Annotated in this window: 54 protein-coding genes, 1 tRNA gene and 1 pseudogene (1 of these 56 cut by a window edge); 34 read left to right on the top strand and 22 right to left on the bottom strand. The window is 69.6% G+C overall.

Features of this window, described 5'->3' with window-relative positions; all coding sequences use genetic code 11:
- The 11 genes in view from AB0H54_RS25180 to AB0H54_RS25130 are tightly spaced (at most 25 nt apart) and all read left to right on the top strand, a layout consistent with a single transcriptional unit that may run on beyond the window.
- On the top strand, positions 1–753 hold the 3' portion of the coding sequence (locus AB0H54_RS25180; RefSeq protein WP_357348493.1) for an ABC transporter permease. It extends 54 nt beyond the left edge of the window; only the last 753 of its 807 coding nucleotides appear in the window; its start codon lies beyond the left edge, outside the window; it ends in the stop codon at positions 751–753.
- Between the two features lies 1 nt (position 754).
- Complete coding sequence (locus tag AB0H54_RS25175; protein WP_355276741.1) at positions 755–1618, top strand: ABC transporter permease; 864 nt, start codon at positions 755–757, stop codon at positions 1616–1618.
- A 9-nt stretch (positions 1619–1627) separates the two neighbouring features.
- The gene (locus AB0H54_RS25170) at positions 1628–2992 is read left to right on the top strand and encodes an MCE family protein (protein WP_357348330.1); all 1365 of its coding nucleotides are present in this window, start codon (positions 1628–1630) and stop codon (positions 2990–2992) included.
- A 1-nt stretch (position 2993) separates the two neighbouring features.
- Positions 2994–4019: an MlaD family protein gene (locus tag AB0H54_RS25165; protein WP_357348328.1), complete on the top strand. Its 1026-nt coding sequence runs from the start codon at positions 2994–2996 to the stop codon at positions 4017–4019.
- Positions 4019–5083 carry an MCE family protein gene (locus AB0H54_RS25160; RefSeq protein ID WP_357348326.1) on the top strand — a complete coding sequence of 355 codons (1065 nt, stop codon included), beginning with the start codon at positions 4019–4021 and terminating at the stop codon, positions 5081–5083. The genes AB0H54_RS25165 and AB0H54_RS25160 overlap by 1 nt, the downstream gene beginning before the upstream one ends.
- Positions 5083–6177 carry an MCE family protein gene (locus tag AB0H54_RS25155; RefSeq protein ID WP_357348324.1) on the top strand — a complete coding sequence of 365 codons (1095 nt, stop codon included), beginning with the start codon at positions 5083–5085 and terminating at the stop codon, positions 6175–6177. Before AB0H54_RS25160 ends, AB0H54_RS25155 begins: the two co-directional genes overlap by 1 nt.
- Complete coding sequence (locus tag AB0H54_RS25150) at positions 6174–7256, top strand: MCE family protein (protein ID WP_357348322.1); 1083 nt, start codon at positions 6174–6176, stop codon at positions 7254–7256. The genes AB0H54_RS25155 and AB0H54_RS25150 overlap by 4 nt, the downstream gene beginning before the upstream one ends.
- Positions 7253–8527, top strand: coding sequence for an MCE family protein (locus AB0H54_RS25145; RefSeq protein ID WP_357348320.1), 1275 nt, complete (start codon positions 7253–7255; stop codon positions 8525–8527). The genes AB0H54_RS25150 and AB0H54_RS25145 overlap by 4 nt, the downstream gene beginning before the upstream one ends.
- Positions 8528–8552: 25 nt before the next feature.
- On the top strand, positions 8553–9110 hold the full coding sequence (locus AB0H54_RS25140; protein WP_357348318.1) for a hypothetical protein: 558 nt from the start codon (positions 8553–8555) through the stop codon (positions 9108–9110).
- A gap of 8 nt (positions 9111–9118) precedes the next feature.
- Positions 9119–9709, top strand: coding sequence for an SRPBCC family protein (locus AB0H54_RS25135; protein ID WP_357348316.1), 591 nt, complete (start codon positions 9119–9121; stop codon positions 9707–9709).
- Between the two features lie 4 nt (positions 9710–9713).
- On the top strand, positions 9714–9845 hold the full coding sequence (locus tag AB0H54_RS25130) for a hypothetical protein (protein ID WP_357348314.1): 132 nt from the start codon (positions 9714–9716) through the stop codon (positions 9843–9845).
- 2 nt (positions 9846–9847) lie between these two features.
- Here AB0H54_RS25130 and AB0H54_RS25125 read toward each other — a convergent pair whose 3' ends face one another.
- A complete protein-coding gene (locus tag AB0H54_RS25125) occupies positions 9848–11074 on the bottom strand; it encodes a lipase family protein (RefSeq protein ID WP_357348312.1) in 1227 nt (408 codons plus the stop codon).
- A 167-nt stretch (positions 11075–11241) separates the two neighbouring features.
- Between AB0H54_RS25125 and AB0H54_RS25120 the strand changes: the two genes are divergently transcribed.
- Positions 11242–11388: a hypothetical protein gene (locus AB0H54_RS25120; protein ID WP_357348310.1), complete on the top strand. Its 147-nt coding sequence runs from the start codon at positions 11242–11244 to the stop codon at positions 11386–11388.
- Between the two features lie 54 nt (positions 11389–11442).
- On the opposite strand, the gene AB0H54_RS25115 is transcribed toward AB0H54_RS25120, so the two are convergent.
- A complete protein-coding gene (locus tag AB0H54_RS25115) occupies positions 11443–12042 on the bottom strand; it encodes a PadR family transcriptional regulator (RefSeq protein ID WP_357348308.1) in 600 nt (199 codons plus the stop codon).
- A gap of 120 nt (positions 12043–12162) precedes the next feature.
- On the opposite strand from AB0H54_RS25115, the gene AB0H54_RS25110 reads away from it, so the two are divergent.
- Both AB0H54_RS25110 and AB0H54_RS25105 read left to right on the top strand, forming a co-directional pair.
- Positions 12163–12579, top strand: coding sequence for a nuclear transport factor 2 family protein (locus AB0H54_RS25110; protein ID WP_357348306.1), 417 nt, complete (start codon positions 12163–12165; stop codon positions 12577–12579).
- Positions 12576–13388, top strand: coding sequence for an SGNH/GDSL hydrolase family protein (locus AB0H54_RS25105; RefSeq protein ID WP_357348304.1), 813 nt, complete (start codon positions 12576–12578; stop codon positions 13386–13388). The genes AB0H54_RS25110 and AB0H54_RS25105 overlap by 4 nt, the downstream gene beginning before the upstream one ends.
- Before the next feature lie 93 nt (positions 13389–13481).
- Here AB0H54_RS25105 and AB0H54_RS25100 read toward each other — a convergent pair whose 3' ends face one another.
- Positions 13482–14000 carry an ArsI/CadI family heavy metal resistance metalloenzyme gene (locus AB0H54_RS25100; protein WP_357348302.1) on the bottom strand — a complete coding sequence of 173 codons (519 nt, stop codon included), beginning with the start codon at positions 13998–14000 and terminating at the stop codon, positions 13482–13484.
- Positions 14001–14099: 99 nt separating this feature from the next.
- On the opposite strand from AB0H54_RS25100, the gene AB0H54_RS25095 reads away from it, so the two are divergent.
- The gene (locus AB0H54_RS25095) at positions 14100–14459 is read left to right on the top strand and encodes an Rv2640c family ArsR-like transcriptional regulator (RefSeq protein ID WP_357348300.1); all 360 of its coding nucleotides are present in this window, start codon (positions 14100–14102) and stop codon (positions 14457–14459) included.
- 34 nt (positions 14460–14493) lie between these two features.
- Here the strand turns inward: AB0H54_RS25095 and AB0H54_RS25090 are convergent, their stop codons facing one another.
- Together AB0H54_RS25090 and aac(6') are read right to left on the bottom strand one after the other, a co-directional pair.
- The gene (locus AB0H54_RS25090; RefSeq protein WP_357348298.1) at positions 14494–14820 is read right to left on the bottom strand and encodes a hypothetical protein; all 327 of its coding nucleotides are present in this window, start codon (positions 14818–14820) and stop codon (positions 14494–14496) included.
- 84 nt (positions 14821–14904) lie between these two features.
- Positions 14905–15348, bottom strand: a complete 444-nt coding sequence (aac(6'), locus tag AB0H54_RS25085; protein WP_357348296.1) for an aminoglycoside 6'-N-acetyltransferase — start codon at positions 15346–15348, stop codon at positions 14905–14907.
- A gap of 76 nt (positions 15349–15424) precedes the next feature.
- Between aac(6') and AB0H54_RS25080 the strand changes: the two genes are divergently transcribed.
- Positions 15425–16099: a thioredoxin domain-containing protein gene (locus tag AB0H54_RS25080; protein ID WP_357348294.1), complete on the top strand. Its 675-nt coding sequence runs from the start codon at positions 15425–15427 to the stop codon at positions 16097–16099.
- Here the strand turns inward: AB0H54_RS25080 and AB0H54_RS25075 are convergent.
- Together AB0H54_RS25075 and AB0H54_RS25070 are read right to left on the bottom strand one after the other, a co-directional pair.
- Positions 16050–18335: a hypothetical protein gene (locus AB0H54_RS25075; RefSeq protein ID WP_357348491.1), complete on the bottom strand. Its 2286-nt coding sequence runs from the start codon at positions 18333–18335 to the stop codon at positions 16050–16052. The genes AB0H54_RS25080 and AB0H54_RS25075 overlap by 50 nt on opposite strands.
- A 159-nt stretch (positions 18336–18494) precedes the next feature.
- Positions 18495–19127, bottom strand: coding sequence for a methionine biosynthesis protein MetW (locus AB0H54_RS25070; protein ID WP_357348292.1), 633 nt, complete (start codon positions 19125–19127; stop codon positions 18495–18497).
- Positions 19128–19478: 351 nt separating this feature from the next.
- Between AB0H54_RS25070 and AB0H54_RS25065 the strand changes: the two genes are divergently transcribed.
- The 5 genes from AB0H54_RS25065 to AB0H54_RS25045 all read left to right on the top strand — a co-directional run bounded on the left by AB0H54_RS25065 (position 19479) and on the right by AB0H54_RS25045 (position 25110).
- Entirely contained in the window at positions 19479–19877 is a 399-nt protein-coding gene (locus tag AB0H54_RS25065; protein ID WP_357348290.1) for a TOBE domain-containing protein, read from the top strand.
- 25 nt (positions 19878–19902) lie between these two features.
- The gene (gene modB, locus AB0H54_RS25060) at positions 19903–20715 is read left to right on the top strand and encodes a molybdate ABC transporter permease subunit (protein WP_357348489.1); all 813 of its coding nucleotides are present in this window, start codon (positions 19903–19905) and stop codon (positions 20713–20715) included.
- Complete coding sequence (locus AB0H54_RS25055) at positions 20712–21761, top strand: ABC transporter ATP-binding protein (RefSeq protein WP_357348288.1); 1050 nt, start codon at positions 20712–20714, stop codon at positions 21759–21761. Before modB ends, AB0H54_RS25055 begins: the two co-directional genes overlap by 4 nt.
- 240 nt (positions 21762–22001) lie before the next feature.
- Positions 22002–22772 carry a molybdate ABC transporter substrate-binding protein gene (gene modA / locus AB0H54_RS25050; RefSeq protein ID WP_357348286.1) on the top strand — a complete coding sequence of 257 codons (771 nt, stop codon included), beginning with the start codon at positions 22002–22004 and terminating at the stop codon, positions 22770–22772.
- Between the two features lie 181 nt (positions 22773–22953).
- Complete coding sequence (locus AB0H54_RS25045) at positions 22954–25110, top strand: elongation factor G-like protein EF-G2 (RefSeq protein ID WP_357348284.1); 2157 nt, start codon at positions 22954–22956, stop codon at positions 25108–25110.
- 9 nt (positions 25111–25119) lie between these two features.
- On the opposite strand, the gene AB0H54_RS25040 is transcribed toward AB0H54_RS25045, so the two are convergent.
- From AB0H54_RS25040 to AB0H54_RS25025, 4 genes are read right to left on the bottom strand one after another with little or no spacing between them, the layout of a single operon-like run.
- Positions 25120–25524 carry an arsenate reductase ArsC gene (locus AB0H54_RS25040; RefSeq protein ID WP_357348282.1) on the bottom strand — a complete coding sequence of 135 codons (405 nt, stop codon included), beginning with the start codon at positions 25522–25524 and terminating at the stop codon, positions 25120–25122.
- A gap of 11 nt (positions 25525–25535) precedes the next feature.
- The gene (locus tag AB0H54_RS25035; RefSeq protein ID WP_357348280.1) at positions 25536–26201 is read right to left on the bottom strand and encodes an arsenate reductase ArsC; all 666 of its coding nucleotides are present in this window, start codon (positions 26199–26201) and stop codon (positions 25536–25538) included.
- 23 nt (positions 26202–26224) lie between these two features.
- Entirely contained in the window at positions 26225–26980 is a 756-nt protein-coding gene (locus AB0H54_RS25030; protein ID WP_357348278.1) for an MIP/aquaporin family protein, read from the bottom strand.
- Positions 26977–27354 (bottom strand): metalloregulator ArsR/SmtB family transcription factor, encoded by a 378-nt coding sequence (locus tag AB0H54_RS25025; RefSeq protein ID WP_357348277.1) that lies wholly within the window; start codon positions 27352–27354, stop codon positions 26977–26979. The genes AB0H54_RS25030 and AB0H54_RS25025 overlap by 4 nt, the downstream gene beginning before the upstream one ends.
- A gap of 151 nt (positions 27355–27505) precedes the next feature.
- Between AB0H54_RS25025 and AB0H54_RS25020 the strand changes: the two genes are divergently transcribed.
- From AB0H54_RS25020 to AB0H54_RS25000, 5 genes are all read left to right on the top strand, one after another.
- Positions 27506–27850 (top strand): hypothetical protein, encoded by a 345-nt coding sequence (locus AB0H54_RS25020; protein WP_357348275.1) that lies wholly within the window; start codon positions 27506–27508, stop codon positions 27848–27850.
- Positions 27847–28302, top strand: coding sequence for a MerR family transcriptional regulator (locus tag AB0H54_RS25015; protein ID WP_357348273.1), 456 nt, complete (start codon positions 27847–27849; stop codon positions 28300–28302). Before AB0H54_RS25020 ends, AB0H54_RS25015 begins: the two co-directional genes overlap by 4 nt.
- Before the next feature lie 22 nt (positions 28303–28324).
- On the top strand, positions 28325–28660 hold the full coding sequence (locus AB0H54_RS25010) for a YnfA family protein (protein ID WP_357348271.1): 336 nt from the start codon (positions 28325–28327) through the stop codon (positions 28658–28660).
- Between the two features lie 241 nt (positions 28661–28901).
- Positions 28902–29405: a hypothetical protein gene (locus AB0H54_RS25005; RefSeq protein WP_357348269.1), complete on the top strand. Its 504-nt coding sequence runs from the start codon at positions 28902–28904 to the stop codon at positions 29403–29405.
- Between the two features lie 310 nt (positions 29406–29715).
- The gene (locus AB0H54_RS25000) at positions 29716–29970 is read left to right on the top strand and encodes a hypothetical protein (RefSeq protein ID WP_355276810.1); all 255 of its coding nucleotides are present in this window, start codon (positions 29716–29718) and stop codon (positions 29968–29970) included.
- 532 nt (positions 29971–30502) lie between these two features.
- On the opposite strand, the gene AB0H54_RS24995 is transcribed toward AB0H54_RS25000, so the two are convergent.
- The 3 genes from AB0H54_RS24995 to AB0H54_RS24985 all read right to left on the bottom strand — a co-directional run bounded on the left by AB0H54_RS24995 (position 30503) and on the right by AB0H54_RS24985 (position 35048).
- On the bottom strand, positions 30503–33283 hold the full coding sequence (locus tag AB0H54_RS24995) for an AAA domain-containing protein (RefSeq protein WP_357348266.1): 2781 nt from the start codon (positions 33281–33283) through the stop codon (positions 30503–30505).
- A 213-nt stretch (positions 33284–33496) separates the two neighbouring features.
- Positions 33497–34699, bottom strand: coding sequence for a Fic/DOC family N-terminal domain-containing protein (locus AB0H54_RS24990; RefSeq protein WP_357348264.1), 1203 nt, complete (start codon positions 34697–34699; stop codon positions 33497–33499).
- 267 nt (positions 34700–34966) lie between these two features.
- Positions 34967–35048, bottom strand: a tRNA-Leu gene (locus tag AB0H54_RS24985).
- A 371-nt stretch (positions 35049–35419) separates the two neighbouring features.
- Here AB0H54_RS24985 and AB0H54_RS24980 point away from each other — a divergent pair.
- Both AB0H54_RS24980 and AB0H54_RS24975 read left to right on the top strand, forming a co-directional pair.
- Complete coding sequence (locus AB0H54_RS24980; RefSeq protein ID WP_357348263.1) at positions 35420–44758, top strand: fatty acid synthase subunit beta domain-containing protein; 9339 nt, start codon at positions 35420–35422, stop codon at positions 44756–44758.
- Between the two features lie 11 nt (positions 44759–44769).
- Positions 44770–45207 (top strand): holo-ACP synthase, encoded by a 438-nt coding sequence (locus AB0H54_RS24975; protein WP_189032848.1) that lies wholly within the window; start codon positions 44770–44772, stop codon positions 45205–45207.
- Between the two features lie 13 nt (positions 45208–45220).
- Here the strand turns inward: AB0H54_RS24975 and AB0H54_RS24970 are convergent, their stop codons facing one another.
- The gene (locus tag AB0H54_RS24970; RefSeq protein WP_355277186.1) at positions 45221–45838 is read right to left on the bottom strand and encodes a TetR/AcrR family transcriptional regulator; all 618 of its coding nucleotides are present in this window, start codon (positions 45836–45838) and stop codon (positions 45221–45223) included.
- A 313-nt stretch (positions 45839–46151) separates the two neighbouring features.
- Between AB0H54_RS24970 and AB0H54_RS24965 the strand changes: the two genes are divergently transcribed.
- A complete protein-coding gene (locus tag AB0H54_RS24965; protein ID WP_357348260.1) occupies positions 46152–47387 on the top strand; it encodes a hypothetical protein in 1236 nt (411 codons plus the stop codon).
- 58 nt (positions 47388–47445) lie between these two features.
- Here the strand turns inward: AB0H54_RS24965 and AB0H54_RS24960 are convergent, their stop codons facing one another.
- Positions 47446–48222 carry an ABC transporter permease gene (locus tag AB0H54_RS24960; protein ID WP_357348259.1) on the bottom strand — a complete coding sequence of 259 codons (777 nt, stop codon included), beginning with the start codon at positions 48220–48222 and terminating at the stop codon, positions 47446–47448.
- A 23-nt stretch (positions 48223–48245) separates the two neighbouring features.
- A complete protein-coding gene (locus AB0H54_RS24955) occupies positions 48246–49205 on the bottom strand; it encodes an ATP-binding cassette domain-containing protein (RefSeq protein ID WP_357348257.1) in 960 nt (319 codons plus the stop codon).
- A 112-nt stretch (positions 49206–49317) separates the two neighbouring features.
- Between AB0H54_RS24955 and AB0H54_RS24950 the strand changes: the two genes are divergently transcribed.
- On the top strand, positions 49318–50034 hold the full coding sequence (locus tag AB0H54_RS24950; RefSeq protein ID WP_357348255.1) for a TetR/AcrR family transcriptional regulator: 717 nt from the start codon (positions 49318–49320) through the stop codon (positions 50032–50034).
- Here AB0H54_RS24950 and bcp read toward each other — a convergent pair whose 3' ends face one another.
- Positions 50035–50508 (bottom strand): thioredoxin-dependent thiol peroxidase, encoded by a 474-nt coding sequence (gene bcp, locus AB0H54_RS24945; RefSeq protein ID WP_357348253.1) that lies wholly within the window; start codon positions 50506–50508, stop codon positions 50035–50037.
- 80 nt (positions 50509–50588) lie between these two features.
- On the opposite strand from bcp, the gene AB0H54_RS24940 reads away from it, so the two are divergent.
- Positions 50589–50816: a DUF3618 domain-containing protein gene (locus tag AB0H54_RS24940; protein ID WP_022567119.1), complete on the top strand. Its 228-nt coding sequence runs from the start codon at positions 50589–50591 to the stop codon at positions 50814–50816.
- 68 nt (positions 50817–50884) lie between these two features.
- Here AB0H54_RS24940 and AB0H54_RS24935 read toward each other — a convergent pair whose 3' ends face one another.
- Both AB0H54_RS24935 and AB0H54_RS24930 read right to left on the bottom strand, forming a co-directional pair.
- Positions 50885–51181 carry an excalibur calcium-binding domain-containing protein gene (locus AB0H54_RS24935; RefSeq protein WP_355276847.1) on the bottom strand — a complete coding sequence of 99 codons (297 nt, stop codon included), beginning with the start codon at positions 51179–51181 and terminating at the stop codon, positions 50885–50887.
- A gap of 136 nt (positions 51182–51317) precedes the next feature.
- A complete protein-coding gene (locus tag AB0H54_RS24930) occupies positions 51318–52295 on the bottom strand; it encodes a pirin family protein (protein ID WP_355276849.1) in 978 nt (325 codons plus the stop codon).
- A gap of 69 nt (positions 52296–52364) precedes the next feature.
- Here AB0H54_RS24930 and AB0H54_RS24925 point away from each other — a divergent pair, with 69 nt between their 5' ends.
- Both AB0H54_RS24925 and AB0H54_RS24920 read left to right on the top strand, forming a co-directional pair.
- The gene (locus AB0H54_RS24925) at positions 52365–52829 is read left to right on the top strand and encodes a MarR family transcriptional regulator (protein WP_357348250.1); all 465 of its coding nucleotides are present in this window, start codon (positions 52365–52367) and stop codon (positions 52827–52829) included.
- 63 nt (positions 52830–52892) lie between these two features.
- A complete protein-coding gene (locus AB0H54_RS24920; protein WP_357348248.1) occupies positions 52893–53762 on the top strand; it encodes a hypothetical protein in 870 nt (289 codons plus the stop codon).
- A gap of 512 nt (positions 53763–54274) precedes the next feature.
- Here the strand turns inward: AB0H54_RS24920 and AB0H54_RS24915 are convergent.
- Complete coding sequence (locus tag AB0H54_RS24915; protein ID WP_355276853.1) at positions 54275–54661, bottom strand: cupin domain-containing protein; 387 nt, start codon at positions 54659–54661, stop codon at positions 54275–54277.
- Positions 54662–54712: 51 nt separating this feature from the next.
- On the opposite strand from AB0H54_RS24915, the gene AB0H54_RS24910 reads away from it, so the two are divergent.
- Positions 54713–55693: a helix-turn-helix domain-containing protein gene (locus tag AB0H54_RS24910; RefSeq protein ID WP_357348246.1), complete on the top strand. Its 981-nt coding sequence runs from the start codon at positions 54713–54715 to the stop codon at positions 55691–55693.
- Between the two features lie 29 nt (positions 55694–55722).
- Here the strand turns inward: AB0H54_RS24910 and AB0H54_RS24905 are convergent.
- Positions 55723–56159, bottom strand: a pseudogene (locus AB0H54_RS24905) (hypothetical protein); the annotation flags it as partial.

The following is a 56159-nucleotide window of genomic DNA, read 5'->3' as shown; positions in this document are numbered from 1 at the left end:
GCCGGGCGCCAGGTCCTGATGACAGGGCGGGCGCTGGCCGAACTGATCCGCGCGCTGGTCACCCGGCGTTTTCCGGCCACGGAATTCGTCAAGCAGTGCGCGTTCATGGCCAGTGTGTCGGCGACGCCGACGCTGCTGGTCGCCGTTCCCATCGCCGTCGTGGTGTCGATCCAGGTCGGTTCGCTCGTCAGCCAGGTCGGGGCGACCACCTTCATCGGCGCGGTCAACGGGCTCGGCATCATCCGCCAGGGCGCCCCGCTGGTGACCTCGCTGATGATCGCCGGCGCGGTGGGGTCGGCGATCTGCGCGGATCTCGGTTCGCGCACCATCCGGGAGGAGATCGACGCCATGGTCGTGATGGGCGTCGATCCCGTCCGCCGCCTGGTCGCCCCGCGCCTGGCCGCGGCCGTCGTGATCAGCACCCTGCTGTGCGGGCTGGTCGTTTTCGTCGGTTTCGCGACCGGCTACGTGTTCAACGTCTACATCCAGGACGGGACACCGGGCTCCTATGTCGGCACCTTCGCCTCCTTCGCGGTGGCCGCCGATCTGGTCGTCGCGATGGTCAAGGCCGCGGTCTTCGGCGCGCTGGCGGCGATCATCGCCTGCGACACCGGGCTGCACACCCGGGGCGGACCGGCGGGCGTGGCCGACGCGGTGAACTCGGCGGTCGTCAACTCCGCGATCGTCCTGTTCGCGGCCAACATCATCCTCACCCAGCTCTACAACGCGGTGTTCCCGTCGAAGGTGCTCTGAGATGGCGTCCGGTTACGTTCCACCACTGTTGCGGCCGCTCTCCCGGCTGCGCGCCGCCGCCACCGCGCCGGCGACCGTGCCGGTGCGGCTCGGCCATCAGGGACTGGTGTTCCTGCAGGCGGTCGCGGCTGTTCCCTTCGTGCTCAAGCATTATCGGAAGGAGCTGCTGCGGCTGATCACCGACGTGAGCTTCGGCAACGGCTCGTTGATCGTCGGCGGCGGCGTGATCGGCGTCGTGGTGATCCTCTGCGGTTTCGGCGGGATCACCGTCGGCATGGAGTCGCACACCGCGCTGAATCTGCTCACCATGAGCCCGCTGACCGGCGCGATCTCCGGATTCGCCACCACGCGGGAACTGGCGCCGCTGCTGGCGACGCTCGCGTTCGGCGCCCAGGCCGGCTGCCGGTTCACCGCGCAGCTGGGCTCGATGCGCATCTCCGAGGAGATCGACGCCCTGGAGTCCATCGCCATCCGGCCGCTGCCCTACCTGATCACGACGCGGATGCTGGCGGCGGTCGTCGCCATCGTGCCGCTCTACACCGCGGGCCTGGCCGTCGCCTACCTCGCGACGCGATTCACCGTGGCCTTCCTCGGCGGGACGACGCTGGGCACCTATGACCACTACTTCCACCAGTTCCTCGACCCGGTGGACGTGGCCTATTCGATCCTCAAGATCATCGTCTTCGCCGCAGTGGCGACCTTCATCCAGTGCTACTACGGCTTCACCGCGGCGGGCGGACCCGAGGGTGTCGGCGTCGCCTCCGGCCGGGCGATCCGGATGACCATCGTCACCGTCGTGTTCGTCAATCTTCTGTTCTCCCTGTCGATCTGGGGGATCGACCCGGGCATCCGGATCACGGGATAGGCGGCGACCATGATTCTCGATCCCAGCGGCCGCGGCCCGAGTGCGTTGCGACTCGGCCTGTTCGGCGTGCTCATCGCGGTGCTCCTCGCCGCGGTCGTCTACCTGCTCGGACTGCGCTACAACGGCGCGTTCCTCGACACCGTCGAGGTGACCGCGCGGATGACCAGCACCGGCGACGGCGTCCCCCAGCGCGCCGACGTCACCTTCCGCGGGGTGCTGGTCGGCCAGGTCGCCGGCACCGACATCGCCGCGCGGGGCGAGCGTCAGGAGGTGCGGTTGCGCATCGAACCCGCACTGGCCCAGCGTATTCCCGCCACGGTCACCGTCAGGGTGGTGCCGAACAACATCTTCGGCGTCACGGCCGTCGAACTCGTCGACAACGGCCCCGCGCCGGACCCGCTGCGCGACGGCGCCACCGTCACCCAGGACACCAGCGAGGTCGGCGCCCAGTTGCAGACGACCCTGACCACCCTGCGGACCGTGCTCGACGCCATCGATCCGATCCGGCTGGCCACCGTCCTCGGCACGCTGGCCGACGCGCTCGACCCCAGCTACCGCATGCCCGGCTCCACCATCGAACGACTCGACACCTGGACCACCCAGGTCCGGGCGACACCGGGGATCGGTGACCTGCTCGGCGATCTCGGTGCCGCGGCGTCGGCCGTCAACGAGTCCGCGCCGCAGCTGGTCGACACCCTCGTCTCGTCGGTGACCGCGGCGCGCACCCTCACCGAGAAGCGCGCGAACCTGATCGCGCTGCTGACCGCCGCGCGCGGCGCGGTCGGCGTCACCAACACCCTCTTCGCGCGCAATCCGGACGCGGGCCCGGAACTGGTCGGCGGGCTGCACGAGACCTTCGGTGCGCTGGCCGCCGACTCCGGTGCTATCGGCACCGCGGTCGCCAATCTCGACATCGCGCTGAGCAAGCTGGCGACCGTCTTCAACTGGGGACCCGACCGGCAGATGCGCTGGGTCGTCGACGTCAGCTTCACCCCTTTCACTCAGTACACCGCCGCTGACTGCCCCCGATACGGCAGCCTGTCCGGGCCGCGCTGTGGCGGAGCGACGGTGCCGTATACCGCGCCGGAACAGCACATTCCGACCCAGCTGCTGCCGGGCAGGCTGGAAGCGGCGGGCCCGCCGCCCGCGGTCCCCGGCCTCCCGGCGATTCCCGGCCTGACACCGAGCGCGGTCGTCCCCGGCCCCGCCGCCCCGGCGTCGGCCACCGCACCGGCGTCGCTGCACGGCGTCGAAGCCATCGAGGCGCTTGTCGGGCGACCGCCGAACGCCGCGCAACTGGTGCTGCTCACGCCGGTCCTGGCCGACGGGGCAGTCCAGGTCACCTACGCCGACGCACCGCCGATGGGGAACTGACATGATGAAAACCCGCACCGCCCTGCTCATCTTGACGCTGTTCGTCGGGCTGGCCCTGGTGGCCAGTTACACGATCTTCTCGACCTTGCAGCGCGGAGTCAGCGGCGACACCGTCCGCTACACCGCGACGTTCGGCAATGTCCTCGGTCTGCGCGTGGGCGACGACGTCCGCATGGCCGGAATCCGCGTCGGCCGCGTGGATGCCATCGAACTCGACGCCGACCGCCGCGCGTCGGTGGTGCTGCGCGTGCAGTCACGCCATCAGCTCACCACCACGACCAAGGCGCTGATCCGCTACCAGAACCTGATCGGGCAGCGGTATGTCGCGCTGGCCGCCGGGGACCGGGGCGGGAACCGGCTGCCGCCGGAGGGGACCATTCCCTACGAGCGCACCGAATCGTCCTTCGACGTGTCCACGGTGCTGGCGGGCTTCGAACCATTGTTCGCGACCCTGGAGCCCGACGACATCAACTCGTTGTCGCACACCCTGATTCAAGCTCTCCAGGGTGACGGGGTATCGCTCAGCGCGCTGGTCACTCAGGCCGCGCAACTGGCGAGCACCTTCCGCGACCGGGACGAGATCCTCGGGCAGGTGATCACCAATCTCGGTGGGGTGGTGGAGGGTCTGGCCAACCGCAGCGGTGAGCTGGAGACACTGATCACCCAGTCCCGCACCCTCACCGTCGAGCTCTACGAGCAGGGCACGACCCTCGCGTCCGCGGTCGAGCAGGCCTCGGGGTCGACCCGGCAGCTCGCCGATCTCATCGCCCGGATCAGGCCCGGACTCGCGCAGGCGCAGCAGTCCGCGAACGAGGGTGTGCGCCTGCTGATCGCCAATGGCGCGCGGCTCGACATCACCGCCGCCGAACTGCCGTTCGTCCTGGCCGGCCTCGCCCGGATCAGCGGCAACGGCACCTACATCAACTCCTATGTCTGCAGTCTCGACGTCTCGCTGTGGGGTGTGGTGCTGCCGCCCGGGATGTTGACCCAGATCGGTGGCAATTCCCATTCGGAGGTATGCCGGTAATGACGTCCACCCGACCATCCGACCGTCTGCGCGCGCTGCTGCCCACGGCGCGGCGACTGTGGCAGGCGATACCGAGCTTCGCGGACAATCGGCACTGGTGGCTCGGCCTGGGCGCGGGCGCGGCGGTGCTGGTGCTGCTGTTCGGCTCGAGCGCGCTCACCCGATTCGACCTCGGCAACCGCACCGTGCACGCCGAATTCGCCCAGACCGCCGGGCTCCGCGCCGGCGACAGCGTCGATATCGCGGGCATCGAAGTCGGCACGGTGAAGTCGACGCGACTGGCCGGCGACCGGATCGAGGCCGCGCTCTCGATCGACAACGGCATCCGGGTCGGCGACGACGCCAGGGCCGCGATCAAGATGTCGACCATCCTCGGCCGGATGCACGTCGAGCTCGATCCGGGCGCGCCCTCGGCGCCGGAGAGCAGGCGAATTCCCCTGGACCGGACCGAAGTTCCCTACAACCTGGCCAAGGTCGTCAACGACGACAAGTACACCCACTCCTTCGAGCACCTCGAACGGGTGGACCCCGTGGCCCTGCGAGCATCGTTGGACGCCCTCGCCCGACAGATGGGGGACTCGCCGCAATTGACCGCAGCGGCACTGGACTCGGTGGGTTCGCTGGCCCAGGTGATCAGCGAGCGCCGGGACGAGGTCGAGCAGCTGCTGCGCAATATCGACAAGGTCTCCAGCGTGGTCTCCGACAACCAGAATGCCGTCCTCCTGCTGCTGACCCGCGGCCAGGCCATCGGCGACGCGGTCGCCCGGCGGCAGACCCTGGTCACCCAGCTGCTCGACAGTATCGCCGCGGTCTCGAAGGACCTGCAGGCGATGGGCATCGACAACGGGGGACAGCTCGCGCCGTTGATCGTCGATCTGAACACGATGTCGGCGGGCCTGCAGAACAACAAGGCCAACCTGGACAGCCTGTTCCAGATCATGCCGGTCACGCTCCGGCAGTTCAACAACTCCCTCGGCAACGGCCCGTACGGGGAGCTCTATCTGCCGTGGATGTTCCCCGACAACTGGCTGTGTGCCGTTCAGGCCGTAGAGGGGTGCCGCTGATGCGCACAGGATTCGTCCGGCTGGCCGTCGTGGCCGCCGTCGCCCTGTTGTTGTCGGGCTGCTCGGCGCTGCCGCAGACCCTGACCTCGCTGCCGGACCGGCTGCTCGGCCGCGAGAAGACCGTCACGGCGGACTTCGAGAATGTCGCGGGCCTGTACGTCGGCAACGAGGTCTCCGTCCTCGGCATGCCGGTGGGCCGGGTGACCGCGCTGGTCCCCAAGGGCGAGTACGTGCAGGTGCACATGGTCGTCGACCCCGAGGTCGACGTGCCCGCCGACGTGATCGCGGCACTGGTCTCCCCGCAGATGATCACCAACCGGCACATCGAACTCACCCCCGCCTACACCGGCGGCCCCACCCTGTCCGACGGCGCCCACATCCCGTTCGCCCGCACCAGGACACCGGTCGAGCTGGACCGCATCCTGCGCAACTTCGACGACATCGGAAAGGCACTGGCGGGCAACAACTCCGATGGTCCGATGGCGAGCCGCGTGCTGTTCCCCCTGCTCGACGGAAACGGTGACCGCATTCGCGAAACCCTGGACGCGCTCGCCGGCGCCTTCGACGTGACCCTGGCCAACAAGGACCAGATCGCCAACGCGATCGTCCGGCTCAACGACGTCACCCAGATCCTCGCCGACAACGACGCGACGGTCCGTGACTTCAGCGCCCGCCTCACCCAGCTGGTCACGCTGATGCGCGAGCAGTCCCCGGGACTACAGGCCGTGCTCACCCAGGTCAACGACTTCGTCGCCAACACCAGCGCCGTCGTCGGGGAGAACGAGCAACCGCTGACCGACGCGCTGCTGCGCCTGATCACGATCACCGCGCAGATGCGCGACCACGCCCGCGGACTCACCGAGATCGTCGACATCGCACCGCTGTTCCTCGACAACCTCGGCAACGCGGTCAGTCCCGAGGCCAAGGCGGTGCGCCTGCACCTGCTGACGGACAAGAGCCTGCTCGACAACGAGTTGCTGGCGCTGTTCTGCCAGCGGGTCGAGCTCAGGGCCGACGGCTGCCGGACCGGCAAGCTCCAGGACTTCGGGCCCGACTTCGGACTGTTCGCCGCACTGCTGGGACTGACCCGATGAGGCCCCGGCTCGCCCGCGCGGCGGTCCTGGCGCTGGCGGCCTGCTCGGTCGCGGGCTGCGCGGTGACCGTCGACTCCATGCCCCTGCCCAAGCCCGGCCTCGACGGCCCCACCTACACGGTGCGGGCGCTGTTCGACAACGCGCTGAACCTGCCCGATCGCGCGCACGTGAAGACCGGCGGGACCGACATCGGCGTCGTCACCGGCCTCGACACCACCGATTTCGTGGCCACCGTCGACCTGGAGATCCGCGCGGATGTCCGGCTGCCGCGCGGATCGCGGGCCGAACTGCGCCAGCCGACCCCGCTCGGTGACATCTACGTCGCGATCGTGCTGCCCGAACTCCGTTCCGGCACACCGATGCTCGTCGACGGTGACGTGATCGACCGGGACCACACCTCGGCGGGCGCCTCGGTCGAGGAACTGATGATGTCGCTGTCGATGCTGCTCAACGGCGGCGCGCTCAGCCAGGTGGCCCGGATCACCAGCGAGTCGAACTCGATGTTCGCGGGCCGCGGTCCCCAGCTCGCGCACCTGCTGACCGAGCTGACCGCCACGCTCACCGCGCTCAACGAACGAACCGGTCAGATCGACGCCGTCCTGCGCGGTCTCGACGCGCTCAGCGTCACCCTCAACCAGCGCAGAGCCGAGCTCGGCCAGGCCGCCGACACCTTCCCGCCGCTGATCTCGGTGCTCACCGAGAACAACCGTGCCATCACCGAGCTCACCGCCGATGTCTCGGTCACCCTCGGCGCGCTGGGTGAGTTCACGTCCACCAGCAGCGCGGATTTCGTCGGCCTCTTCGACAGCGTGCAGGCCTTGATGACCGGCTTCACCCAGATGGGCGACAACCTGGCCGGCGCGCTCGACCAGCTGCACGCGCTGCACCCGTCGCTGCTGGCGACCACCCAGGGCACCAGCCTCGCGGTCGCGGCGACGATTTCCTACCTCAGCGTCGGCGCCCTGACCGACCCGCAGGGCAGCAGGTTGCCCGACGGATCCGACCCCGGCGCCTTCGTCGGCAGCCTCGCCGAAGTCCTCGCCCGGGTGATCGGCCGATTGCAGGGCGGTGGGCGATGACCGAGTACCCCCGAGGCAGCGTCCGGTACACGCTGGCGCTCGTGTTCACCGCCGGAATCTGGTTCGCCGGTGTGGCACTCGAGGTCGCCGCGCAATACCTGCTCCGGGCCGCGGGCTGGGCGAAACACCATGTCAACGGCATCGCGGCGGTGGGGCTGGTGCTGACGCTGCTGGTGAGCGGCGGATATCTGCTCGTCGATGTCATCCGGGTCGACCCGCGGCGGGACAGCATCACCGTCCGGGTGGAACTGGCCGGCTCCGGTGGGCTGCTCGAGCATTCCGATGCCACCTTCCGTGGCGTGCGGGTCGGGACGGTGCGCTCGTTGGAGTTGTCCGAGACCGGCGTCACCGCCGTCGTCGACATCGATGCCGGATATCACGTGCCGGCGGGTGGCGCTGTCGTCGTCGCCCGATTGTCGGCCGCGGGGGAGCAGTACCTCGATTTCCGGCCCGATTCCAACGACGCCCCGTACCTGTCCGACGGCGCGGTCGTCGAACGGGACCGGACCGCGACACCGGTCACCATCGACGAGTTCCTCACCGACACGGCCGGTTTCATCGGCGGCCTGAATCCACAGCGGCTCGACGTCATCGTCGCCGAACTCGACAGGGCGCTGGCCGGTGGGCCGGACCAGTTGCGCACCGTGATCAGCGGGATCAGCCAGGCCATGGTGGGGATGACGGAACTGCTTCCGCAGACCCGCAACCTCGTCGAGAAGCTGTCGGTCATCGCGGAGACGACCTCGCATGCCCAGCCGGACCTGCGCACGCTCGTCGAAGGGTCGGGCGTGCTGTTCGGGCAGTTCGCCGCCGCCGACCAGGAATTGCGGCGCCTGCTCGACCTCGGCCCCGGACAGCTGGCGACGCTCGGCGGGGTGGTCGCCGAGACCACCGACCCGATCACGAACCTGGTGACCAACCTGCGGGCCATCACCCGCGCGGCCCGGCTGCGCACTCCGGCGCTGACGGCGCTGTTCCCGGCCTTGCGCACGGGCACGGCTCTGCTCGGAGTTCCCGCGCACGACAACGCCTTCCACACGATGGTGGACATCTGGCCGCGGCCGTTCTGCGAGTACGACACCATCCCGGTCTCGCCTGCCACCGTCTCCGACGGCACCGTCCGCCTCTACAACTACTGCGTCACCAGCGATCCCGCGCAGCAGGTCCGCGGGTCGGCGAACGCGCCACGGCCCGCGACGCCCGACAACACCGCCGGACCGCCGCCGGGCAGCACCGGCGACGAGCGGTCCGCGCCGCTGCCCGGCCGTTGATGCCCCCGCTACCGAAAGGAACCCCATGACCGACACCGACGAATCGACAACCCCCACCGCGGCAACACCATCGCGTAGCCGGAATCGCACCACCTCGATCGTGGTCGCCCTGGCCGTCGCCTTCGGCATCGGCGGAACAGCCGCCGGTGGGTACTTCGGCTGGCAGCACCACCGTGCCGGGGAACTCGACCGGGCGCGCACCGAGGCGCGGGCGGCGGCCTGCGCCTACGGCTCGGTGCTGTCGACCTACAACGCCACCGATCTCGATGCCTACTTCGCCGCCGTGCTCGACCGGGCCACCGGCGACTGGAAACAGGAATTCGAGTCCACCAGTGCCGATCTGCGCGAGGTGCTGATCCAGGGTCGGGTGCAGTCGACGGCGGGCACCGTCGACTGCGCGATCGCCACCAGTGACACCGACACCGCCGAGGCGATCGTCGTCGTCGACCAGTCCATCGCCAGTGTCGGGACGCAGCAGCAGCCCCGCCGCGGTCAGCTGTCGATCACCCTGTCGCTGACCAAGTCCGGCGACCGATGGCTGACCAGCAAAGTCTCCTCGCCCCTGCTGCGCCCTGCCCCGTGACACCCGTGATGTGGCTCGTTCTCCTCGGTTCCGCGCTCGGCGCGTTCCTCGTGGCCGCGGGTGGCGGACTTGTCGTCCTCCTCGTCCTGCAACGCCGCGCCGTCCGCCTGCGCGCCACCGAGATCGCGCCGGTCGACGACCCGACGATCCAGCTGCTCGAATCCCGGCGCCCGACCTTCCAGATGACGGTCGAGCAGCACTTCCCCGCCATGCCCTGGGAGGTGTGGTCCGCCCTCGAAGACGGGGCCTTCACCTGGATCCCGATGATCGACGGCGTCAGCTACCGCGACCAGGCGCGTGGTCCCGGCACCGTCCGCACCCTCGACGCCATCGTCTTCGCCGCCGCGGAACAGGTCACCCGCCGCGATCCGCACACCCGCCTGAGCGTGGCCGCCGTCAAGACCTCGATCCCGCTGCTCGTCGAGTCCTACACCATGGAGTTCCAGCTCACCGAAACACCGGACGGCGCAACGCTTCTCCGGTGGACGATCGCGGGCAGGCCCGCCGTCTTCGCCTTCGTCCCATTGAGCTGGACGGCGCCCTTCCTCCGTCCGTTCGTCCAGGTCGTCCTCGGGCGATGGGCGAACTACTACCGCTGAGAAGGTGACCGTGAATCCGGTGCCGAACTACGCCGCCGGGGCCTTCGTCGACGGCCGCATCGTGACCGAGATGGTCGCTACCTGTGGTCTGCCCTGTGGCTGGCGGGGAGTGTCCGACCGGACCACGATGACCTGAGCTCAGCAGGTGCTCGGCGCCGGTTTGTCGGCGAAACGGTCGGCCAGGTAGGTCAGGGCCGTGGGTAGTCCGACCATGGCTTCGGTGCCGTGCTCGCCGATCGGATGCTCGACGACTTCGACGGGAATGCCGGTGGCACAGTAGTTCCCGGCCAAGGCCCGGGCCGCCGCCACGGGAGCGAATTCGTCGGCGACGGCGTGGTAGATCAGAGTCGGCGCGGTGGGTGCGCCCGGGCGGTACCGGGGGCTGGCACGCCGCACCACCGCGTTCAATTCGGGGTTGTTCGTGATCGATCCGGGCCACGCCTCCAACGCGGCCGCGTCGAGAAAGGGATACCCGACGGCGGCGTCGGTCAGGCACTCCGCGTCGACGGCTGCCATCACGCCGCGGCCGTATTCGTTGAGGTACCGGGAGATATCGGCGTCCGGGTAGGACCGGTTCAACCCCGCCAGCCCGATCACGACGGCTCCGCCGAGGGCGCTACCGCTGAAGCCGGACAGGGTGGCCTCGAGATCCGCCACGGTCCCGCCCAGTGCCACCCCGGTCACCCGGAGCTCCGGGGCATAGGTGCGCTGCGCTTGCGCCGCGATGGCGCTGGCCTGCGCCCCGCCGGAGTATCCCCACAGGCCGATCGGCGCCGCGGGATCGATCCCCGCGGGCGTGAACGCCGTGGCGGCGCGGATGCCGTCCAGCACGCCGCGGGCGTACCCGTCGGCGCCGAACAGATCGGAGTCGGGCCCCTGGAAGTCCGGCACGACCACGGCCCACCCCTGTTCCAGCGCGAACCGGATCATGCCGGTCTCGGTGTACGCGTTGCTCGGAACGCGGTTCAGCCCGCCGCGCAGCGCGTACGAGGGAGTGCATTTCGCGCCGACACCGTCTTCGGCGACCTGGTACGACAGCAGCGGACGCGGACCACTTCCGGTCCATTCGCGCTGCGGCACAAGAACTGTCGCGATGTAGGCGCGAGGCGCCCCATGATTGTCGATCGTCTTGTACTGCACCTGCCACGCGCGCGCGGGCAGCGGCTGCCCGAACGACTCCGGTTCGATCACCCGGGACGCGAGCACCGCCCCGTCGGCCACCCCCGCGAGACCGCCGGGCTCGACGTAGAACGAATCCTGTTCCGGCGGCGGCACTGCCGCGGCCGCTCCCGCGCACGCGACCACCAGCGCGAACGCCACACCGGCGACCGCCGCCCGCATCGCCGCGATCTCCACTACCCGCATTGCCCGCTCCCACCCCTGGAACCTGTTCTAGTTCGAGCGAGCGTAGTGCATTCGACGGGCCACTGGACCGGGTAGCGGGAAGGCCCTCGCCGATGCCGGTTCGGTAACGCAACTGTTGGGCTGTCGCCCGCCCGCTGTGCGGTGTGGGCAGCGGGTATCCGAAGGGAATGGTCGATGCTGACCAGGAGAAGTTTCATGATTCGTGCGGCCGGGACCACGGCGGCGGCGGTGCGATGCCGGGGCTCTGCATCGCCGCACACCAGTGGCACCTGGCCTGCGAATTCGGCAACCGGATCGGCGCGTACCTGCGCTGATCGTCGCTCGACGGGCCCGTTCGCCGCCGGGAAACGCGGGCTCCGGTCGTGTGGTCACCGGCGGGTGGTCGAGTCCTCGCCGTCGGCCGGATCGGCCGCAGTCGCGTCGCGGCGTCGGATGGCGTCCAGACTGAACCGAGCCCAGCGGATGTTCTCCTGTTCGAAGGCGATGCCGCGCAACAGGGTCAGGTAGGGGCCGATGTGCGCGGATTCGCTGAGGTAGGCCTGCTCGCTGCGGCCTGCGAGCAGGCGGGTTCGCGACCGTTCGTAGCGGGCGAGCTTCGCCTCCGCCCAGCCGATGCGCTCGATCAGGACCGCGGCCACGGCGGGGGCGTCGCCGGAGTCCATGCCCTGCACCTTGACCAGCATCTCGTCGCGGATGACGGTGGGTTTGGTCGAGTCGGCGATGAAGGCGCGCAGGGCCTCCCGGCCGGATTCGGTGATCGAATGCAGCCGCTTGTTCGGGCGCTTCTCCTGCTCGACCACCCGCGCCTCGATGAGGCCGTCGGCCGTCATCCGCTCGAGCTCCTTGTACAGCTGCTGGGGGGTCGCCATCCAGTAGTTCGCGACCGCCGCGTCGAAGAGCTTGGCCAGGTCGTAGCCGGACGCCTCGCCTTCCATCAGCGTGGCCAGTACCGCATGTCGTAACGCCATCGGCCGATTCTACAGGATTGAACTATTCAATTCTGACACTGATAGCGCCACCCTGGACAGCGATGTCGACGCGGGATAGCCTCGATCAAATCTATTCAATTATTTGCTTAGGAGGAACGGATGCATCAACGATTTCGGGCCGCGGTCGAGGCGAGGAATCTCGACAACGTGGAAGAGTTGCTGGCCGACGATGTGGTGTTCACCAGCCCGGTGGCGTTCGCCCCGTACCCCGGCAAGGCGGTGACGGCGGCGATCCTGCGCGGGGTGCTGCGCGTGTTCGAGGACTTCCGCTACGTGCGCGAGATCGGCGACCCGGCGAGCCGTGACCACGCGCTGGTGTTCGAGGCCACCGTGAACGGCTTGCAGCTGACGGGCTGCGACTTCCTGCACTTCGACGCCGACGGCAGGATCGACGAGTTCACGGTGATGGTGCGACCGCTCTCGGCGGCCCAGGCGCTGGCCGCCCGGATGGCCGAGCAGTACCCGCGCATCCAGGAGGAAGCCCGCGCGGCGATCGAGAGTCAGGCTTCGGCGTGAGCGATCCGTCGTTCGCCCGCTACGTCGCGCTGGGGGACAGTCAGTCCGAAGGGGTCGGCGACGGCACCGACGACACCGGGCTGATCGGCCTCGCCGACCGGCTCGCGATCGCGATGGCGCGGTCGAATCCCGACGTGCGGTACGCGAATCTGGCAGTGCGCGGGAAGCTCGCGGGCCAGGTGCGCCACGAGCAGCTCGAGGCCGCGCTGGCGCTGCGCCCCGATGTCGCCACGGTGATCGCCGGCGTGAACGACCTGCTCCGCCCGGACTTCGACGCGAGCGCGGTGGGCCGCCACCTCGACGCGATGTTCGCGGCCCTGATCGCGCAGGGCGCGGTGGTGGCGACGGTGACCGTCCCCGACATCACCCGGATCAACCCCGTGACCAGGCCCCTCGGTGGCCGCGTCGTCGCGCTCAACGAGGAGATCCGCGCCGTGGCGCGACGACACGGCGTCCTCGTGGCGGAAACCGCCGCCCACCCGGTGTGCACCGATCCGCGCATGTGGTCGTGGGATCGCCTGCACGCCAGTGCGCTCGGGCACCAGCGCATCGCGGACGCGCTGGCCGAAGTGCTGGATCTGCCGGGATCCGGCAGTGGCTGGACCGAGCCGTTGCCGCCCGACCCGGCCCAGCGGGGTGTGGTGGCCGCCGTCGCCACCGAAATCCGCTGGGTGACAGGATTTCTCGCGCCGTGGGTGCTGCGGCGGCTCACCGGCAAGTCGTCCGGCGACGGCCGGGTGGCCAAGCGGCCGACCTTGACTCCGGTCGAGGCGCGGCCCGACGCGGTCACGCTGGATTCGCCCGCGTAGGTCGCGGCCTCCCCGCATCGGGGGCACGGGCGCGTCACCACCATCGGGGACGCGCCCGGCAAGGCGGGTTCGGACGGTCGCGAGGCGCTCCGATCAGCCGCAGCAGCCGGCGCCGGACGCCACGGCCTTCTCCTTGGCCTGGCTGCCGCAGCACGCGCCCTCGGCCTCGGCTTCGGCGGCGGTGCCGCAGCACACCTCGACCGCCTCGGCGTCGGCACGGCCGAGTTCGGGTGCGGTGCCGAAGGTTTCGCTGTCGGCCAGCACGGTGTAGACCTCCCATCGCTCGGTGCCCGGACCGGTCACCCACACCTTGTCCTGGGTGGCGAAGCAACACGTGGTCGCGATCTGCTCCTCGGTGAACAGTCCGGCGTCCGAGAGTCGGGCGATCTCGCCGTGCACCTGCTCGGAGGTTTCGACCTCGACGCCGAGGTGGTTGATGGACCCGCCCTGTCCGGCGTTCTCGATCAGGACGAGCTTGAGCGGGGGATCGGTGATGGCGAAGTTGGCGTAGCCGGGCTTGCGCTTGGCCGGTTCGGTGTCGAACAGGGTCGAGTAGAACCGCACGGCGGTGTCGAGGTCGTCGACATTGAGGGCGAGCTGGATGCGAGACATGATCGAACCTCCACTTGTGTGACATATATCGAAGAACTTCTGCTGCCGAGTCTGCTTACCTTTTCGACATATGTCAATACCGCGGGTAGTGTCGATGTCATGCCCAAGGCGCTACCCGTGATCGACATGTCCGCCCCGGTCTGCTGCGCCCCCGTCGCGGCGGGACCGGTCGACGACGCCGCCGCGCTCGAAGTGGCGTTGCGGCTCAAGGCGATCGCCGACCCGGTCCGGGTCCGGCTGCTGTCGCTGCTGCTCACCGCCCCGCAGGGGGAACGCAACGGCGGCGATCTGGCCGCCGAGGTCGGCCTGGGTGAGTCCACGGTCTCCCATCACCTCGGCCAGCTCCGCAAGGCGGGCCTGGTGGAATCCGAGCGGCGCGGAATGAACACCTTCCACCGCGCCCGCCGCGACGCCCTCTCCGCGCTCTGCGTGGTCCTCGATCCCAACTGCTGCACCTGATCGGGCGCCGCCCGAGTGCGGCTCGAGGTCGGGTTCAGGCGGTGAGCAGCGCTATCAGGGGAAGCGGCGTCAGGACCACGAGCAGGATCGTCACGGTCTTCGCCAAGCGTGTCCGGCCCGGGCCCGGCGCGACGACAAACGGCGCGGCTACCGCGACCACGGCGGCGGCGGGGAAGGCGAGCACGGTGCCGGCGATGAGTTCGTAGCCGTGGGGATCGGTCAGCGGATCGGTCGACAGCCGCGAGCGCAGTGCGATGTACACGCACCGCAGCAAGATCAGGCCCGCTACGGCGACGATGGCGCCGGCCGCGACCGCGATCGGCAGCCGCCATCGCGTGCTCGGTGCGCGTCTCGTTCCCATCGTTTCCTCCCCGCTTCGACGGGTGTGTTCGAACCCGCGCCCGTGTTGCTGCCGGTCCGGGGCACCCACACCGATAGTGCTCTGCTACAGCATCTTCCGGTAGTACACGACGCGTTCGCGTTCGGTGAAGCCGAGGGCGGCGTGCATCTGCTGCCCCGTGGCATTGCCCAGCAGGGCGTCGGAACCGAATTCGGAGCAGCCCTGGTCTCGGCCCCAGGTCTCCAGCGCTTCGCACAGAGCGCGCGCTACTCCGCCGCGCCGGTGCGCGGGAACGACGTAGAGCCCTTCGAGAAAGGCGACCGGTGAGGTCTCGCATCCGTTGACGTAGTCGTGGCGCAGGGTGACCTCGCCGAAGCCGACGGCCGTGCCGTGCTCGTCTCGGGCCAGAAACGCGGCGGCGGCGCGCGAGCCGTCGTAGTGCTCGCCGGCATCGGCGCGGTGCTCGTCGACGGAACTGTCGGGCCACAGGTCCGCGCGCAGGGCCGCCAGCTCGTCCAGATCGTCCGCCCCGCAGGGGTGTATCCGCATATCCGCACTGTATGGCTAGCATGGCGGCCATGATCGAATCTGCCCGATTTGTCTCTTTTGTCAGGAGTTGGCGTCGGTGAACACGCGCACGGTCTCCCGCCGCACCAGGATTCTGACCACGCTGGCCACGGTGCTCGTCATCGTGGTCGGCGCCGTGGTGCTGGCCGCGGCCCGCACTGACGACCGCGCTCCGGTGCCGGGAGCCGCCGCGACCGATCAACCCGCGATGGCGGTCCGGCCGGACAGTCATCGGCTGTCGGACCCCGCCGGGGCGCGGGTGACGCTGGTGGAGTTCCTGGACTTCGAGTGCGAGGCCTGCGGGGCCATGTATCCGGCCATGGAGCGACTACGCGCCGAGTACGGCGATCGCGTCAGCTTCGTTGTGCGCTATTTCCCCATTCCGGCGCACGTCAACTCGGGGCGCGCGGCTCGTGCCGCCGAGGCGGCGGCGCGGCAGGGCCGGTTCGAGCGGATGTATCAACGCCTGTTCGAAACGCAGGCCGACTGGGGCGAGAAGCGCGTGGCCCAGGACGCCGTGTTCCGGAACCTGGCCGCCGAAATCGGCTTGGACATGGCAGCTTTCGATTCCGCCTACGCCGACCCCGCGACGGCGGCGCGCGTGCAGGCGGACTTCGACGACGGGCTGACGCTGGGCGTGGCGGGCACCCCCAGCTTCTTCCTCAACGGCGAGAAGATCACGGTCAGCGGTTCACGCGACCTGGCCGCCGCTCTGGACGCGGCGCTGCGATGACGGTCGCCAAGTCGGTCTGATCGGGCGGCGACCCGGCTGAATCCGCGTGCGCATCGGCCGGTGCGGCGACCAGATCGTCGTGGTCGGGAGGTGACGCGACAGCGGCGCGGCGGCGGGTGCGGAGGTAGAGCCAGTGCAGCACCGCCAGGCCCACCAGGCCGGCGGCAGCCGTCGCGGCGCCGATCTTCCAGCCCGGTGGGCGCCACGTCAGTTCGAGAACCGCGTTGTCGGTGCCCGCGGGAATGTCGACCGCGGTGATCGATTTCGCGACGGTCGTGATCGGGACGGGCTTTCCGTCGAGCGTGGCCCGGTAGCCGGGCCAGGCCAGGCGGGCGAACACGATCCGGCCGCCGTTGGTGGAACTGACCCGCAGCGTGCTCGACATATCGGCTTCGGAGAGCGAGGTCGCCGACACTCCGCGCAGGGCGGAGACCCGGCCGTTGGCCGTCGACACCGCGCCGCCATCGCGTTCCAGCACCCAGATGTAGCGCTCGTGATCCGGGTAGCGGACGAAATGCCATCCGGTGGGCGCGGATTGGTTGCCCGCTTCGGGGAACAGTGCCTTCTGCAGCACCACCCGATCCAGCAGCATCAGATCGACCAGGGGCCGCCCGGTCGTCGACTCGGGGGCGAACATGCGGCGATAGGCATCGGGGCACACGCTCGAATCCCAGCGCATGCACAGCAGTTCACCGAAATAGAAATGGCCGGTCGGGGTGTAGCCGTTTACGTAGTCGAGCTCGAGTGATTTGGCGTAGTTGCCGAATACCAGGGACCCGTACGCGCCGTCGAGGCTCTTGTCACCGGGCTGCAGCAGCGCGCGGTCGGCGAGCTGGATCGTGGTCCCGGGCAGGTCGGGGAACACCGCCTTGGCCTCGGCACGGCTGGTCGGCAGGTTGTAGGACATGATGTTGGGCAGGGCGTGACCCACCTGATAGAAGGCGATCGGGAACATCACCGCGATGGTCGCCGCGCACGCGGCCGCGGTGTTGCGATGCCGCGCGAGCCAGTAGACGCCCGCGCCCGCCGCGGCGACGAACCCCGCGGCCACACCGTGGCTGATCCAGTCGGCGGGATCCGCGGAGGCGGTGCGAATCCACAGCAAGCCGATCAGCACGCCGGCGGCGATGCCGCGCGCCCGCGCGTTGGCGGTGGTGCCGAAGCGTCCGACCAGCACACAGACCAGGACGAGCAGACCGATCGCGAGCATCGGCAGCACCCGCGCGGGCCACCGGAGCGGGCCGATGGTGCCGGGGCCCGCCGTCCACATCAGCATCATGATCGTGAACAGGGCCACGGTGGTGAGTTCGCGCCAGTGGCGGCGGGCGCGGTCCCAGTCGACGAACGCCAGGATCGGGATGAGGAACCACGCGACATAGGTGACCGGGAACGGCTGGATATAGCCCCACCAGGTGGTGAACGCCGGTGACACCGTCGGCAGGCTCGCGTTGAGGGATTCCGACCACGGCACCGCGAGGAAATTGTCGTTGTTGATCTGCGCTGTACCGCGCCAGGTGACTTTCGCCGAGAGCATCGAGGGGAGGAAGGTGAGCAGCCCGGCCAGGCCAGCGCACGCCGACACGGCCGTCAGCCGCAGGACCGATCGCCAGTCGCCCCGGGAGACCAATTCGCCGACGGCGATGGCGAACAACATCAGCACGGCCTCGACGGCGGGGAAGATGTATTGCGTCGAGATCGTCAGGTACAGGAAGACGAAGACGGGGATCGGTCCGCCGTCACCGCGGGTGTAGCGCACGGCCGAGGCCCAGGCCAGCAGCATCCAGGCGGTTCCGGTCAGCGCCGTCATCCAGCTGGCCTGGTCGAAGAAGAGGAAGAACCCGGACAGCGGGAACGCGACACCGGCGACGGCGCTCCACGCGGGAGCCGCTCGATAGACCAGGCAGATCCGGTAGACGCCGAGCGCGCACAGAATCGAGAACACCAGCTTGACGACCGTGGCGTAGACGGCCATGTTGTCCACCGACGGCGCGATGACGTCGATCAGCAGCTGCACGGGGTTGAACAGGCCCGCGTCGTCCATGGTGTTGTTGCCCGACATCCACTGGTTGGGCCACAGCGCGGGGAAATCGCCCGCGCGCAGCGAGCGCCCGAGCCCGACCCACAAGCCGGTGTACTGGGATTCGGTGTCGTCGAGGTAGTAGTGGCGCGGGTCGGCCAGCAGCACCGCCAGGTAGCCGACGATCGTGCCGACGACGGTGACGATGCCCCAGCGAATCCTCCCGGATCGGGAGAACGGTTCTCCGGCTTCGCGTTCGCGGGATTCGGAGCCAGTGGGGTCAGCCGCCGTGATCGGTACAGCTCTGTCGGTCACGCAGCAGACCCTACAGCGATGGGCGGCACTCGGCAGGGGACGCGATGGCGGTGCCCGCGGTGGTCAGGACGCCGAGGTGACATGGGCCCGCGGGTGCGGTGTGAGCACATACAGCTGCTCGCGGCCGCCGGCGATGAGGCTGGTCGACGCGATGCGGTCGGCATAGCGCGCGAGTGCCCGGTCGAGGGTGTCGCGGGTGAATCGGTGCGCCTGAGCGCCCTCGCCCGCGTCGGTGAACCGGCCCGACAATCGCGCGAGAGTCCGGTTGGAACTGGTGGTGAGATTGCGGATCGGTTCGGCGATGATCACCTGCTCGCGGGCGGCCTCGAGCATGCGCCGGACGACCGGGTCGGGGTCGGGCAGGAAGTGGTAGAGGCTGGCCTGCATGACGACGTAGTCGGCGCGAGGCAGCGCGGTGTCTTCCCTGAGGTTCCAGACGAGGCCGTCTCCGCCCGCGGCGACCACCCGGTCGACGAAGCGTTCGTTGATGTCGAAACCCTTGTAGCGGACCGACTTTCCGCGCAGGTAGCGGGTGTAGAGGGTGGCCGGGCCGCAGCACAGGTCGAGGACCTCGGCTCCGTCGGGGATCAACGCGGCGATCGCTTCGAATCGGGCTCCGTAGTGGCGGCCGTAGAGCCCGCGCATGAGGAGGTTGTAGACAGACGTGTGCCGATAGATGACGCTGGTGGTGCTCACAGATTTTCCTGCTCGGGGTGACTGCGTGAATGCGCTGCCGACGGCGGGCGCGAACGGTGTCTGGTCGTGGCGTCGACCCGACGGTGTGCGGCTACGGGTGGTCCGTCGAGTGGACGGTGACGTGGTGGAAACGGTCGGCCGGGGCGTGAGTCTCATCGGTGCGAGCGCTTCATCGCGCCGCAGCCGGATCGGTTGCGCACCACGATATTGCGAGCCTGGGGCGGCGGCAACGCGAAAGCGTGATTGTCCTCGGCTCGTCGACTCCGGTTCATCCAGTGCCCGTCGCGTCGGACCGAATACGAGGGACCGGGGTGCGAGCGTTCCGCAAGTGCTCCGAATATGCTGCCTATCGTGTCGAATCTGCGGATCAGTGAAGTTGCGGCCTTGATGGGTGTCAGTGACGACACCGTGCGCCGGTATATCGACCAGGGGCGGCTCACCGCGATCCAGCTCGACAGCGGGCGCAAGGGTGTCGAGGGTCGTGTGCTGGCGGAATTCCTGCGACACAATGCGGAGGCGCCGGAGCCGGGGATCACGGTCGCGTCCTCGGCGCGCAATCGCCTGCGCGGGATCGTCACGCGGATCGTGAAGGACACCGTGATGGCGCAGGTCGAGATGCAGGCCGGGCCGTTTCAGCTGGTGTCGCTGATGAGCCGCGATTCGGTCGACGAGCTCGGGCTCGAGGTCGGCAGTATCGCGGTGGCCTCGGTCAAGTCGACGCATGTCGTCGTCGAAGTTCCGGAAAGCTGACGAGGTCGATCGTGCGGGCCGGATCATGACCCGGGTCGCCCGGCGGCGGGCCGTGCGCGGCAGACGGCCGCTGATCCTGCTGGTGCCCGCCGTGTGCGGGCTGGTCTTTCTGACCCTGCCGCTGCTCGGCCTGCTGCTGCGGACGCCGTGGCGGACCCTGCCGGAGCGGTTGAGCAGTCCCGAGGTCTGGCAGGCGCTGCGGCTCTCGCTGATCTGCGCCAGCTCGGCGACCCTGGTGTGCCTGGTGCTCGGCATCCCGCTGGCGTGGTTGCTCGCGCGCGGCGAGGTGCGCGGTCAGCGGTTCGTCCGTGCGCTGGTCACGGTGCCGCTCGTGCTGCCGCCGGTCGTCGGCGGTGTGGCGCTGCTGCTGGTGCTGGGGCGACGCGGTCTGGTCGGCCGATACCTCTACGAATGGTTCGGTTTCTCGCTGCCGTTCACCACCGCCGGCGTGATCGTGGCCGAGGCGTTCGTCGCGATGCCGTTCCTGGTGATCTCGGTGGAGGGTGCGCTGCGCGGCGCCGATCCACGCTACGAGGAGGCCGCCGCCACCCTCGGCGCGTCGCGGTGGCTGACCTTCCGCCGGGTCACGCTGCCCTCGGTGCTGCCCGGCGTCGTCGCGGGCGCGGTGCTGTGCTGGGCGCGGGCGCTCGGCGAGTTCGGCGCGACCATCACCTTCGCGGGCAGCTATCCCGGGACGACCACGACCATGCCGCTGGCCGTCTACCTCGCCTTGGAAACCGATCCCGAGGACGCGATCGTGCTCAGTGTCGTGCTGCTCGCGGTGTCGGTGGCGGTGCTGGTCGCCCTGCGGGACCGGTGGACGCGGGGTGCCCTTTGACCCTCACCGCCGACATCCGCGTCACCCGCGCGTCGTTCGAACTCGACATCGCCATCGAGGTCGCCCCGGGCGAGGTCGTCGCCCTGCTGGGACCCAACGGCGCGGGCAAGACCACCGCCCTGCGGGCGCTGGCCGGGCTCACCCCGCTCACCGGCGGGCGGATCGTCCTCGACGACCACGTCTGGGACGCGCCGCCGGACCGGTTCGTCCCGGCGGAACGACGCGAGGTCGGCGTCGTGTTCCAGGACTATCTGCTGTTCGCGCACATGAGCGCCCAGGACAACGTCGCCTTCGGCCCGCGCGCTCGCGGACAGCACCGCACCACCGCCCGGGCCGCGGCGGGCGCCTGGCTCGAACGCGTCGGCCTAGGCGACCACCTGCACGCGAAACCCCGGGCGCTGTCGGGCGGTCAGGCCCAGCGCGTCGCGCTCGCGCGGGCCCTGGTGACCGACCCGGCCCTGCTGCTGCTCGACGAACCGCTGGCCGCGCTCGATGCGGGCACCCGGCTGCAGGTTCGCTCCGAACTGGCCCATCACCTCGGCGACTACCCCGGCCACACCGTGCTGGTCACCCACGACCCCTTCGACGCGATGGTCCTGGCCGACCGGCTGATCATCATCGAGAACGGTGCCGTCGTCCAGCAGGGTGCGCCGAGCGAGGTCGCCCGCCGCCCCCGCACCGACTACGTCGCCGACCTGGTCGGCCTCAACCTCTATCGGGGCACGGCCGCGGGCACCACGGTCGACCTCGGCGGCGGCGCGGCCTTCACCATCGCTGAACCCGCGCACGGCCCGGTCCACGTGTCGTTCGCCCCCACCGCGGTCAGCCTGTATCCCGAACGCCCCAGCGGCAGCCCGCGCAACACCTGGCAGGTCACCGTCACCGGCCTCGAACAGCACGCGCACACCACCCGCGTCCGGCTCGACGGCGCCCCGCCGGTCCTGGCCGAGATCACTCCGGCGACCGTCGCCGACCTGCGCCTGCACAGCGGAGCGCGGCTGTGGGCCTCGGTGAAAGCGACCGAGATCCACACCTATCCCGCGTGATCGACACCGTCCGGAGTCGCGGCCGCCGCCACGTCCACACGCCTTCGACCCTGCGCGCAGCCGTAGCGGAACCCAGTTCGGGCGCCGGTCGGATCCGAGATGCCGATATTCGCAGTTGAAGTACGATCAGCACTGCTACTCCGTGTTTCGGGATCTGAATGCCCGAGAGTATCCGCATTTGCGGAGGAAAAGCCGCTGAACCGGAACCGCTGAAAGTTGATGAAGTTGAAGATGACTCGCATGGTCTGTGGCGTTGCGATGGCCGGCGCCCTGGCGCTGGCCACGGTCGGCTGCGGAAGCGACACCGCGACCGAACCCGCCTCGGCCGACAAGGTCACCGGCACCGTGACCGTATTCGCCGCCGCCTCGCTGACCGAGACCTTCACCGAACTGGGCAAGCAGTTCGAGGCCGCGCATCCCGGGGTGAAGGTGGTCTACAACTTCGGCGCCAGCTCCGCGCTGGCCGAGCAGATCAAGCAGGGCGCACCCGCGGACGTGTTCGCCTCGGCCGCGCCCAAGAACATGCAGCAGGTCGTCGACGCGGGGGAGATCACCGCGAAACCGGTCACGTTCGTGCGCAACCGCCTCGAGATCGCGGTGCCCGCCGGGAACCCCGGCCGCATCACCGGACTGGCCGACTTCGGCAAGACCGAACCGAAGATCGCCCTGTGCGCCGAGCAGGTTCCCTGCGGTGCCGCGGCGAAGACGGTGTTCGAGACCGCCGGAATCGCCCCGCAGCCCGACACCCGCGAAGCCGATGTGAAGGCGGTGCTCACGAAGGTGACTCTCGGCGAGGTCGACGCCGCCCTGGTCTACCGCACCGACGTGCACGCCGCCGGTACCAAGGTCGAAGGCATCGACTTCCCCGAATCGAGCAAGGCGATCAACGACTACCCGGTCGCGCCGCTGGCCAAGGCGCCCAACGCCACGGCCGCCGCGGCGTTCGTCGAGTTCATCGGCTCGGACTCCGCGCGCGCGGTCTTCACCGAGGCCGGATTCGACAACCCGTAACCGCACAGCCTGCCGCTCGGTCGCCTCGGAGCATGCGGCCGGGCCCGCCGCCCGGATCTCGGCGAAGGCCTCGGGCTCCCCGTGCGGTGGCCGACAACGATCGGCAAGAAACCGTGGACGTGCCCCTACCTGCGGTGGGAAGCTCGAAGGGGCCGGGTCCCAACCCGAGGGAGCGTGCGACATGGCGGATCGGACGAACGGTGCGTGGCGACCGGAGAGCATCCGGAACGTCGCGTTGGTCGGCAGCAGTGGTGCGGGGAAGACGACGCTGGTCGAGGCGTTGGCGTTGGCGACCGGGACGGTGAACCGGGCAGGCCGCGTGGAGGACGGGACATCGCTGTCGGACTACGACGAGGTCGAACGGCGACAGCACAGGTCTGTGCAGGTCTCGGTGGTCCCGGTGCAGTGGGGCGAGGTGAAGATCAATCTGATCGATACGCCGGGGTGCCCGGATTTCGTCGGCGAACTGCGGGCCGGGTTGCGGGCGGCGGACGCGGCGCTGTTCCTGGTGTCGGCGGCCGACGGCGTGGAGGGCGTGGCGGGGGCGACGCGCGACCTGTGGGCCGAATGCGCGCGGGTGGGGATGCCGCGCGCGATCGTGATGACCCATCTGGACACCGCGCGGGCGGAGTACGCGGACCTGGTGCAGACCTGTCAGGCGCTGCTGACCGACGGCGCGAGCGATACCGTGCTGCCCCTGCACCTGCCGGTCTACGGGCCGAAGAGTCCCGACGGGCACCGGCCCGCGACCGGACTGCTGGAACTGCTCGAGCGACGGGTCGCCGACTATCGCAGCGGAAAACGGGTGCGCACCGAACCCGCGGCGGACCAGCTCGCGGTGATCGACCCGGCCCGCGATCGGCTGATCGAGGCGATCATCGCCGAGAGCGAAGACGAAACGCTGATGGACCGGTACCTCGACGGCGAACCCGTCGAACTCGACACGCTGGTCGACGACCTGGAACGAGCCGTCGCCCGCGGAAGTTTCCATCCGGTGCTGTTCGCCGCCCCGGCGGCCGAGGACGCCGAACAGGGCCTCGGCACGCTCGAACTGCTGGAACTGATGACGGCCGGATTCCCGACACCGATCGAACACCCGCTGTCGGCCGTGCCGCGCGGTGACGGCGCCGCGCCCACCGCGCTGCGCTGCGATCCGGCGGGCGAGCTCGCCGCGGAGGTCATCCGGACCTCGTCCGACCCGTATGTGGGGCGGGTATCGCTGGTGCGGGTGTTCTCCGGCACGCTGCACAGCGAGGACACCGTCCACGTGTGCGGGCCCGAGCACGATGCCGACGACCGGGTCGGCGGGGTCACCGCGCCGTTGGGGAAACAACAGCGGACCCTGTTCGAGGCCGTCGCGGGCGATATCGCGTTCGTGAGCAAACTCGGCCACGCCGAAACCGGCGACACCCTGTCCGGCACCGGGAAACCCCTGCTGATCGAGCCGTGGCCGCTGCCGGAACCCCTGCTGCCCGTGGCTATCCGGGCGCAGGGCAAGGCCGATGAGGACAAGCTCTCGCAGAGCCTGACCCGGCTCGTCGCCGAGGATCCGACCCTGCGGCTGGAACACAACGAACACACCCACCAGCTGGTGCTGTGGTGCCTGGGCGAAGCCCACCGGGATGTCGCGCTGGAACGGTTGCGCGGGCGGTTCGGGGTGCGGGTGGACGTGGAACCGTATCGGGTGGCGCTGCGGGAGACGCTCGCCGCGGCGGCCGAGGGGCGCGGCAGGCTGGTGAAGCAGTCCGGCGGGCACGGGCAATACGCGGTGTGCCAGGTCCAGGTGGAACCGCTGCCCGCGGGAACGGGGTTCGAGTTCGTCGACCGGGTGGTCGGCGGGGTGGTGCCGCGGCAGTTCATCGGGTCGGTGGAGAAAGGGGCACGGGCGCAGGCCGCGCGCGGGGTCACTCCCGGATATCCGCTGGTGGATGTGCGGGTGACCCTGGTGGACGGGAAAGCGCACTCGGTGGATTCCTCCGACGCCGCCTTCCAGACCGCGGGTGCCCTCGCCCTGCGCGACGCGGCGGACGCGTCCGGAACCCTGCTGCTCGAACCGGTCGCCGCCGTGCGGGTCACGGTCCCCGACGACCAGCTGGGCGCCGTCCTCGGTGACCTGTCCACCCGGCGCGGCCGCATTCTCGGCACCGAACCGGCCGAGACCGGCCGCACCCATATCCGGGCCGAGGTACCCGAACTCGAACTGAGCAGGTACATCATCGACCTGCGATCACTCACCCACGGTGCGGGCTCGTTCGCCCGCGGCTATCTCCGGCACGAGCCGATGCCCGCCGCCGTCGCCGAACGCGCCCGCAAGCAGATCGCCGAGGTGTCGGCCTAGGCGGCGGTGCTACGCCGGGATCAGTTCCGCGATGAGCTTCTCGATACGCGTACGGATTTCGTCGCGGATCGGGCGGACGGCCTCGACACCCTTGCCCGCCGGATCCTCCAGCTGCCAGTCGCGATAGTCGACGCCGGGGAAGTACGGGCACGCGTCACCGCACCCCATGGTGATCACGACCGTGGAGGTTTCGACCGCGTCCGGGGTGAGGATCTTGGGTGCCTGGCTGGTGATGTCGATGCCGACTTCGGCCATCGCCTCGACCGCGGCGGGGTTGAGGGCGGCGCCGGGAGCGCTGCCCGCCGACCGCACTTCGATGGCGTCACCGGCGAGGTGGGTCAGGAAGCCTTGTGCCATCTGCGATCGTCCGGCGTTGTGGACGCAGACGAACAGCACGCTGGGCTTGGTCGACACGGGGTGTCCTTTCAGTGGATGGTGATGTCGAGGGAGGCGAGCATCTCGCGGACGCGGTTGCCGATCTCGTCGCGGATACCCCGGACGACCTCGAGGGGCTGGTGGTCGGGGTCGGTCAGTTCCCAGTTCTCGTAGCGGCGGCCGGGGTAGATGGGGCAGGCGTCGCCGCAGCCCATCGTGACGATGACGTCGGCGGCGCGCAGGATCTCCTCGGTCCAGGGCTTGGGGAACTCCCCGGTGATGTCGATGCCGATCTCGTTCATCGCCTCGACCGCGACCGCGTTGATGTGGGTCCCCGGCTCCGATCCGCCCGACCAGGCGATCGCCCGGTCGCCGGCGAGGTGGGTGAACCAGCCCAGCGCCATCTGGGAGCGCCCGGCGTTGTGGGTACACAGGAACAGCACGACCGGCTTGTCGGTGCCGAGCTTTCCCTCGACCTTGGCCAGGGCGAGCAGACGCTGGCGGGCGAAGCGTTCGGCCAGCAGCGGCAGGTAGTTGACGACGGTGGCGCGGGCGGCGAACTCGTCGTAGCTGGTGGTGAGGAAGTGTTCGATGGTCTCGCGTCCGTAGGTGTCGGCGAAGGCCTCGTGTAGCCGGGTCGCGGCGGTGGTGAGCGCGTGGCGCTGGTCGATCGTCAATGTCGCACGATCAGCGTGGGTGGCGGGGCTGTCGGACATGCGTGCTCCCGGAGAGGGCTCGGTCAGTGAGTTGTCGGGTCGGGGGGATTGGAGACGGGACGATCCGCGGCATGCGGAATCACCGCGTTGTCGGCCGCCGCGCTCGCCGAGCGGGGATACAGCACCACGATCAACGCCAGTCCCAGTGCCGCGCCGACGAATTGGGCGACGATGAATCCGGGGGCGGACGTGGGGGCGATGCCGGCGAACGTGTCGGAGAAGACGCGGCCGATGGTGACCGCGGGATTGGCGAAACTGGTGGAACTGGTGAACCAGTACGCCGCACCGATGTACGCCGCCACCGCCGACGCGGACAGCGCCGCCCGGCCGCTGCGGGCCAGCGCGAAGATCACCGCGATCAGTCCGGCGGTGGCGACGACCTCGCCGACCAGGTGGCCGGTGGTGATCCGGTCGTGGGTGGAGATCTGCCAGGCGCCCAGGTCGAACATGATGTTGGCCAGCACGGCGCCGCAGACCGCGCCGCCGATCTGCGCGATCGCGTAGGCCAGGGCGTCGATGAAGCCCAGGCCGGTGCCGTGCCGACGTCCGAGCAGCCAATCCGCCAGGGACACCACGGGATTGAAGTGCGCTCCGGACACCGGCCCGAAGACCAGGATCAGCACGCCGAGGCCGAAGACGGTCGCGGTGGAGTTGGCCAGCAACTGCACGGCGACATCGTCGGTGAGCTGCTGAGCGGCGATACCCGAGCCGACCACGACCGCGACCAGTGCCGCCGTGCCCACGAACTCGGCCAGGAGCCGACGTCGAATGTCGGTCACCGCGCGTCCGCCGGGACGGTCGTGACATCGAGCACCTGCGCCAGGGGAGCCAGTGCGCGCGGTTCGATCCGGTAGTAGACCCACGACCCACGCCGTTCACTCGACAGCAGCCCCGCCTCGCGCAGCACCTTGAGGTGGTGGGAGATGGTGGGCTGGCTCACCTCGAACCCGGCGGACAGATCACACACGCAGGCTTCGCCGCCGCCGCGGCTGGCGACCAGTCTGAACAGTCGCAACCGCACCGGATCCGCCAGCGCCTTGAACGTTGCCGCCAGTTCGGCGGCGGATTCGGCGGTCAGCGGTTCCCGGGTCAGCGGGGTGACCTCGCACGGGGAAGCGTCCTGTGGCTGACAGGACGAGGGCGGTTTCGACACGCATCGATATTGACGGTTGTCGAATCAGTCGGCAAGCAAACAGTGGGTGAACGCACCCAGGGGCTATCAGGGGGCCGAAGGCTCGCATACGACGGAAGAATCGGAATCAGCACTTGCATCCTGTACCCGGGTACAGGCTTACCGTGGATTCATGACGATCTCACCAGGTCAGGGGCACTGGGTGCCGACCGCGTGCACCCTGCCCACCGCCGAGCAACCGATCCGGGTGGCCGAGTTCGACCGGTTCTTCGCCGAGTCGGTGCACAGCTCGAACCGGACCGACCCGACGCGGCTCGAGCTGGTCCTGGACGTCGGCGCCGAAGCCGTCGCCCGGGATCTCGCCGCCCGGGAGTCGAGTTGCTGCTCGTTCTTCACCTTCGACTTCGACGCCACCGACACCGGCTTGGTGCTGCGGGTTGGCGTCCCGGCAGCCTACGTCGAGGTGCTCGACGCGTTCGCCGCCCGCGTCGCCGCCGCGACCGAGGCCCGGCGATGACACCCGGCCTGCGCACCGGCGAGCTCGCCGCGGCCGCCGGTGTGAACGCGCAGACCCTGCGCTACTACGAACGCCGCGGATTGCTGGCCGAACCGGACCGCTCCCTGGGCGGGCACCGCCTGTACCCGGAGCAGGCCGTCACCGTGTTGCGGGTCATCAAGGCCGCCCAACGCCTCGGGTTCACCCTCGACGAGGTCGCCGAGCTACTGGCCGCCACCCAACTCGGCACCCGGCGCCGCCGCGCTGATACCGGGCTCCAGGCCCGCGCGGCACAGAAACTGGCCGAGGTCGACGCGAAACTCGCCGAACTGACCGCGGTCCGCGACACCCTGCGCGCAGCGCTCGCGGCGGGCTGCGACGACCTGGTCGCATGTAGCGAAATCCCCACGTGCCCGGTCCCGTTCGACGACGGCATGGACCACCGCGGCATCGACGGTGCGGTCGCGCTGTGAACCAGGCATCTAGGCTCGGCCGATGACCGTGGTGCGCTCGATCCTGCTGTTCGTCCTGGCCGCGCTCGCCGAGATCGGCGGCGCCTGGCTGGTCTGGCAGGGAGTTCGCGAACACCGCGGCTGGGCCTGGATCGGTGCCGGTGTGGTCGCCCTCGGCATCTATGGATTCGTCGCCACACTGCAGCCCGACGCCAATTTCGGCCGCATCCTCGCCGCCTACGGTGGAGTTTTCGTGGCCGGATCACTGTTGTGGGGGATGGCGCTCGACGGATTCCGCCCCGACCGATGGGACGTCATCGGCGCGATGATCTGCCTGATCGGCGTCGCGGTCATCATGTATGCCCCACGCCCCGCTTGAATATTCAATGACTTGATCCGCAGTCGGAACCGGCATAGCGCGACACCGAGACACAGGCGCTTGCGGATTGGTATCCCGCTGTCAATGTGAAATAGATCATAAAAGTTGCCATTAAGACGGTAGGGCTATTACTAATAGCTCGGTCGACATTCGATTGGTCCGGGTTGGGGGGCACAACGTCGAGAGGGATTACTCAATGTTCATGCGCTCAACTCGCCTCTTTCTTCTCGGTGCACTGCCGGTGGTTGTGGCGGTCACCTTCGCCGGTAACGGTGTCGCGTCGGCGGATGCCTTCGCCGATCAGCAGGCTCAGCCTGCCGTCGCGACGGTCATCCCGGGTGGCGGCGTCGAGACCGCCATCGCCGAGTTCACGTTCGGTTCCGCGACCCCGGTGAGTGCGGAGATTTCGCAGGACACCGAGCTTTCCGGCGACAGCGCTGTCTCGGAGGCGATCGATCCCGAGGTCGCTCCCGTCGTCTCGGACGTGATCGAGACCCAGCTGCACGAGGTGGCGACCAATCCCACCGCCGAGAACTCCGACCCGGTGGTCAACGGCGCTCTCGCCGGCGCCGGTATCGGTGCGCTCGCCACCCTGGTCAACTGCCTCCCGTCCGTGGTCCTGCTCGGCGTCGGCTACCCGATCTGCCTCATCCTCGGCACGATCCCCCATGCGATCGTCGGTGCGATCATCGGCGGCGTCGTCGGCCACGTGAACCCCGAGGCCGTTCCCCAGGTCCTGCCCTGAGCGATCGGGCAGGCAGATAACTGCCCCCCGGCTCGCGGACTCCCGGTGCTGCTGCGGTGAAAACCGCAGTCTCGCCGGGAGTCTCGCTGTTTTCGGGGTCGAGCGCGTCCGACGTCATCGTGCGCGGCTTCGTCGGCAGGGGCCGTGGACTGGTTCCTGGAGGGCGACGCGATGGAACTCCGAATGTGGCAGGCGGACTCGCGGAGCCTTGTCGAGAGTTGTTGCCTCACAGTGCCTGATTGTTGATCGTGTGAGTACGAAACGGTCGAAGTCTCCAGGCGGGAGCCCCAGGCGGACTAGCGTCGCGCTGGTGGCAGAACAAGATCGAGCTCAGGTGGTTCGGGTTGTCCGCGCGGTTCAGCGGATGAACCTGACGATCGACAACCGGTTCGCTCTCATCGAGCCGGATCCGGCCGGGGTCGAGCTGGCGACAGTGGATGAGGATGAGGGGCCTGTCGAGTTCGATCTGTTCGCCGTGAAGCTGTCCAGCGGTGAGATTCACCGCGACCTCACGGACTTGGAAGCGCTCGACCTCGCGAGATGGTGGTGTTCGCTGCACAGCTGATTGTCGGGCGTTCGACAGGAATCTTCGGCCTGTGCACTTCTCTGCCATCGAATTCGTCGGACCTCCGCCCGATCGAGGTTGGCCAGGCGGTGGCCTTCGACGTAATTCGGCGGCCGCAAGGTCCGACCTGCTCGGCGAAGGCGCCCAAGGGGATGCACCCGGAAGAACCCGGCACGTGTCACCGGGACGGATCCGTCGGTCGTGGCGCGCACGGATCAAGCAATTCTCCGGGCATGACACCGTCAGCCGGGTGCCGGGTGGCCGAAAGTGGCACATATGCCACCGATCTGTGCGCGAGAGGGGACTCGCATACAGATTGCGGATCAAAGCTTCGGAAATGTGTGATCGAGTGCGATCGAATACATATCGCGAAGCTGGTGCCAGCAGAGGATATACGAACTGCCCTACGAGCCGAGCTAGGCAATGTCGCAGAGGTGTTGATCCGCCATGTCGACACTGCTAGTCGCGCTTCCTGCGCGCCACGCCCTTCTCGGCTGTGGCGGCCCCGAACCGCCCCGCTGCACAGGCATGGTCAAGGCAGCAGGTCGAGGAACCGGCGGACCTCCGCGCGCTCCTGGCTTCCGGTAGTCGGCAGGCGCAGCAGTGGGAAGTTGTAGCGGCGGCAGATCTCGTCCTTCAACACGTCACGGGCCAGCTGGACCGGGTTCGCTTCATGAGTGCTGAAGCCGTCCACTTCGATGGCGCCGACGTTCTGGTTGGTGATTCGGTTATAGAGGACGAAGTCGAACGACGCTCGGCGCCGGAGGAACTCGCGGTGCTCGTCGTCCAGGCCATCCAGACTGCGCGGAAAAACATTCTGCAGATAGACCTGTGCGTGGATTGCGAGATGGCCGTGTCCGGATTCGGCGAGCGCCCCTTCGAGCATCGTGAGGGCGATGTCCTCGGAATCCCACTTGGTCCGCCCCCATCCGATAGACGGATGCGTGCGCCGTCGCGCGTTGTATTCGGTGTAGAGCAGGTCGAAGATCGACATCACGTCACTGTCGATGACCGCGTTGTGGGGGTCCCGGTACCGGATGTATCCGATCAGGTCGCGCAGGTGTCTGCTCGCGGGTAGCTCGGAAGGGTGGGTGACCAGGACGAACAAGCGCATTGCCCGGGATACGGCCACGTTGATCAGTTTCGGGTCGTCGGCGAACTTCAGTGCCGCCACGCCGCTGGGGGTGTCGTCGAGGACCGTTGTCATGACAATCGCGTCCTTCTCCCGCCCCTGGAACTTGTGCACGGTGTCGGATTCGATGGACTCGATCAGGGCGTCGGCCACTTTGTTGGCCTGGCGGCGATAGGGCGTGGTGACTCCGACCTCGTGTGGCGGGATATCGGCGGACACCCAGGACATGACGTCGCGTCGGATCACGTCGATCTCGCGCTGGTTGCTGCGGCCCGGCGACATCGGGTCGTCGTCGCCGTAGGTCCGGCGCATGTGGTTGCCCGGAACGGTCCGCACCACACGCATCGAGGCCAGCCCCGGTGTGCTGTGGGTGTACGGGATCAGTTTGTTGTAGTAGAACTTCCGGTTGCAGAACTCGATGATGTCCGGATCGCATCGGTAGTGTTCCCGCAGCAGCTGGCGCGGCAACCCCTCGGGGAAGAGCTCGAGGATCGAGGACAGAACGCTGCGCCGGTAGTCGAAGACGGGGTCGGGCGCGGGGAGCACGTTGTTGAGCTTTTTCGTGACCGGTGGTAGCTGTTCCAGATCACCGACCACGATGACATTGCGCGCGCAGGCCAGGGCCGGGCCCACCGTCACCAGATCCACCTGTGATGCTTCGTCGATGATCAGGTAGTCCAGCAGGGTCGCACGCCCGATGCTGTTCTGCAGCGAATGGCAGGTGCTCAGGATCAGGGGGTAGTCCTGCGCGAACCGACTGAACTGCTGTCGATATCGGGAGGTGTAGACGGTCCGGGACAGCGCACCGTAGCGGGTGCGCAGCGCATCCTCGAGCAGCTGCCGGGACAACCGCTTCTGGTCGGCCTGCATCGTGTCGAAGTTCTTGCCCTCCAGCATCTCGGCCAGTTGCTCAGTCTGTCGCTGGAGTTCGGCAATCTTCTTCTCGTAATACAGTCGCTGGATGCGCAGCACTACCTCGGTATCGCCGGCATCGACCTTGCGCAGCGCCCGGTATTTGAAGTACCGGTTCATTGTCTCGACCATTCGGCCCCAACCGCTGTCGCGGATCCAGCGAGGATCGGTGTCGGCGATGAAATCGAGCAGTTTGGCCGCGCTGTAGCGACGCAGCAGCGGTAGATCCTCCGCGTCCGGAACCTCGTGCCGGTCGAAGAACGACTGGAAGTGCTGTTGTTCGAGCTGGTATGCGTGCAGTTGTTGACGTAGCAGGGCGCGCTGACGGTCCTGTTCCTGGAGTGCAACCAGGCGCCGGTTCACCTTGCCGAGTTCCTCGGCAGCATCGGGGGCTGTGGGAGTGGGGTTGCGCAGAAGCGCATCGACGTCCGCGTTGCGTGGCGCCTGCCTGTCGAAGAACTCCTGCCGCTTCTCGGCTCGTCCCAGGTTGGCCGCGACCATCGCGAAGCCCTCCTCGGTCAGTTTCTCGAAGACATTGTCGACGGCGGAGTTGCTGAAGGACACCACGCCCACTGTTGTGCCGGGCTGGCAGATCAGTGAAGCGATGATGTTGAGGATGGTTTGTGTCTTACCGGTACCGGGTGGCCCGTCGATCACCGAGGTCGGCGAGCGCAACGCGTTACGAACCGCCTCGCTCTGACTGATGTTGGTACGGAACGGATACACCGGCATCGGCACTTGGTCGTCAGGCCGCTGCTCGATCGGCGTCTGAGCGAGAATCCGGGCCAACGCACTGTCGGGGTGAACGAAGTCCAGGTTCTGATGGTTTCGGAGCAGGACACCGGAGTCGCCGTCCAGCTTCTCGGCTACTGTGCGCCAGTAGGCCAGCACATCGCGGGAACGGGGTAGGTCGGCGGCATTCGGCAGCACTCGTACTCGATTCGCGCTGTAGGTGTTCCATCCGCCCCTGGTTGTCGTCACGTGCCACCACGATCCGAATTCCGGCGGGCCGGTGAACAGGTATGCCGCGGTCGCTTCCTGCAGGTACCCGTCGACGAGCAACCGTGCGTGAGGCCCGAGTGATACCAGCGTGGGTTGTCCGAGAATCGCTACTCGCTCCCATCCGAACAGATATTTCTTCGGCGTACTGAAGCGCACTCGGACCCGGTGCGGCTCCGGTTCGTATGCCGTGATCTCCAGGGTCTTGTCCTCGGGGACCCAGTCCTGCTTCCGTCGGATGACAACCGCGACAACCCCTGGATCGACCACCGAACCCCCTTGTCCCAGCTCCCCAGCGGACAGCGCCTGATTTTCGCACCCGCAGCCTTGTGATCGGCTCGATACGCACGCAGCACAAAGGCTACCGTGCACTGCCGAAAGTGTCTGCCTAGCAGTGGACTTCGCCGATCCAGCGTGGATCAGCTGGAAGGCGGTTCGCTTCCATCCGCCGATCGCCACGCCGACGCGATCGTCGGTTTGGCCTCAGGTGGTCGCTTGCGTAAGTACCCGGAGGACGCGCGGTGCATAGATGCGGCGTTTGTACGCGTTCGGGTTCGCGACCCGGAGTATCCCCAGATCGATGAGCTGACCGACGAGCTTGTTCGCTCGGCCGTACGAGATTCCGAGCTCGGCCTCGACTTGGCGCACGGTGAATGATGGGTTCGCGATAGCGAGATCGATCAATGTGTGCGCGCTGTCAGCTCGCAATGTCGAGCTTCGTACGACGTCCTTCAACTCGCTCTGGACTCTGACGAGTGCGATCATCTGGCGCCGAGTCGATTCCGCTGCCTCTCGCAGACCTTGCGCGAAAAACCGAATGTAGCTGTCCCAGTCGCCTCGGGTACTGACCGCGAGGAGCCGGTTGTAGTAATCGTCGCGCCTGGCCTCGAACCATGGTGAGACAGTGAGCGTAGGCTCGGTCAGCACCTGGGTGAGCTGGAGGTGCATGACGATCAGCAGGCGACCGAGTCGGCCGTTTCCGTCGCGAAAGGGATGGAGTGACTCGAACTGGTAGTGCGACATCGCTGCTGCGACGACTGGATCGATCATGGCGGAGTGGTCTTCGCGAATCCAGTCGACTAGGTCCTGGACACCGATGCTCAAACTATCATCGGGCGGTGGTGGGATGAACCGTGCTGCGTGCACTGGCGCCATCCCCGGGGTTGCGTCCGCTCTGCGACCGATCACGACCTGTCGGTCGCGGATCCGGCCGGACTCCGACTCCAGCGCAGTCTGTTGCATCAGAATGCCTTGGAGGCTGCTGAGCAGGGACGTGGTTACTGGTCGGTCATCGGAGATCCAGGAGAACGCGTAGTTGGCCATACGTACGTAGTTGAGGATCTCCGTGAGTTCGGCACTTGCCGGGGCCTCTTCGTCGGCGGTCAGCACCTCGGCGAGCGGCGCGTAGGTTCCCTCCAGTGCGGATGTGCTCTGCGCTTCGCGACGCAGCGTCGGTAGCCGGAGAAGTTGCGGGTTCGGTAGCTGGGCGGCTGTGCTGTCGAGCGCAGCCAGAGCGGCCCGCGCTGCGGTCGTTGCGAGAATGGTGGGAACGCTCAGCTCCGGCATGACAGTGGGAAGCGGCGCCGCGACGAACGCTTTGTGCTTCCAGTCACCGAAGACCGGATCTGTGCCCCAGATGTCGACGAGAGATCCGGTTTCGCTGCTGAGGAACATGCTGAGGTCCACAATGTCACTCTATAGGCACTTCAGTGACATGGTCGGGCCTGTCATGTCACTTTGAGGCAAGTGATTCAGTGGACCTCGATGCTGGTCCCCGCCGGTGCCGGACATCGGCGCCAACCAACGATATCCCGCAGGAATCGAGTAGTCCGTTGCCGCTCGTCGGCAGATTCGGCGTGTCTGTGCCGTCGTTGCCGGTCGTCCTGTCCACTCCGTGTGCGGGTGCACTCGAACACGCCGGAGCCCTGATCCGGCTCGAAAGCCAGGAATCTGTGCGCGAGAGGGGACTTGAACCCCTACGTCCGTGGACACCAGAACCTAAATCTGGCGCGTCTGCCAATTTCGCCACTCGCGCTGGATGTGTACGACCGTCCAAACTCTACCGGGCAAATCCGGCTTCGCGAAGCGTTCGGGCGGCGTGGCGTACTCGTCGGTAACACGACCTGGGGTTATAACGATTTGATAAACCTCAACATGAGGGCCACTCATGTTTGCGAAGCGAAGTAACAGGCTGGACCTGCGGTTTGAACATGAGGCGGGGTCATGTTTCAGAAAAAACTGGTACTGGCGTACAAAAATACTCGGCGGTAGCTGCCGTCGGGGCGGGAAACGTGAGGCTTTCCTCATGATTTTGTGCGATCGTGGCTGCCAACAGGCCCGAGGGGCTGCCGGATACGTGTGCGTGCCGTCGGTGGGCGGAGCGCCAGGAGAAGGAAGTCGAGCGTCTTGACGATCAACGAGAGCACCGAGATGGGCACGGGGTCGACCGCGAAAGCTGGTGGTCGTGGCCAGGCATCGGGTGTCCGCGCAGCGCTGCTGGAGCAGCTGCGCAACGGGGCCGGGTACGCGTTGGCGTTCGGTGGGCAGGGTGCGCAGTGGCTGCGCGAGCTCGAGGAGATCGGCCGCGACAGCGCGCTCGAGTCCGAGCTGACCGCGCTGGTGCACGCCGCCGAGGCGCTGGTCGAGCCGGTTGCGGCGCAGTTGCTGGTGGTCCGCCCCGGTGGCTTCGACCCGATGGGCTGGATGCTGGAGAGCGAGCTGGACGAGCCGGACGAGCCGTCCTCGGCACCCGCCGACGCGGTGCTGCGCTCGGCCGCGGTCTCGATGCCGGGCGTGCTGCTGGCCCAGCTCGCGGCCATCAAGGCGCTGCGGTTGCAGGGCCTGGACACGACCGAGCACGCGCCGGTCGCGATCGTCGGGCACTCGCAGGGTCTGCTGGCCGCCGCCGCGGTCGAGGCCCGTGGTGAGCGCGACGCCGAGCTGCTGGCCATCGCCCAGTTCATCGGTGCCGCGGCCGGGCTGGTCGCGCGCAGGCGTGGGCTGATGCCGATCGGCGAGCGTTCGCCGATGGTCGCGGTGTCCAACGTCGATCCGGAGCAGTTGCAGGCGATCGTCGCCGAGGTCGCCGAGGGTGTCGACCCCGCGAGCGCCGCGGTGGTGTCGATCCGCAACGGCCGCAGGCGCGTCGTGCTGTCGGGCACCCCGGCCCAGATCGATCGCGTGCGGGTGCGCTGCGCGCAGCTGCACGACGAGCAGACCCGCGAGCGGGAGAGCAAGGCGCGCGGTGGCGCGGTCTTCGCGCCCGTGTTCGAGGACATCTCCGTCGACGTCGCCTTCCACCACCCGGCGCTGGCCGAGACCGTCGACCTGGTCACCGGCTGGGCCCGCCAGTGCGAGCTCGACGCCGACCTCGCCGCGACCCTGGCCCAGCAGGTGCTGGTCGACCCGATCGACTGGGTCGCCACCGTCGACGGCGTCGTCGCGGCGGGCGCGGAGTGGATTCTCGACCTCGGCCCCGGTGACCTGCTCTCCCGGATCACCGGCGGTTCGCTCAAGGGCACCGGCGTCGGCGTGATCGCCGCCGCCACCCGTCCGGGCCAGCGCAGCCTGCTCACCCCGGGCGCCGCGCCCGAGCCCGCCACCCCGTGGTCGGCCTTCGCGCCGAAGCCGGTGCGGCTGCCCAACGGCCGCATCGTCGTCGAGACCGCGTTCACCAAGCTCACCGGCCGTTCGCCGATCCTGCTGGCGGGCATGACCCCGACCACCGTCGACGCCAAGATCGTCGCCGCCGCGGCCAACGCGGGGCACTGGGCCGAGCTGGCCGGTGGCGGTCAGGTCACCGAGCAGATCTTCGGCGACCGGATGACCGAGCTGCGTCAGCTGCTGCAGCCGGGTCGCGCGGTGCAGTTCAACTCGCTGTTCCTCGACCCGTACCTGTGGAAGCTGCAGCTGGGCGGCAAGCGCCTGGTGCAGAAGGCACGCGCGGCGGGTGCGCCGCTGGACGGCGTGATCGTCACCGCGGGCATCCCCGAGCTGGAGGAAGCCGTCGCGCTGATCGAGGAGCTGACCGAGGCGGGCATCAGCCACGTCGCGTTCAAGCCGGGCACCGTCGCCCAGATCCGCGCCGTGCTGCGGATCGCCGACGCCGTGCCGGACTACCCGGTGATCATGCACATCGAGGGCGGCAAGGCCGGCGGGCACCACTCCTGGGAAGACCTCGACGACCTGCTGCTCGCCACCTACGCCGAGCTGCGCAACCGGGCCAATGTGGTGGTCTGCGTCGGCGGCGGCATCGGCACGCCCGAGCGCGCCACCGACTACCTGACCGGCACCTGGGCCACCGCCCACGGCTACCCGGTGATGCCGCTGGACGGAGTCCTGGTCGGCACCGCGGCCATGGCCACCCTGGAGGCGACCACCGCCCCCGAGGTGAAGCAGCTGCTCGTCGACACCCCCGGCACCCCCGACTGGGTCGGCGCGGGCACCGCCACCGGCGGCATGGCCTCGGGCCGCAGCCAGCTCGGCGCCGACATCCACGAGATCGACAACGCCGCCTCGCGCACCGGCCGCCTGCTCGACGAGGTCGCCGGTGACGCCGAGGCCGTCGCCGCCCGCCGCGCCGAGATCATCGCGGCGCTCGACGCCACCGCCAAGCCCTACTTCGGCGATGTCGCCACCATGACCTACCAGCAGTGGCTGGAACGCTATGTCTCGCTGGCGGTCTCGAGCGAGGTCCCGATCTCGTTCGACTGCGGCAGCGACATCGGTGACGCGATCATCGACGCCACCCGCTCGGACTGGCTCGACATCAGCTGGCGCGACCGGTTCGCGGAGATGATGCGGCGCACCGAAGCCCGGCTGCACCCCGCCGACAGCGGCGAGATCGAGACCCTGTTCGCCGACGACGAGGCCTTCGAGCACCCGGTGCAGGCGCTGTGCGCGCTCAAGAAGCAGTACCCCTCGGTCGCCGAGACCGTGCTGCACCCGGCCGACGTGCCGTTCTTCGTCGCGCTGTGCAAGACCCCGGGCAAGCCGGTGAACTTCGTGCCCGTCGTCGACGGCGACGTGCGGCGCTGGTGGCGCTCGGATTCGCTGTGGCAGGCCCATGACCCGCGCTACTCGGCCGACCAGGTGTGCATCATCCCCGGCACCGTCGCCGTCGCCGGGATCACCCGCGTCGACGAGCCGGTCGGCGAGCTGCTCGACCGCTTCGAGCAGGACACCGCCTACAGCCTGGTCCGCGCCGGCGTCGTGCCCGCGCCGGTCGACGCGCGACGCGTCGCCGGTGTGGTGGCGGGCCCGCTCGACACCGTGCTCGCGGCGCCCGACGTGCAGTGGGCCGGGCGCACCACCGTGAACCCGGTGCACCGGCTCGGCGCGCAGGCCGAGTGGATCGTCGAGCAGGGGAGCGCGGTGCATCAGGGCACCGGCGCGACGCTGACCGAGATCTCCGGTCCCGAAGCCGAATTCAGCTACGTCGAACTGGCCGTGCCGCTGCTCGGCCGCGACGCCGTGAAGATCCGCATCACCGTGCCGGTGAGCGTCTACTCCGGTGGCGCACCGGTGATCACCGAGGCCGACGCCGAGACCGCCATGTCGGCGCTGCTCGGCGTGGCCGCCGGCCAGTCGCTGCCCGAGGTGAAATCCGGGGTGGCGCACCTGAACCTGGCCTGGATGCCGGACCTGGTCGCCGATCACGCCGGTGTCACCGGTTCCGGTCTGCCCGCCACCCTGAGCACCCTCGGCCGCACCGCGCCCGACGTGCTGGTCGGTGCCTGCTGGCCCGCGGTCTTCGCGGTGCTCGGCGCGGCCCGCACCGGCAACGGCGGTTCGGTGATCGAGGGCATGCTGGACCTGGTCCACCTCGACCACCAGATCGAGCTGCTGACCGAACTGCCCTCGGAGACCGGCATTCTCGTCGTGCGCGCCGAGAGCGGCGCGGTGGTCGACACCGACATGGGCCGGGTCGTCGAGGTGGCCGTGAACGTCGGCCTGATCCTCGATCAGGGCCTCGAGCCGACCCCGCTGGCCCGGCTGGTCGAGCGGTTCGCCATCCGTGGCCGCAACGGCGCGGGCGAGCTCACCGATCCGCCGCGCGCGGCGGGCGCGGTCTCCGCCGAGGCCACCGACACCCCGCGTCGCCGGCGCCGGGACGTCTCGATGACCGCGCCACGCGCCATGCACGCGTTCGCCACGGTCTCCGGTGACCACAACCCGATCCACACCTCCGACGCCGCGGCCAAGCTGGCCGGGTTGGGCAGCCCGATCGTGCACGGCATGTGGCTCTCGGCCGCCGCCCAGCACGCGGTCGTCGCTGTGGATCCCGAAAGCTCCCTTCCCGCACGCACTCTCACGGCCTGGACCACCCGGTTCCTCGGCATGGTCCGCCCCGGCGCGACCGTGGACGTGCGGGTGGAGCGGATCGCGGTGGACGCGGGCAGCGAGATCATCGAGGTCTCCTGCCGCGTCGACGGTGACCTGGTCATGACCGCGACCGGGCGCACCGCCGCCCCGAAGACCGTCTACGCCTTCCCGGGCCAGGGCATCCAGCGCAAGGGGATGGGTCTGGACGCGCTGACCCGCTCGAAGGCGGCCAAGCAGGTGTGGGAGCGTGCCGACGCGCACACCCGCGAAGCCCTCGGTTTCTCGATCCTGGCGGTGGTGCGCGACAACCCGACCTACCTCAAGGCGCGCGGTGTCGAGCACCGGCACCCGGACGGCGTGCTGCACCTGACCCAGTTCACCCAGGTCGCCATGGCGACCCTCGGCGTCGCCCAGGTCGCCGAGCTGCGCGAGGCCGGTGCCTTCGTCGAGGGCGCGATGCTCGCCGGTCACTCGGTCGGTGAGTACAACGCGCTCGCCGCCGTCGCCGGTGTGCTGCCGCTGGAGGCCGTGCTCGAGGTGGTGTTCCAGCGCGGCTCGGCCATGCACGAGCTGGTCCCGCGTGACGCCAAGGGCCGCAGCGACTACCGGATGGCCGCCATCCGCCCGTCGCAGATCGGGCTGCCCGACGCCGAGGTCATCGACTTCGTCAACGGCATCGGTGAGGCGACCGGTGAGTTCCTCGAGGTCGTCAACCTGAACCTGCGCGGCTCGCAGTACGCCATCGCGGGCACGGTCGCCGGGCTCGAGGCGCTGGAGACCGAGATCGACCGCCGCCGCGAGGAATTCGGTGGCAAGCGGGCGTTCATCCTGGTGCCCGGCATCGACGTGCCGTTCCACTCCTCGGTGCTGCGCGACGGCGTCCCGGAGTTCCGGCACAAGCTCGAGCAGCTGCTGCCCGCCGAGGTGCACCCGGAGGTGCTCGTCGGCCGCTACATCCCGAACCTGGTGCCGCGCCCGTTCTCGCTGCGGCGTGAGTTCCTCACCGAGATCGCCGAACTCGTGCCGTCGGAGCCGCTCGCCGCGGTACTGGCCGACTTCGACAGCTGGGCCGACCGCGAGGCCGAGCTGTGCCGCGTGGTGCTGATCGAGCTGCTGGCCTGGCAGTTCGCCAGCCCGGTGCGCTGGATCGAGACCCAGGACCTGCTGTTCACCGATGCCGCGCACGGCGGCCTCGGCGTGGAGCGGTTCGTCGAGATCGGCCTCGGCGCCACCCCGACGGTGGCCAACCTGGCCTCGCAGACGCTGAAGCTGCCCGCGTTCGGCGGGGCGACGGTCGAGGTGGTCAACGTCGAGCGCGACGCCGCGGTCGTCTACGCCACCGACACCGATCCCGCGCCGGTCGACGACATCGAGGAGACCCCGGCCGAGGCGCCCGCGGCCGCTCCCGCCGCCGCGGCCGCACCGGTCGCCGCGGCGCCGGTCGCCACCGGTGGCCCGCGCCCCGACGACATCTCCTTCACCGCCGCCGACGCCACCCGCGTGCTCATCGCGCTGTGGACCAAGCTGCGGCTGGACCAGATCGGCCCGGTCGACACCATCGAGGGCCTCTGCGACGGCGTGTCCTCGCGTCGCAACCAGCTGCTGGTCGACCTCGGTTCCGAGCTCTCGCTCGGCGCCATCGACGGCGCGGCCGACGCCGACATGGGCGCCCTGGCGGGCACCGTCGAGCGCCTGGCCCGCACCTACAAGCCGTTCGGCACGGTGCTCACCGACGCCATCGGCGACCACCTGCGCAAGGTCTTCGGTCCCTCCGGCAAGCGGCCCGCCGCCATCGCCGACCGGGTCAAGAAGACCTGGGAACTCGGCGACGGCTGGGCCAGCCACGTCACCGCCGAGGTCTCCCTCGGCACCCGCGAAGGCGCCAGCGTGCGCGGCGGCGACCTCGGCGGGCTCGCCGGCGGCGCGCTGTCCGACGCCGCCTCGGTCGACGCGGCCATCGACGCCGCCGTGCAGGCGGTGGCGGCGCGCCGCGGTGTCGCCGTGTCGCTGCCCTCGGCGGGCGGCGCGTCCGGCGGCACCGTCGACGCGGCGGCACTGGGCGAGTTCACCGAGCAGATCACCGGCCGGGACGGCGTGCTCGCCACCGCGGCCCGGGTCGTGCTCGAGCAGCTGGGGCTGAGCGAGCAGGTCAGCGCGCCCGAGGCCACCGAGGACACCCTCGTCGACCTCGTCTCGGCCGAACTCGGCACCGACTGGCCGCGCCTGGTCGCCCCGGCGTTCGACGCCCGCAAGGCCGTCCTGATCGACGACCGCTGGGCCACCGCCCGCGAGGACCTCGCGACCATGTGGCTCGGCGACGACGCCGCCACCGCGGAACTGTCGATCGGCGGCTACGTCGGGGCCGGTGCGGCCGTTGCCGCGCAGGCGAACTGGTGGCGTCAGCGGGCCATGCACGAGGCCCGCTCGGTGCTGGCCGGGGTGTACGCGCAGATCGCCGACGCCGCCCTCGACACCACCGACCCCGGTCTGTGGTCCGACGACGTCGCCGTGATCACCGGCGCCAGCAAGGGTTCCATCGCGGCCGCCGTCACCGGCAGGCTGCTCTCGGGTGGCGCGACCGTGGTGGTCACCACCTCGCGTCTGGACGACGCGCGGCTGCGGTTCTACCGCGCGCTCTACCGCGACAACGCCCGCCACGGCGCGGCGCTGTGGGTCGTCCCCGCGAACATGGCCTCCTACCAGGACCTCGACGCGCTGATCGACTGGGTCGGCACCGAGCAGGTCGACAACGCGGGCGGCGCCAAGATCAAGGTCAAGGACGCCATGACCCCGACGCTGCTGCTGCCGTTCGCGGCACCGCGCGTCGCCGGTGACCTCGCCGACGCGGGCGCCCGCGCCGAGATGGAGATGCGGGTTCTGCTCTGGTCGGTCGAGCGGCTGATCGGCGGCCTGTCCGCCCTCGGCGCCGACCACGACGTCGACGCGAAACTGCATGTGGTGCTGCCGGGTTCGCCCAACCGCGGCCTCTTCGGCGGCGACGGCGCCTACGGCGAGTCCAAGGCCGCGCTCGACGCGGTGGTCACCCGCTGGCGGGCCGAGAAGTCGTGGTCCGCGCGGGTCACCATGGTGCACGCGCTGATCGGCTGGGTGCGCGGCACCGGGCTGATGGGCCACAACGACCCGATGGTCGAGGCCGTCGAGAAGGCGGGCGTGCACACCTGGTCGACCACCGAGATGGCCGACGAGCTGCTCAAGTGGTGCACCTCGCGGGCGCGTCAGGTCACCGAGACCGGCCCGCAGCAGATCGACCTCACCGGTGGTCTGGCGCGTGCCAAGCTCGACCTGCCCGCACTGGCCAAGCAGGCCCAGGAGGCCGCGGCCGCGAGCGAGGAGGAGGCGAGCACCGCCGCCACCATCGCCGCGCTGCCCGCGCCGCCCACCCTGAGCTCGGCGCTGCCGGTGCCGGAGTGGGGTGCGGTGACCGCCGACCTGGCCGACATGGTCGTCATCGTCGGCGCGGCGGAGCTCGGCCCGTACGGTTCCTCGCGCACCCGCTTCGAGATGGAGGTCGAGGACAAGCTCTCCGCCGCCGGCGTGCTCGAGCTGGCCTGGACCACCGGTCTGATCCGCTGGGAGAACGACCCGAAGCCGGGTTGGTACGACACCGAATCCGGGGACTTCGTACCGGAGTCGGAGCTGGCCGAGCGCTACCACGACACCGTCGTCGAGCGCTGCGGCGTGCGGCGCTACGAGGACGACGGCGCGATGCTCGACAACGCGGCGCCGCTGCTCACCTCGGTCTTCCTCGACCAGGACCTGAGCTTCACCGTCGCCAACGAGGCCGAGGCCCGCGCGTTCCACACCGCCGATCCCGAGCACACGGTGATCACCCCGGTCGCCGACTCCGGCGACTGGACCGTCACCCGCAAGGCGGGCACCGAGATCCGGGTGCCGCGCAAGGCGAAGCTGTCGCGGGTGGTCGGTGGCCAGATCCCGACCGGCTGGGACCCCACGATCTGGGGCGTCTCCGCCGACATGGCCGCCTCGATCGACCGGGTCGCGCTGTGGAACATCGTCTGCACCGTCGACGCGTTCGTCGGCGCGGGCTTCAGCCCCGACGAGCTGATGAGCTGGGTGCACCCGAGCCTGGTGGCCAACACCCAGGGCACCGGCATGGGTGGCATGTCCTCGATGCGCTCGCTCTACGTCGACAACCTGCTCGGCGAGCCGCGCCCGAACGACATCCTGCAGGAGGCGCTGCCCAACGTCGCCCTGGCGCACGTGGTGCAGTCCTACGTCGGCAGCTACGGCGCCATGGTGCACCCGGTCGCGGCGTGCGCCACGGCGGCGGTGTCGGTGGAGGAAGCCGTCGACAAGATCCGGCTCGGCAAGGCCGAGGTCGTGGTCGCCGGTGGCTACGACGATCTCGGTATCGAGGGCATCGTCGGCTTCGGTGACATGTCGGCCACCGCCGACTCGGCGGTCATGCGCGCCAAGGGCATCAGCGACCGCTACTTCTCCCGCGCCAACGACCGCCGTCGCGGTGGGTTCGTGGAATCGCAGGGTGGCGGCACCGTGCTGCTGGCCCGCGGTGACGTGGCCGTGGAGATGGGCCTGCCGGTGCTCGGCGTGCTCGCCTTCGCGCAGTCCTTCGCCGACGGCGTGCACACCTCCATCCCCGCACCGGGTCTCGGCGCGCTGGGTGCCGGTCGTGGCGGCAGCGGTTCGCGACTGGCCGCCGAGCTGCGCAAGCTCGGCGTCACCCCGGACGACATCGCGGTGATCTCCAAGCACGACACCTCCACCGCCGCCAACGACCCCAACGAGTCGGAGCTGCACGAGCGGCTCGCGGGCGCGCTGGGCCGCACCGACGGCGCCCCGCTGTTCGTGGTCTCGCAGAAGAGCCTCACCGGCCACGCCAAGGGCGGCGCGGCGGCCTTCCAGCTCATCGGCCTGTGCCAGGTGCTGGAAAACGGTGTGGTGCCGCCGAACCGGAGCCTGGACTGTGTCGACGAGAAGATGGCGGCCTACCCGCACCTGGTGTGGGCGCGCGAGCCGCTGCGCTTCGGCGACAAGTTCGCGCTCAAGGCCGGTCTGGTGACCTCGCTCGGCTTCGGCCACGTGTCGGGTCTGCTCGCGGTGGTGCATCCGCAGGCGTTCCTTGCCGCGATCGACCCGGCCGCGCGGGCCGACTACCAGGAGCGGGCGCAGGCGCGTCAGCTCGCCGGTCGGCAGCGCTTCGCCGAGGCGATGTGCGGTGGCACCGCGCTGTACGAGAAGCCGGCGGATCGTCGCCTCGGTGCCGACGGCACTCCGGCCAAGCAGATCCGTCAGCTCGAGGCCGACATGCTGCTCTCGCCGGAGGCAAGGCTCGACGGCGACGGCGTGTACCAGGCGAACGGATGGGGTTGCGGCACCGGGCGAATCGGTTCCGCTCCGCAGTCGACCGAAGCGTCGTAGGCTGCCGCTTCGTGACGATTCTCGGAATCGGTTTGGACTTGGTGACCATCTCCGAGTTCGCCGAGCAGCTGCAACGGTCGGGGACGACGATGCTCAGGGAGAGCTTCACCGCTGGTGAACGCCGCTACTGCCAGAGCAAGCAGACGGACCCGGCCCGCAGCTTCGCCGCACGCTGGGCCGCGAAGGAGGCGGTGCTCAAGGCTTGGGCATCGTCTCGCTTCGCGCGCAGCCCGCAGATCGGGGACAACCCGTATCCGCTGATCGAGGTGGTGAACGACGCCTGGGGCAGGCCGAGCATCAAGTTGCACGGCCTGGCCGCGGAGTTCCTGCCGCGCGCCCGCGTCCACCTGTCGCTGACCCACGACGGTGACACGGCCGCGGCGATGGTGGTACTGGAAGATCCCGGCGAACTCGCCGACCTGATCGAGGGTAGGGAAACTACCCGCTAGACATCGCGCACCGTCACTCCGTGGCGGTGCGCGATTCCTTTTCCGCCACAAGCAGGTACGCCACCATGAGGCGCTTGAGCTCGGCGACGGCGTCGGCGTTGGACTGCTCGTCCTGCACGGAGAAGTTCAGCATCGAGTAGACGACGTGCACGAGCACCTCGGCCATCATCGTGCGCCGGGCGCGCGGGGTGCGCGGGGTCAGTGGCCGCAGCATCTGCGAGACCACCTCGGCGAATTCCTTCTCGTGCAGCGCGCCCGTCGCCCGGGTGGACGGGGTCGACTGCATGGCCAGCCACACCTCGCGCCGCGAGGGATCGGTGGTCCACAGGCCGGCCAGGTGGTCGACGAACTGGTTCATGTGCCGCAGCCAGTCCAGCGACGGCACCTCGCCGTGGAAGTCGGCGAGCTCACGGGAAACCGCAACCAGGTCTTGCCGATTGAGCTCGCAGACGATCACGTACTTGTTGGCGAAGAACTGGTACAGGGTGCCGATCGGCACCTCGGCGCGCTGCGCGACCTCTTCACAGGTGAACGATTCGAATCCGACCTCGACGAGCAGTTCGCGCGAGGACGCCAGCAGCGCGTCGAACTTGCGCTTGCTGCGTTCCTGGGTGGGCCGCTTGCGCGGCATCAGCTCCTGCGGGTCGTCCTGCAATTCCAGCGCAGGGTCCGGACGGCTCTGCTTGGACCGGGCCTGCGCGTGTACTTCCACCCATCCAGGCTAGCGGTATACACACATCCCCGACACGCGTCTACCGACAGCGTGTCAACAACTGGGCGAAATTCCTCCCATCCATGCCACAGCTGGTGACGAATCATCAGATGAGCGTGCGTGCATCCGCACGCTTATTCGCGGCGATCTCTCGTCGCAACCGACCTACCGCGAAGTGATGGGCCCCGTGCGGTCCCGTCCCGCATCGTTTCGCACAGGGAAGGCATGACTTGTGGCTGCAGGATCTGTGATCACCCTCGGCGTCAGCACCGAGCGAGGCGCCGTGCACGCGGTCGCCTTCGCCGAGTCGGGCGCGACCCTCACCGACCGGATGCTGCTGCGGCGCACGGTGCGTGCGGGCGGGGACAGCAAGGCGGAGGTCGCCGTCGCGGTGCAGACCGCGCTGGACACGATGGCCGCCGAACTCGACGACGAGCACGAGATCGCCGGAGTGGCAGTGAGTTACCGCGATGCCGCCGAGCGGCGCGCGATCGTCACCCGGCTGGCGTCGACGCCGTGGCGCACGGCGTCGCTGGTCTCGGCCAAATCGGCGCATCTGTTCGTCGCGGGCGCGATGACCTGGCTCGACGAGTTCGACAATCTGCTGGTCTACGAGGCCGTGCCGGGTCACCAGGCGATGACCCTGCTCGATCCGGGCAGGCACCGCGTGCTCGCCGCCTCCGCGCAGACCGGCGCGCCGACGCCCGACGCGCTGCGCGCCGGTGTGTCGGCGGCTTGGGACCAGTTCGAGGCGGCCGGGGTGAAGCCGGGCGCGGTGGTGCTGATCGGCTCGACCGCCGACGCGCCCGCGGTGCGTGAGGCGGCCGCCGGTTTCGGCGTGCCGGTGCTGCCGTGCCGGCTCGCGCCCTTCGCCCCCGCCGCCGGTGCCGCGCTGGTCGCGCTCGGTGATTCCGTCGATGTGCCGGTGGCCGCCGCCGCGCACTCCAAGCGGGGCACGGCGCTGGTGGCCGCGGCCGCGAGCCTGCTGGCGGGCGGGCTCGTCGCCGGTGGGTCGTACGCGGTGATGAACGGCGGGCCGCAGGCGGTCGACAACACCGCGGTGTCCTCCGAGCCCGGTGCGCATCCGGCCGAGCCGGTCGCGTCGCCGGGGCCGCAGCTGCACGAGACGGCCGACACCGGGTCCGCGGAGACCGGCTCGACCGGCGGCGTCGGTTCCAGCAGCGGCCTGCAGGTGAGCCCGGCGGCCGAGCCGTCGGCCACCTCGCCGTACGAGACGGTGTCGCCGAATCCGCAGCTGGTCGACCCGAGCCAGTTCCCGCTCGAGTACCCCACCCAGCTCTACGGTGACGCGCCGCAGGACGAGCCGCTGCCGCTGGAACCCGCCGCACCGGTCGTCCCGCAGACGCCCGCCGCGGCGCCGACCCTGCCGGGCACCGGCATCCCGATGGGGATGCAGCCCGCCCAGGCGCCGGTGCCGGAGGGCCCGCGCTCGGCCTCGGCCGACTAGTCCGCCCGAGACACGGGAAAGGGGCCGCGCGATCCGTCGCGCGGCCCCTGCTCGTCGGTCAGACGCTGGTCCGGCGGCGGAACAGCACACCGGCCGCGAGATACCCGGCGATCGCGATCCCCGCGCACCACAGCACGGCGAGCAGCGCGCTGTCACCGATCGGCGTGCCCATCAGCAGCCCGCGCATCGTCTCGATCACCGGGGTCACCGGCTGGTGCTCGGCGAAGGTGTGCAACCAGGTCGGCATCGTCTCGGTCGGCACGAACGCGCTGCTCACGTACGGCAGGAACATGAAGAAGAAGGTGAAGCCGTTGGCCGCCTCGGGATTCCGGGCGAGCAGGCCCAGCGCCGCGGCGAGCCAGGACAGCGCGAAGACGAACATCGCGAGCACCCCGAGGACACCGAGCCAGCGCAGCGGATCGGTGGTCGGCCGGAAGCCGAGCGCCACCGCCACCCCGATCACGACGGCGGAGGTGAGCAGATTGCGCAGCACGCTCTCGGCGACATGGCCGGTGAGCACCGCCGACCGGGCGATGGCCATGGTGCGGAACCGGTCGATGATGCCCTCGGCCAGGTCGGTCGACAGCGCCACCGCCGTGGTGGAGGCACCGAAACCCGCGCACAGCAGGATGATTCCGGGCACCACGTAGTCGATGTAGGGGCCGGGGCCCGCCTGCATCGCGCCGCCGAAGACGTAGACGAACATCAGCAGGATCATCACCGGCAGCGCGATGGTCATGATCATCGTGTCGGGACTGCGCACGGTGTGCCGGATATTGCGGTCCAGCATGGTGATCGAGTCCTGGGCGATGTGCACGGGGGACTGGGTGGTCATGGTCGGTCTCGTTTCGTGGGAGTTCAGGCGGCCGACGCGGCCCGGTGGGCGCGGCCGGTCAGGGCGAAGAAGACGTCGTCGAGGTCGGGGGTGTGCACACTGAGCTGGTCGATCGCGATGTCGAGCTCGGCGAAACGGTCGAGCAGCCGCTTGATCTCGACCGCGCTGCCGTCCGAGGGCACCTGCAGGGTCAGCTGGTCGGGGTCGAGGTGGCCCGCCTGGTCGCCGACGGCGTGCGCGGCGGCCGCGAGCAGGCGCTGGTCGGCGAAGCGGAAGCGGAGGTGCCCGCCGGGGACGAGCCGTTTGAGTTCCTCGGGCGTGCCGTCGGCGACGATGCGACCGCCGTCGAGCACGGCGATCCGGTCGGCCAGCTGGTCGGCCTCCTCCAGGTACTGCGTGGTGAGGAAGACGGTGGTGCCCTCGGCCGCGAGGTCGCGGATCGCGGCCCAGAGGTCGCGGCGGCTGCGCGGGTCCAGGCCGGTGGTCGGTTCGTCCAGGAAGACCAGGCGTGGCCTGCCCATCAGGCTCATGGCGAGGTCGAGCCTGCGGCGCATGCCGCCGGAGTAGGCCGACACCGGCCGGTCGGCGGCGTCGGCGAGGTCGAAGCGGTCGAGCAGGTCAGCGCCGCGCCGCCGGGTTTCCGCGGTGCCGAGGTGTAGCAGCCTGCCGGTGAGCCGTAGGTTCTCGGCGCCAGTGAGGACGCCGTCGACGGCGGCGTACTGCCCGGTGACGCCGATCAGGCCGCGCACGGTGTCGGCCGCGCGCACGGCGTCGTGCCCGAAGACGCGCGCGTCGCCCTGATCGGGCCGGATGAGCGTGGCGAGGATGCGGACCAGGGTGGTCTTGCCCGCGCCGTTGGGTCCGAGCAGCGCGAAGACGGTGCCGGGCGCGACTTCGAGCTCGAGGTCGTCGAGCACGACCTGCGTACCGAAGCTCTTGCGCAGCCGCCGGACCGAGAGGGCGGGCGTTGGTTCGAGCGTCATGAGTTCTCCGATCGAGAAACTGTTTATGAGATAAACATAGTTTATAGAGTAAGCAGTTAATCGGCGCAAGAGTGGTCCCGCTAGAGTCGACCCGAGCTGAGGAGGAGAGTGGATGACGGACGCGGCGCTACCGAAGGCGGTCGAGCTGATGTGGGGGCTTGGTCAGCCCGGCACGCGCGGGCCCCGGCGCACGCTGACCCTCGAGCAGATCCTCGACGCCGCCGTCGAGGTGGCCGACGCGGAGGGCTACGCGGCGCTGTCGATGGGCCGGGTCGCCAAGCAGCTCGGCTTCACCGCCATGTCGCTGTATCGCTATGTCGACAGCAAGAACACGCTGGAGGACCTGCTGCTGGACCGGGTGGTCGGCGTGCCGCCGGTGATCGCGGCCGGGACGCCGTGGCGGGCCGGGCTCGAGCAGTGGGCGAGCGCGGAGTTCGAGCGGATCGGCAGGCACCCGTGGTGGGTCGACATCCCGCTGAACCGGCCCCCGCTGGGGCCCAACAACATGGCCTGGCTCGACGCCGGGCTGCGGGTGCTGGGCGAGACGGCGGTGCCCGAGCCGGTCAAGCTCCAGCTGGTGATGAACCTGTCGATGTTCGTGGTGGGCAAGCGGCGGGCCGTGCGTGACCTGCAGGCGGAGGAGGACGGCGACTTCGCCTCGGTACTCGCGCGGGTGCTCGACCCGCAGCGCTTTCCCTCGGTGTCGGCCGCGCTGACCGCCTCCGCCTTCGACGCCGACGATATCGACTGGAGCGCAGCCGATTTCGAGTTCGGGCTGGCCCGCCTGCTCGACGGCTACGAGGTGTTCATCCGCACCTTCGGCGGCTGACTACACCGACAGGTCGCGGCGCAGCTTGGCGACGTGGCCGGTGGCGCGGACGTTGTACTGGGCGAGCTCGATCCTGCCCTGCTCGTCGACCAGGAAGGTCGAGCGGATGACGCCGGTGACGGTCTTGCCGTACATCATCTTCTCGCCGAACGCGCCCCACTCCTTCAGCACGTCGCGCTCGGGGTCGGACAGCAGCGGGAAGGTCAGGCCCTCGGCGTCGCGGAACTTGGCCAGCTTGGCCGGCTTGTCCGGCGAGATGCCGATGACGTCGATGCCCGCGCCGCCGAGTTCGGCGAGGTTGTCGCGGAAATCGCAGGCCTGCTTGGTGCAGCCGGGGGTGCTGGCGGCCGGGTAGAAGTAGACGATCACCTTGCGGCCGCGGTAGTCCGACAGCGACACGTCCTTGCCGTCGGCGTCGGGCAGCGTGAATGCGGGGGCGGTGTCTCCGGGGGAGAGGCGATGGTTGTCGGTCACCACCGCACGGTAACCGACCGGGTCCGGCGAACGCATGGATAGACTCGTCGGCGAGCAGCAGACACATATTGGAGGTGACGGTGGCCAAGGACGACACCGACCGGATCGAGCGCGAGATCGAGATCGCGCGCGCCCGGTTGGCGACGACGCTCGACGAACTGGCGGTGCGCGCCGATCCACAGCGGATCGCGGACGACACCAAGGCGATCGTGGTCGCCAAGTTGAACGAGCCGAAGGTCAAATACACGCTGATCGGCGCAGGTGCCCTGGTGGCAGGCCTGGTCCTGGTCAAGATCTTCCGCCGCTGACACAAGCAGGCGAAACAAAACACCCGATGTGGCCGAGCCACATCGGGTGTTCTTGTTCGAGCGCAGGACTACTGCGTGGGGCAGGCCAGCCCGTCACCGTCGGGGTCGAGGTGGGGGGAGTAGCCCGCTTCGCCACGGAACAGCGGGGCGCGCCCGGCCGCGATCGCGTCGTCGCAGCTGCGGAAGGCGCCGCCGGCCGAGCCGGACTGGACCAGGTTGGCCGAGCCGGTCGCGCCGAGGAGCGAGTCGAAGCTGGAGGAGCCGGTGCCCGCCGAGCCCGACACCACATCGGCGTGGGCGGCGGGGACGGCGAGCAGGGTGAGACCTGCGGCGGCGAGGCTCACGGAGAGCCGGCGAACGTTCATGAATTCCTCGATGTCTGCTGCGGTTCGGTTGTGGGCCCGGACACTTGGCACCCCGGGCGGCCCCGTCCACAATCGTGAACGGGGCGTCCGGTTGTCAACCGCGCGGGTGCCCCGAATCGCCGCGAATCGCGGTCGGTTATTCGCCCAGGCGGCGTCCGGTCGAATGTTCGGCTGGAACAGTACCCATTCGACCGGCCTGGAAATCCTCCATGGCCTGAATGATTTCCTCCCGGGTGTTCATGACGAACGGTCCGTACTGGATCACGGGTTCGCGCAACGGCATTCCGCCGAGCAGCAGGACCTCGAGATCGCCGGTGCTGCTGTGCTGGGTGCGGTCGGCGGTCAGGGTGATGGCGTCGCCCTTGCCGAAGACCACGAGCTGGCCGGCGCTGATCGGCCTGCGGTCGACGCCGACGGTGCCGCTGCCCGAGAGCACGTAGGCCATCGCGGTGTAGTCCTTGGGCCACGGCGTCTCCAGCTGGGCGCCGGGTACCAGCGAGGCGTGCGCGTAGGCGATCGGGGTGTAGGTGGAGCCGGGACCGGCGAAGCCGCCGAGTTCGCCGGCGATGACGCGCACGAGCGCGCCGCCGTCGTGCGAGCTGACCAGGGTCAGTTCGCTCGCGCGCAAATCCTGGTAGCGCGGGGTGGCGAATTTGTTCGCCCGCGGCAGGTTCACCCACAGCTGGATGCCGTGGAAGGTGCCGCCGGAGATGACGAGCTTCTCCTCGGGCAGTTCGTCGTGCAGCATGCCCGAACCCGCGGTCATCCACTGCGTGTCGCCCTCGCTGATGACGCCGCCGCCACCCTGGGAGTCGTGGTGGACCATGGTGCCGTCGAGCATGTAGGTGACGGTCTCGAAGCCGCGGTGCGGATGCCAGGGCGCGCCCTTGGCCTCGTAGGGCTCATAGGCGACGGGGCCCATCTGGTCGAGCAGGATGAACGGGTCGGCCGAGCGCAGATCGATGCTCGGGAAGGGGCGGGTCACCTCGAAGCCCGCGCCTTCCTGCTGGCGCGCGGCGGTGACGATCTGGCGGACGGGTCGCTGGGTCTCGGTGACATCGGGCCGGGGCAGCCGGGGCAGCACCATGATGTCGTCGACGGTGATTGCGGGCATGGGATGCGCCTCCTGGTCGGTCACGTGCTTTGTTTCCATGTCAACCAAATGGGTTCTAGGATCATTCCCGTGACCCGATGGTTGACCGAGGAAGAGCAGCAGACCTGGCAGGCCTATATCCGGATGCGCCAGCGGCTGGACGCGGCGATCGCGGCCGGGCTGGCCGAGCACGGCCTGTCGATGGCCGACTACGAGCTGATGGTGCCGCTCTCCGCCACGCCGAACGGGTGCCTGCGGGCCAAGGAACTGGCGAGCGAGGTGTGCTGGGACAAGTCCCGGCTGTCCAAGCAGCTGGCCCGGATGGCCGCGCGCGGGCTCGTCGACCGCAGGCCCGCCGAGGACGACGCGCGCGGGATCGTCGTCTCGCTGACCGAGGAGGGGCGCGCGGTGCTCGGCCGGGCCGCGCCCGAGCATGTCGAGTTGGTGCGCGATGTATTCGTCGACCGGCTGAGCGAGCCCGAGAGCGACGCGCTCCGGTCGCTCTCGGCGAAGGTGGTCGGGGCGAGCGACGCCCGAACCACGTTGCCTGGTTAACGAACTCGCGCTGACGGTCGATGGACAACGCGTAGGTCGGGCTCGTCGAACCCAGGGGTGGCTATGACTGTTCGAGCAGGAGTCGTCGGTGCGGTGGGCGCGACGCTGATCGTTCTCGCCGGATGTTCGTCGTCGCCGGATTCCGCGACGCCGACCGGGCAACCGTCGGGTGCGACGCCGACCCAGTCGACGGTGCAACCGGCACCGTCCGGCGCGACGCCGACCCAGGCGACCGGGCTGCCGGGTCCGTCGGGTGCGACGCCGACTCAGGCGTCCGGGCAGCCAGGGACGCCCGTCCCGACGACCGACCCCGGGGCGCCGGTCACCTCGGGCCAGATCACACTCGCCCCGTCCGGCCCGGCGACCAGCGTGGTCTCGGTCGTCGCGGTGACCGACGCCGGTCAGGCAACCGACGGCTTCGCCATCGTCAGCCCCGATCCGTACGGCGCGCTGGACTGCAAATACGCCGAACCCAGCCGCTCGGGGAACACTCCCGGCATCTACTCCGGCTGCGGCGCGTCCGCCGACTCGGCCGATGTCTGCTGGGCACCGCCCGGCAACACCACCCTGCTCTGCGCGAGTGATCCCTGGCAGCGCACGCTGCGCCGCTACACGGTGACGCCGCAGCTCGCGCCCGTCGGTCGCACCGAGTCGCCCGAGCCGTGGGCGCTGGAACTGGCCGACGGCAGGCACTGCCGCATCCGGGTCGGCGGTGCCTGGGGCGGGCGCTCCGACGGACTGGTCGGCGCGTACTCCTGCGACGGCGGCAGCCACGACGTGGTGCTCCAGCCCGCGAACGCGCGCACCGCGGTCGACACATCGTCGAGTACCTGGACGGTGCAGGTCGGCCCGCTCGGCTCGGGCAACCCCGACTTCCCGCCCCCACCCGCTGTCGCCGTGCGCACCGCGTACTTCGCCGCGACCGCGGGCTGACCGGACGAACCTCCGCTGCGGTCGTGACTATCGCGCCCGGTCCGGCGGATATCGGCGGTGTGGCCTCCGGCCTCCGGCCAGCTGGGCTACGTCGGCCTTCTGTGTTCGGCCTCCGGTCCCCGCCCGGCTGGGCTGCGCTGCCCTTCCGCGTTCAGCCTCCGGCCCCGTCCGGCTGGGCTGCGCTGCCCTTCTGTGTTCGGCCTGTGGCCTCCGACCCCAGTCCGGCTGGGCTGCGCTGCCCTTCTGCGTTCGGCCTCCGGCCTCCGGCCCCCATCCGGCTGGGCTGCGCCGGCCTTCAGTGTTCGGCCTCCGGCCTCCAGCCCCCATCCGGCTGGGCAGCGCCGGCCTTCTGTGTTCGGCCTCCGGCCCCATCCGGCTGGGTTGCGCTGCCCTTCTGCGGTCGGCCCGTGGCCTCCGACCCCTCCAGTCCGGCTGGGCAGCGCCGCCGCTGCCGCATTCGGCCGGGGCGTGGATTCGGTGCGCTCAGGTCATCGGCCGGGGGGTGTCCCGACTCAGGTGAGCGCGGTGCCGGTGGTGGCGGTGATGTGGTCGGGGACGTCGCCCGAATAGTCGCCGGTGGTCAGGGTGCCCGCGGGTTCGAACAGGAGCAGCGTGGCGCCCTCGGCCGAGGACGGGCGGTGCTCGACGCCGCGCGGGACGACGTAGGTGTCGTTGCGGTGCAGGGTGATTCGACGGTCCGGTGCGCGCAGATCGATGTCGAGGGTGCCGTCGAGGACGAGGAAGAACTCGTCGGTGTCGTGGTGGGCGTGCCAGAGGTGCTCGCCGCGCACCTTGGCCAGGCGGACGTCCCAGTCGTTGACCTGGGCCAGGATGCGCGGGCTCCACAGGGCGTCGAAAGTGGCGAGCGCGGTGTCGATATTCATCGGTCGATCGGTCATGCCTCATCGTCGCGGTTGCGGTGGCGGGCCGAACAGTGCGATGAATGGCACATGTCGCAAGATTTCTCGCAGCCGGGACTGCACCGCATCGCGGCGCTCGTCGACGACGGGTCCAATCCGTTCGAGCTCGCCTGCATGACCGAGGTGTTCGGGATCGAGCGGCCCGAGATCGGCGGCCTGCTCTACGACTTCCGGCTCTGCGCGCACCGGCGCGAAGTGCCGATGCGGCAGAACTTCTTCACCATGACCGGCCTGGCCGACCTCACCCTGCTCGACGCCGCCGACACCGTGATCGTCCCGAACCGTCCCGACACCGGTACCCCACGGCATCCGGCCGTTCTCGCGGCGATCGCCCGCGCGCACGCCCGTGGCGCCCGGCTGGTGGGCATGTGCAGCGGGGCGTTCACCCTCGCCGAGGCCGGGGTGCTGACCGGTCGCACCGTCACCCTGCACTGGCAGTGGGCGGCCGAGTTCCGCCGCCGCTTCCCCGAGACCGCGGTCGACGACGCCGTGCTGTTCATCGACGACGGCGACATCCTCACCTCGGCGGGCAGCGCGGCGGCCCTCGACCTCGCCCTGTACCTGGTCGGCCGCGATCACGGCGCCGAGATCGCCACCGCGGTCGCCCGCCGTCTGGTCTTCGCCGCGCACCGCCGCGGCGGCCAGCGCCAGTTCATCGACCGACCGGTGCCCCGCGACCCCGGCCCGTCGCTGGCACCGACGGTGGAGTGGGCCGAACACCATGCCACCGAACCGATCACGGTCGCCGACCTCGCCGCCCACGCCTGCGTGAGCGTGGCCACCCTGCACCGCCGCTTCCGCGCCGAACTCGGCTGCACCCCGCTGTCCTGGCTCACCGCCCGCCGCCTCGACCACGCCCGCCGCCTCCTCGAGGCGAGCGACCTCCCGATCGACCGGGTCGCCACCGCGAGCGGCCTCGGCACCACGGTGAACCTGCGCACCCACCTCGCCGCCGCCACCGGCCTCACCCCGACCGCCTACCGCAGACAGTTCCGCGCCGACCCCGCCTGATCCACGAGTTCCCTTGCACCACAGCCAGTTCAACGCCCCGCCTCGGACAAGCGCTGGCACCGGCAGATCGACATCGCGCTCACGTCGGCGTCGCGCCACCACGCGGCCTCGGCACCACGGTGAACCTGCGCACCCACCTCGCCGCCGCCACCGGCCTCACCCCGGCCGCCTACCGCAGACAGTTCCGAACCGACCCGCGTGAGACGCGGGCTCCCTTGTCCCACAGCCGGTTCCGCGCAGCGCCCCGGAAACGCCGCTGCGACCAGCAGATCGACACCTGCGCGGCCCCGGCTCCGCCGGCCGGTCGAACCCAGCCGTGCTGCGGTCCAGCCGTCCAGCCGTCCAGCCGTCCAGCCGTGCTGCGGTCCAGCCGTCCAGCCGTCCAGCCGTGCTGCGGTCCAGCCGTCCAGCCGTCCAGCCGTGCTGCGGTCCAGCCGTCCAGCCGTCCAGCCGTGCTGCCGTCCGT

The sequence above is a fragment of the Nocardia sp. NPDC050718 genome, from assembly GCF_040654235.1.
Taxonomy (GTDB): Bacteria; Actinomycetota; Actinomycetes; order Mycobacteriales; family Mycobacteriaceae; genus Nocardia.
This window is presented reverse-complemented; position numbering and strand designations above follow the sequence as displayed.

Excerpts from the sequence above, each read along its gene's own strand:
- AB0H54_RS25100 (WP_357348302.1), bottom strand. The coding sequence starts at position 14,000 with ATGTCTCGCATCCAGCTCGCCCTCAATGTCGACGACCTCGACACCGCC.
- AB0H54_RS25135 (WP_357348316.1), top strand. The coding sequence starts at position 9,119 with ATGTGGCTCGTTCTCCTCGGTTCCGCGCTCGGCGCGTTCCTCGTGGCC.
- modB (WP_357348489.1), top strand. The coding sequence starts at position 19,903 with ATGACCCGGGTCGCCCGGCGGCGGGCCGTGCGCGGCAGACGGCCGCTG.
- AB0H54_RS24910 (WP_357348246.1), top strand. The coding sequence starts at position 54,713 with ATGTCGCAAGATTTCTCGCAGCCGGGACTGCACCGCATCGCGGCGCTC.
- AB0H54_RS25045 (WP_357348284.1), top strand. The coding sequence starts at position 22,954 with ATGGCGGATCGGACGAACGGTGCGTGGCGACCGGAGAGCATCCGGAAC.
- AB0H54_RS25120 (WP_357348310.1), top strand. The coding sequence starts at position 11,242 with ATGGTCGATGCTGACCAGGAGAAGTTTCATGATTCGTGCGGCCGGGAC.
- AB0H54_RS25020 (WP_357348275.1), top strand. The coding sequence starts at position 27,506 with ATGACGATCTCACCAGGTCAGGGGCACTGGGTGCCGACCGCGTGCACC.
- AB0H54_RS24955 (WP_357348257.1), bottom strand. The coding sequence starts at position 49,205 with ATGACGCTCGAACCAACGCCCGCCCTCTCGGTCCGGCGGCTGCGCAAG.
- AB0H54_RS25160 (WP_357348326.1), top strand. The coding sequence starts at position 4,019 with ATGACGTCCACCCGACCATCCGACCGTCTGCGCGCGCTGCTGCCCACG.
- AB0H54_RS25145 (WP_357348320.1), top strand. The coding sequence starts at position 7,253 with ATGACCGAGTACCCCCGAGGCAGCGTCCGGTACACGCTGGCGCTCGTG.
- AB0H54_RS25140 (WP_357348318.1), top strand. The coding sequence starts at position 8,553 with ATGACCGACACCGACGAATCGACAACCCCCACCGCGGCAACACCATCG.
- AB0H54_RS24935 (WP_355276847.1), bottom strand. The coding sequence starts at position 51,181 with ATGAACGTTCGCCGGCTCTCCGTGAGCCTCGCCGCCGCAGGTCTCACC.
- AB0H54_RS25010 (WP_357348271.1), top strand. The coding sequence starts at position 28,325 with ATGACCGTGGTGCGCTCGATCCTGCTGTTCGTCCTGGCCGCGCTCGCC.
- AB0H54_RS25095 (WP_357348300.1), top strand. The coding sequence starts at position 14,100 with ATGCCCAAGGCGCTACCCGTGATCGACATGTCCGCCCCGGTCTGCTGC.
- AB0H54_RS24960 (WP_357348259.1), bottom strand. The coding sequence starts at position 48,222 with ATGACCACCCAGTCCCCCGTGCACATCGCCCAGGACTCGATCACCATG.
- AB0H54_RS24950 (WP_357348255.1), top strand. The coding sequence starts at position 49,318 with ATGACGGACGCGGCGCTACCGAAGGCGGTCGAGCTGATGTGGGGGCTT.
- AB0H54_RS25165 (WP_357348328.1), top strand. The coding sequence starts at position 2,994 with ATGATGAAAACCCGCACCGCCCTGCTCATCTTGACGCTGTTCGTCGGG.
- AB0H54_RS25035 (WP_357348280.1), bottom strand. The coding sequence starts at position 26,201 with ATGTCCGACAGCCCCGCCACCCACGCTGATCGTGCGACATTGACGATC.
- AB0H54_RS25090 (WP_357348298.1), bottom strand. The coding sequence starts at position 14,820 with ATGGGAACGAGACGCGCACCGAGCACGCGATGGCGGCTGCCGATCGCG.
- AB0H54_RS25125 (WP_357348312.1), bottom strand. The coding sequence starts at position 11,074 with ATGCGGGTAGTGGAGATCGCGGCGATGCGGGCGGCGGTCGCCGGTGTG.
- AB0H54_RS24930 (WP_355276849.1), bottom strand. The coding sequence starts at position 52,295 with ATGCCCGCAATCACCGTCGACGACATCATGGTGCTGCCCCGGCTGCCC.
- AB0H54_RS25110 (WP_357348306.1), top strand. The coding sequence starts at position 12,163 with ATGCATCAACGATTTCGGGCCGCGGTCGAGGCGAGGAATCTCGACAAC.
- AB0H54_RS24920 (WP_357348248.1), top strand. The coding sequence starts at position 52,893 with ATGACTGTTCGAGCAGGAGTCGTCGGTGCGGTGGGCGCGACGCTGATC.
- AB0H54_RS25115 (WP_357348308.1), bottom strand. The coding sequence starts at position 12,042 with ATGGCGTTACGACATGCGGTACTGGCCACGCTGATGGAAGGCGAGGCG.
- AB0H54_RS25175 (WP_355276741.1), top strand. The coding sequence starts at position 755 with ATGGCGTCCGGTTACGTTCCACCACTGTTGCGGCCGCTCTCCCGGCTG.
- AB0H54_RS25015 (WP_357348273.1), top strand. The coding sequence starts at position 27,847 with ATGACACCCGGCCTGCGCACCGGCGAGCTCGCCGCGGCCGCCGGTGTG.
- AB0H54_RS24970 (WP_355277186.1), bottom strand. The coding sequence starts at position 45,838 with ATGCCGCGCAAGCGGCCCACCCAGGAACGCAGCAAGCGCAAGTTCGAC.
- AB0H54_RS25155 (WP_357348324.1), top strand. The coding sequence starts at position 5,083 with ATGCGCACAGGATTCGTCCGGCTGGCCGTCGTGGCCGCCGTCGCCCTG.
- AB0H54_RS24915 (WP_355276853.1), bottom strand. The coding sequence starts at position 54,661 with ATGACCGATCGACCGATGAATATCGACACCGCGCTCGCCACTTTCGAC.
- modA (WP_357348286.1), top strand. The coding sequence starts at position 22,002 with ATGGTCTGTGGCGTTGCGATGGCCGGCGCCCTGGCGCTGGCCACGGTC.
- AB0H54_RS25150 (WP_357348322.1), top strand. The coding sequence starts at position 6,174 with ATGAGGCCCCGGCTCGCCCGCGCGGCGGTCCTGGCGCTGGCGGCCTGC.
- AB0H54_RS25170 (WP_357348330.1), top strand. The coding sequence starts at position 1,628 with ATGATTCTCGATCCCAGCGGCCGCGGCCCGAGTGCGTTGCGACTCGGC.